At 66.8% G+C, this 42,704-nt stretch carries 26 protein-coding genes and 1 CRISPR repeat array; of the genes, 15 read left to right on the top strand and 11 right to left on the bottom strand.

Features of this window, described 5'->3' with window-relative positions; genetic code table 11:
- The 5 genes from yidC to HMPREF2883_RS02850 all read left to right on the top strand — a co-directional run.
- On the top strand, positions 1-1,128 hold a 1,128-nt coding region (yidC, locus tag HMPREF2883_RS02870; RefSeq protein WP_141759012.1), incomplete at its 5' end, for a membrane protein insertase YidC.
- Positions 1,129-1,178: 50 nt separating this feature from the next.
- Complete coding sequence (locus tag HMPREF2883_RS02865) at positions 1,179-1,790, top strand: Jag family protein (protein ID WP_070658895.1); 612 nt, start codon at positions 1,179-1,181, stop codon at positions 1,788-1,790.
- Positions 1,791-1,792: 2 nt separating this feature from the next.
- The gene (rsmG, locus tag HMPREF2883_RS02860; RefSeq protein WP_070658894.1) at positions 1,793-2,437 is read left to right on the top strand and encodes a 16S rRNA (guanine(527)-N(7))-methyltransferase RsmG; all 645 of its coding nucleotides are present in this window, start codon (positions 1,793-1,795) and stop codon (positions 2,435-2,437) included.
- A 107-nt stretch (positions 2,438-2,544) separates the two neighbouring features.
- A complete protein-coding gene (locus HMPREF2883_RS02855) occupies positions 2,545-3,447 on the top strand; it encodes a ParA family protein (RefSeq protein ID WP_070658893.1) in 903 nt (300 codons plus the stop codon).
- A complete protein-coding gene (locus HMPREF2883_RS02850; protein WP_070658892.1) occupies positions 3,447-5,063 on the top strand; it encodes a ParB/RepB/Spo0J family partition protein in 1,617 nt (538 codons plus the stop codon). Before HMPREF2883_RS02855 ends, HMPREF2883_RS02850 begins: the two co-directional genes overlap by 1 nt.
- A gap of 4,532 nt (positions 5,064-9,595) precedes the next feature.
- Here the strand turns inward: HMPREF2883_RS02850 and HMPREF2883_RS02845 are convergent.
- The 8 genes from HMPREF2883_RS02845 to HMPREF2883_RS02810 all read right to left on the bottom strand — a co-directional run bounded on the left by HMPREF2883_RS02845 (position 9,596) and on the right by HMPREF2883_RS02810 (position 22,520).
- Positions 9,596-10,543: a D-alanine--D-alanine ligase family protein gene (locus HMPREF2883_RS02845; RefSeq protein ID WP_070658891.1), complete on the bottom strand. Its 948-nt coding sequence runs from the start codon at positions 10,541-10,543 to the stop codon at positions 9,596-9,598.
- 8 nt (positions 10,544-10,551) lie between these two features.
- Positions 10,552-11,865, bottom strand: coding sequence for an aminotransferase-like domain-containing protein (locus HMPREF2883_RS02840; protein WP_070658890.1), 1,314 nt, complete (start codon positions 11,863-11,865; stop codon positions 10,552-10,554).
- A gap of 228 nt (positions 11,866-12,093) precedes the next feature.
- Positions 12,094-13,530, bottom strand: coding sequence for a threonine synthase (gene thrC / locus HMPREF2883_RS02835; protein ID WP_070658889.1), 1,437 nt, complete (start codon positions 13,528-13,530; stop codon positions 12,094-12,096).
- A 249-nt stretch (positions 13,531-13,779) separates the two neighbouring features.
- Positions 13,780-14,106, bottom strand: a complete 327-nt coding sequence (gene trxA, locus HMPREF2883_RS02830) for a thioredoxin (protein WP_070658888.1) — start codon at positions 14,104-14,106, stop codon at positions 13,780-13,782.
- A 108-nt stretch (positions 14,107-14,214) separates the two neighbouring features.
- The gene (gene trxB, locus HMPREF2883_RS02825) at positions 14,215-15,141 is read right to left on the bottom strand and encodes a thioredoxin-disulfide reductase (RefSeq protein ID WP_070658887.1); all 927 of its coding nucleotides are present in this window, start codon (positions 15,139-15,141) and stop codon (positions 14,215-14,217) included.
- A gap of 85 nt (positions 15,142-15,226) precedes the next feature.
- Positions 15,227-19,540: a lipid II flippase MurJ gene (locus tag HMPREF2883_RS02820; RefSeq protein WP_070658886.1), complete on the bottom strand. Its 4,314-nt coding sequence runs from the start codon at positions 19,538-19,540 to the stop codon at positions 15,227-15,229.
- Positions 19,537-22,014 (bottom strand): DUF6049 family protein, encoded by a 2,478-nt coding sequence (locus HMPREF2883_RS02815; RefSeq protein ID WP_070658885.1) that lies wholly within the window; start codon positions 22,012-22,014, stop codon positions 19,537-19,539. The genes HMPREF2883_RS02820 and HMPREF2883_RS02815 overlap by 4 nt, the downstream gene beginning before the upstream one ends.
- Positions 22,011-22,520: an NUDIX hydrolase gene (locus HMPREF2883_RS02810; protein ID WP_070658884.1), complete on the bottom strand. Its 510-nt coding sequence runs from the start codon at positions 22,518-22,520 to the stop codon at positions 22,011-22,013. The genes HMPREF2883_RS02815 and HMPREF2883_RS02810 overlap by 4 nt, the downstream gene beginning before the upstream one ends.
- Before the next feature lie 201 nt (positions 22,521-22,721).
- Between HMPREF2883_RS02810 and HMPREF2883_RS02805 the strand changes: the two genes are divergently transcribed.
- The 3 genes from HMPREF2883_RS02805 to HMPREF2883_RS02795 all read left to right on the top strand — a co-directional run bounded on the left by HMPREF2883_RS02805 (position 22,722) and on the right by HMPREF2883_RS02795 (position 27,084).
- On the top strand, positions 22,722-24,209 hold the full coding sequence (locus tag HMPREF2883_RS02805) for a CCA tRNA nucleotidyltransferase (protein ID WP_070658883.1): 1,488 nt from the start codon (positions 22,722-22,724) through the stop codon (positions 24,207-24,209).
- Between the two features lie 10 nt (positions 24,210-24,219).
- Positions 24,220-25,419: a Gfo/Idh/MocA family protein gene (locus tag HMPREF2883_RS02800; protein ID WP_075371196.1), complete on the top strand. Its 1,200-nt coding sequence runs from the start codon at positions 24,220-24,222 to the stop codon at positions 25,417-25,419.
- Between the two features lie 156 nt (positions 25,420-25,575).
- Positions 25,576-27,084: a glycoside hydrolase family 36 protein gene (locus HMPREF2883_RS02795; RefSeq protein WP_070658882.1), complete on the top strand. Its 1,509-nt coding sequence runs from the start codon at positions 25,576-25,578 to the stop codon at positions 27,082-27,084.
- Between the two features lie 38 nt (positions 27,085-27,122).
- On the opposite strand, the gene HMPREF2883_RS02790 is transcribed toward HMPREF2883_RS02795, so the two are convergent.
- Positions 27,123-28,433: an ATP-binding protein gene (locus tag HMPREF2883_RS02790; protein WP_070658881.1), complete on the bottom strand. Its 1,311-nt coding sequence runs from the start codon at positions 28,431-28,433 to the stop codon at positions 27,123-27,125.
- 389 nt (positions 28,434-28,822) lie between these two features.
- Here HMPREF2883_RS02790 and cas3u point away from each other — a divergent pair, with 389 nt between their 5' ends.
- From cas3u to csb2, 5 genes are all read left to right on the top strand, one after another.
- Positions 28,823-31,612 (top strand): type I-G CRISPR-associated helicase/endonuclease Cas3g, encoded by a 2,790-nt coding sequence (cas3u, locus tag HMPREF2883_RS02785; protein WP_070658880.1) that lies wholly within the window; start codon positions 28,823-28,825, stop codon positions 31,610-31,612.
- Positions 31,605-32,516: a hypothetical protein gene (locus HMPREF2883_RS02780; protein ID WP_256277303.1), complete on the top strand. Its 912-nt coding sequence runs from the start codon at positions 31,605-31,607 to the stop codon at positions 32,514-32,516. The genes cas3u and HMPREF2883_RS02780 overlap by 8 nt, the downstream gene beginning before the upstream one ends.
- A 24-nt stretch (positions 32,517-32,540) precedes the next feature.
- A complete protein-coding gene (locus tag HMPREF2883_RS02775) occupies positions 32,541-33,116 on the top strand; it encodes a type I-E CRISPR-associated protein Cas6/Cse3/CasE (RefSeq protein ID WP_070658878.1) in 576 nt (191 codons plus the stop codon).
- 64 nt (positions 33,117-33,180) lie between these two features.
- A complete protein-coding gene (cas7u, locus tag HMPREF2883_RS02770) occupies positions 33,181-34,392 on the top strand; it encodes a type I-G CRISPR-associated RAMP protein Csb1/Cas7g (protein WP_070658877.1) in 1,212 nt (403 codons plus the stop codon).
- Positions 34,385-35,701 (top strand): type I-G CRISPR-associated protein Csb2, encoded by a 1,317-nt coding sequence (gene csb2, locus HMPREF2883_RS02765; protein ID WP_070658876.1) that lies wholly within the window; start codon positions 34,385-34,387, stop codon positions 35,699-35,701. Before cas7u ends, csb2 begins: the two co-directional genes overlap by 8 nt.
- Before the next feature lie 18 nt (positions 35,702-35,719).
- A CRISPR array of direct repeats spans positions 35,720-36,785; the repeat unit is 27 nt; unit sequence GTCAGCCCCGCGCATGCGGGGGTAGAG.
- Between the two features lie 520 nt (positions 36,786-37,305).
- On the opposite strand, the gene HMPREF2883_RS02760 is transcribed toward csb2, so the two are convergent.
- Together HMPREF2883_RS02760 and HMPREF2883_RS02755 are read right to left on the bottom strand one after the other, a co-directional pair.
- Positions 37,306-38,232: an ADP-ribosylglycohydrolase family protein gene (locus tag HMPREF2883_RS02760; protein WP_070658875.1), complete on the bottom strand. Its 927-nt coding sequence runs from the start codon at positions 38,230-38,232 to the stop codon at positions 37,306-37,308.
- A 172-nt stretch (positions 38,233-38,404) separates the two neighbouring features.
- Positions 38,405-39,961 carry a DUF4832 domain-containing protein gene (locus HMPREF2883_RS02755; protein WP_070658874.1) on the bottom strand — a complete coding sequence of 519 codons (1,557 nt, stop codon included), beginning with the start codon at positions 39,959-39,961 and terminating at the stop codon, positions 38,405-38,407.
- Positions 39,962-40,273: 312 nt separating this feature from the next.
- Here HMPREF2883_RS02755 and serC point away from each other — a divergent pair, with 312 nt between their 5' ends.
- A complete protein-coding gene (gene serC, locus HMPREF2883_RS02750) occupies positions 40,274-41,353 on the top strand; it encodes a 3-phosphoserine/phosphohydroxythreonine transaminase (protein WP_070658914.1) in 1,080 nt (359 codons plus the stop codon).
- Positions 41,354-41,466: 113 nt separating this feature from the next.
- Positions 41,467-42,657 carry a phosphoglycerate dehydrogenase gene (locus tag HMPREF2883_RS02745; protein ID WP_070658873.1) on the top strand — a complete coding sequence of 397 codons (1,191 nt, stop codon included), beginning with the start codon at positions 41,467-41,469 and terminating at the stop codon, positions 42,655-42,657.
- Positions 42,658-42,704 lie beyond the last annotated feature (47 nt).

Here is a 42,704-nt window from a genome sequence, read left to right as displayed (position 1 = left end):
CACAAGGCCCTGGTCCTCATCGGGTTCCCCGACGGGCCGGGTATTGCCTGGGTGCTGTCCATCATCGGTCTGACGATCGTGGTGCGGCTGCTCATCATGCCGCTGTTCGTCAAGCAGATCCGCGCCTCGCGCGGGATGCAGCTCCTCCAGCCCGAGCTGCAGGCCCTTCAGGCCAAGTACAAGGGCAAGAAGGACCCCGAGTCGCGCCAGCGCATGAACGAAGAGATGATGGCGCTCTATCGCAAGCACGGGACCAACCCCTTGGCCTCCTGCCTGCCGATCCTGGTGCAGATGCCCGTCTTCTTCGCCCTGTTCCGCGTGCTGGCCTCCCTGGGGGCCGTCGCCGGTGGCACCTATGGGCGTCCCTCGATCGGTCCGCTCACGCAGCAGCTGGCCGAGCAGGTCCAGGCCTCCAGCGTCCTGGGAGCCAGCCTGTCCTCCTCCTTCATGAGCAGCTCCGACACGCAGGTCAAGATCGTCACGGTCGCCATGATCATCATCATGTCGGTGACGCAGTGGTACACCATGGCGCAGCTGTCGATGAAGAACATGTCGACGGAGTCCCTCAACTCCGACAACCCCATGATCCGTTCCCAGCGGATGATGCTGTACGTGATGCCGGTGATCTTCGCCGTCTCCGGCGTCAACTTCCAGATCGGTGTGCTCGTCTACTGGGTCGTCTCCAACCTGTGGACCATGGGCCAGCAGTTCTTCACCATCCGCAACATGCCCGCTCCCGGAAGCGAGGCCGAGAAGAAGTACCGTGCCCGCATCAATGCCAAGCGGGCCCGCAAGGGACTGCCCTCCCTGGAGGAGGAGGAACGAGCTGAGGCGATCGCTAAGGCCGAGGCTGAGGGGCGCACCGGAGGCCAGCGGGTGCAGCCGGTGCGCAAGAACCGACAGAAGAAGTCAGGCGGTCAGAGCGAGTCCCGCAACGAGGCCGTCGCCCAGGACTCCGATGTCGAGCAGCTGAAGGACGCCGATGAGGACAAGGGCTCGACATCGTCCAAGAGTGGTGGCCTCAGCGATGAGGAGATCGCTCGACGTCGTTATGAGCGCCGAGCCCGTCAGCGTCGCGAGGCGGCGGCCCGACGCAAGGCCCAGGCCAAGAAGAAGCACAACCGCTGACACGTGTTCAGCGGCTGGACAACCCGGTTCCCATGACAGATACGGATGACATGATGAGTGAGCAGCACAGTTCCCACCAGACAGCTGAGGACGCCGTGAGTAGCCCCGTGAGCAACACTGTCTCGCGTCTCGAGGAGGAGGGTGAGATCGGCGCCGACTACCTCGAGGAGCTTCTCGACATCGCCGACCTGGGCGGTGACATCGACATCGACATCGACCACGGACGCGCCTCCATCGCCGTGGTCGCCTCCGAGGAGGGTGACGAGCGCGAGCTCGCCGACCTCGTTGGACGCGACGGGGAGGTTCTCGAGGCCGTTCAGGAGCTGACCCGCCTCGCGGTCCAGGCACGCACCGGCAACCGCTCCCGGCTCATGCTCGACATCAACGGCTACCGCGCGGACCGACGTACCGAGCTGACCAAGGTCGCCCAGGAGGCGGTCACCAAGGTCCTCACCTCGGGAGAGGCCGTCAGTCTTGAGCCGATGAACCCCTTTGAGCGCAAGGTGTGCCACGACGTCGTCGCCGCCGCCGGGCTGGTCTCCGAGTCCGAGGGCGCTGAGCCGCACCGGTACGTCGTGGTCCTGCCCGCCGATGAGGAGGGCGTTGACGAGGACGAGGGCGCCGAGGACGCGGCTGACGACTCCGCTTCGGAGCAGGCCTGAGCATGAGCGAGGAGCAGCGGGCCCAGGTGGAGGAGCCGACGGCGGAGATGCGGGAGATCTTCGGGGTCTCCTTCTCCGCAGCGGAGCACTTCGCGCAGATGCTCGCTGAGGAGGGTGAGCTGCGTGGTCTCGTGGGGCCGCGTGAGCTTCCCCGCCTGTGGACCCGGCACATCGTCAACTCGGCTGCCGTGGTCCCCTTCCTGCCGGCCCGGGGAAGCGTGGCCGACGTGGGTTCCGGGGCCGGTTTTCCCGGCATCGTCGTCGCGTTGCTGCGCCCCGACCTCGACGTGACGCTTATTGAGACGATGGAGCGGCGCACCCAGTGGCTCTCCGACGTCGTCGAGGAGCTGGACCTGGACAATGTGACCATCCGGCGGGCCCGGGCCGAGGAGGTCAAGGACCGCTATGACGTGGTGACGGCTCGCGCGGTGGCGAACCTGTCCAAGCTCGTGCGGTTGACGGCGCCGTTGCTCCGACCAGGGGGCGCCCTCCTGGCCCTTAAGGGCATGCGGGCACAAGATGAGGTCGACGACGCCAAGTATGTCATTAAAAAGGCAAAGTTATCAGTCGCTGTTGTTCATGAGGTTGTCACTGCCGGCGAGGAAACGACGGCTGTGGTTGAGATTCGCCGCCCGAAGAACCGTTGAGATACGGCGCGCGTTCGGTGTAACGCGTAAGGATCGACCTGCTCGCGTAGACTCGTAACTGCCCGACTGGCTCGGGCTGTTGGGTCACCGTCCGAGGAGAAGCAGGTTTGTCCGGATCGTCTATCTTCGATCAGCTCCAGGCCGAGCACCTCGCGTTAGACGAGGTAGCGGGTGGAGAGTTCCCACATCCTGAGCGGACTCGTGTCATCGCAGTCGCCAATCAGAAAGGCGGCGTCGGAAAGACGTCGACCGCGGTGAATCTTGCAGCGGCTTTAGCTGAAGGCGGGTTACACGTCCTGCTCATCGATGCCGACTCTCAAGGTAATGCCTCCACTGCACTGGGGGTGGAGCATGATGAGGACAGTGCCTCGATCTACGACGTCCTCGTTGACTCCATGCCGATCAAGGATGTCGTCGCTAAGACGCGATTCTGCGAGTCCCTGTGGTGCGTACCCGCGACTATTGACGTGGCTGCGGTTGAGATTGAGCTCATCTCCACCGCTGAGCGTGAGTCACGTCTGCGGCGTGCGCTGGTGGACTACCTGGTTTCACGTGAAACCGACGGTCTGGAGCCCCTTGACTACGTCATCATCGATTGCCCGCCGAGCCTCGGCATTATGACGATCAACGCCTTCGTCGCTGCTGACGAGGTTCTCATCCCGATGCAGGCCGAGTACTACGCTCTTGAAGGCCTCGCCCTGCTGACGCGCTCCATTGACCGGATCGCGCGCATTCACAATCCGGGGCTGGGAGTCTCCATGATTGTGCTCACCATGTTTGACGGACGCACCACCCTTGCCCGTGAGGTGGAGTCCGAAGTTCGTTCCTATTTCCCTGATGCGACGCTGGACACTAAGGTGCCGCGTTCCATCCGTGTTGCCGAGGCCCCCTCCTTCGGTGCTCCTGTGGTGTTCTGGGATCCCCGGTCCACCGGCGCAATTGCGTACAAGAAAATGGCTCGTGAGGTCGCTCTGCGGGGCGCTCCCCGAATTGAAGGCGAGGAAGCCTGATGGCTCAGAAACGGCGCGGACTCGGACGGGGTCTGCAGGCGCTGATTCCGGAGGCGCAGAAAGAGAAAGTACCTGCTGCGTCTCGTCCTTCCGATGTGTTCTTCCCCGATTCGCGCAAGGACGAGTCACGTGATGATGATGCGGCCTCCCATGCCAAGCATGTCGCGGAGGAGCCTGAGTCGGCTTCCGAGGCGCGCAGTACTCGCGATCTGACCGCCACTCTCCTGGCTCCGTCTCAGCGGAAGCGTGGCTCCAAGAGCCGCTCGATTCGTTCGACGACTGCCTCCAAGACCGCCGCGCAGGGCAAGCGGACGAAGTCGGTTTCACGTGAAACCACGCCTGATTCAACGACTGCAGCTGGGGTGACGGAGAAGAAGTCCACAAAGAAGTCGTCCACTGCTGCTTCCACGAAGCGGACGTCGTCGGCCGCACCGAAGCGAGCGTCGTCGGCCGCACCGAAGCGAGCGACCGCGAAGGCGACGAAGACAGTGTCCGCTGCGGTGGAGAAGTCTTCGCATGAGGCCTCCCCGGTGGAGGATGTCCAGGACGAGACTGCTTCGACGTCGGTTCCTCAGCCGGAAGAATCAACGCCGGTGGTTCCCGATGTTTCACGTGAAACAGAGGAGGAGCAGGCTGTGGCTGCTGATCACGGCGACTCCGGATCTGAGAAAGAGCAGACTGAGGAGAACCTGTCGGCGGCGTCATCTGACGCTCGAACTGAGGCGCCCAACGTGACCGACGCCGAGGAAAAGACAGCGGATACGGACGCTGCTGACCTCGTTCCCGTCCCGGGCGCCCGTTTCGCTGAGATTCCGGTGGAGCTGATCCACCCGAATCCCCGTCAGCCTCGGCAGGTCTTCGACGAGGACGATATCGCCGAACTGGCGGCCTCGATTGCAGAAGTGGGTCTGCTGCAGCCGATCGTGGTGCGCCAGGTGCCGACCGCTCCGGGAGAGGAGCCTCGGTATGAGCTCATTATGGGTGAGCGTCGTCTTCGCGCTTCCAAGGAAGCCGGAATGGAGACCATTCCGGCGGTCGTCCGGGATACCGAAGACGTGGATCTGCTGCGTGACGCTCTGCTGGAGAACCTGCACCGCGTCCAGCTCAACCCCTTGGAAGAGGCCGCGGCCTACCAGCAGCTGTTGGAGGATTTTCAGTGCACCCACGCGGAGCTCTCCGAGCGAATTGCCCGGTCACGTTCCCAGATCTCCAACACGTTGCGCCTCATGAAACTGCCGCCGCTGGTGCAGCGTAGGCTCGCGGCGAATGTCATTTCGGCAGGACATGCCCGCGCGCTTCTGGGTCTCCCCAACGCGGCGGAGATGGAGCGACTCGCTCAGCGCGTGGTGGCTGAGGGCCTCTCGGTGCGTGCCACAGAGGAACTCGTGGCGCTTCATGAGGAACCTGAGCCGGGATCAGATCAGCCGAAGGTCTTGCGCGCTCGCAGTACCCCTCTCCCGGCGCTCTCAACACGCCTTTCCGATGCCTTTGACACTTGCGTGAAGGTGACACGTGGAGCGAAGAAGGGGCGTATCACCATTGAGTTCGCGGGCGATGAGGACCTTGCTCGCCTGGTTGACGCGCTGGCGCCGGGGACGTCTCTTGATGAGGAGTAACCTGCTCTGATCGTGCGATTCACAGTGGGGCCGAGACACTCAGTGTCTCGGCCTCACCGGTGTCTCTACCGAAATGGGGTGGGTACTCGGCCGAGCGCTACGGGTGCCCACACCGTGTTTCACGTGAAACACGGCCGCGCTCTTTGGTTGTCCCATGATGCGTGATGAACTGAAAGGTGTCGCGAGTGGTAGTTGAAATGGGGTAGCTCAGGTTTCACGTGAAACACGTGGATACGGGGCTGCACGTCATTGCTGAGGCACGCGGACGACGGAGAACGGTCTACGGCGCTGAGGAGGGAATGTTGTGCGCGTCATGACTTCTGGGTGCTTCGAGTGCCGTGACATCTGAGACGCTGGTTGGGGCGTTGTCTGGGACTGTCGTGAAGTACGCACGAGCCCTGACCAGTGCGTCCCTCACTTCGCGGAGCGGGTTGGCCCCAGGGAGGCGGTTCGGTGACGGCGTGGACCCTTGACCTCGGGCCGGTGCTCGGGAGCTGGAGAGGCCAAGCAGAGGAAAGCGGCCGGACCCAGGTTGAGAACGCCTGGCCTCGCCTCCGTGACCCCACAGGGTCGATCAGGTACATGGCTCGGTGTCCGCAGCGCTGACCGTCACGGTTCCGCCGTCAAAGTGAGAAGGGAGCATCGTTGGAATGCGACCTTCGGTTTCACGTGAAACCTCCGGCCGCCTTTGGTTCGCGGCGTGGAAGTGGGGGTGATGTTGGCTCCATGAACGCCGATGCTTCGTCAGATGCTTTTGTTGGCTCACCTCGAGATAGTGAACAACCATCCCACGCTCCTACCCGAGCAGAGTCTCAGAAGTGAGGAGATCAGAAACAGACAGGCGCTGGGACTCCCGAGGTTTCACGTGAAACACGGAAAGTGGTTGTTGGGCCGCCGCGGAAACTGTGTCGTGTGACCGTAGTGAGGCGTAGCTGATGTTGGTCGACGTGCTTCCGAGGCGGTAATGGAGGAGCGCATAATGGAAGGAACAGAGCCCCAACGGTCCCGGAAGGCGTTGTACGGTGTCGGTCGGATGAGGCTATACGAATAGGCGCTCTTCAGAGTCGTTGCCAGGACGCTCAGAACCGACGTGGGATGTTGCATCCCTAGCCAGATACGGTCTCCGTACACCTCGGCAGCGCCTGAAGAACGGGGGCGTTGGGTCCTGAAATGCTGAGCACGCTGTCACGAGCGTACGCATCGTTGACAGCTGTGGCCCGTCGAGCCCGGCATCGACGGGAAGGATTGGAGATCCCCATAGTTTCACGTGAAACGGAGGGTGGAGATCCTTCCCCTCCTTCTGGGGTAGGGGTGACGTCGTGTGTGGGTATCGCTGACACTGTCGTGGGTAGACAGGTTGGTAGTCGGAGAACGCCTGCTTCTCGGCATGACCCACGATTGAGGAGGAGAACACAGCGCCGATGATTCCGGCTGCTACGAGCAGCGGATCAAAGAGCGCGAGGCGCCTCATGACAATAACCCGATGACTGCTGGTTTCACGTGAAACCAGAAGAGTGTCGATGGAGAGTGGATTTCGTTGAGGGTCTTCTAGTCGACGTGGCGCTCGTGCGTACGTATCGATGAGTGGCAGGCGGATAGCGCCTCAGCTCCTTCCCCGGGGGAGGCACTGATTCTCACTTCAGCGGTGAGGTGTGTTCGGGTCGCTCATGTTCTCTGTACTGCATCGGTTGGTGCCCGGAGCACGCCGTTGATACCGGCGTTCAGTATGGTGGCGCAGTGCTGCGACATGCGTGAGGTTACTGGGTACTCGCAGGCGTACTGGGCGTGCCAGGCGCCGACAAGGGGTGCACCGTGCCGACCTTTCCTGGCAGCGAAGGGCAGGGTGATGGTGGCGTTGCCGTGATGCCGACATCATGCTCGTAAGCAGGTTTCACGTGAAACCAATGTTGAAGCCTCTGGCGGGTAGGTTCCATAAGACTCTGCAGACGTAACCGAGAACTGATGCCATGGCTCTAAGTTGCTGGATGAGACGCGATGGCCTCTCCATCCCCGGAGGCAGGCACGTCATGTGCTGTAAGCAGGTGAGGGCCAACCGGATGTCGCTGCAGTGTGGCTGCTGGAGACCTCCCGGTGAGTACGTCGTGCCCGATGGGATGGAAGACGTCTTGCCGCAGAAGAGCGTGGTAGACGCATCGGCTTTGGCCAGGACGGACAGAGTGCTGCGCGTTGGATAAGCTCGGTGAATCCGATAGCGACAACATGCACCGCCGGACTGACGTGGGCAACATGGTGAGCACTTCCGGGGCTGAGGGCCAGTTTCACGTGAAACCAGAAGAGAACTGGCTGAGGCCTGCACTCGTTCATCGTCTTTCGATAGATATCATGCCAATGTGTACATGGTTGACTGCGCGCGAGCGATAGCCAGCATATCGGCCTCTTCCCCGGGGGAGAACGCCGGCTCTCTCCCCGGCAACGTGGATGTCGGAATACCTCCTGTTCTCAGCGTGGGTGGTGCGGCGAGCATCGTCCGTCGGTGTGGAGGCCAACAGCGGACCGCTGGGTTCCTCCGGCCAAACTGGGCACGTTTCATGAGCGATGCGCTCGTGCTGGAGAGGTTTCACGTGAAACCAGCAGCGAGTCGCCGAAGGACCGTTCTCGTACTGATTCGGTCGGTGGAAGTCACGTCAATGCGTCTGGGGTTCATAGTGGCTTGCGGGAACGGGATGCTCTGGCCCCTTCCCTGGGGGAGCTACCGGTCCTCTGTCGAGCGATGAATACGATGTGGGATCTCATGCACTCTCTGACGCGAAGGACAGAAGTCCGTAGTGCACCTGATCTCATGCGTTGAGTGTCGTCACTCGGCACGGAGCCGTGCAGTAAGTTGCTGGATTCCCGCATTCGGTTTGGGAATACGGCGCCTCCGCAGCGGCGCTTGAGGTTGACCGCGCGGACGGGGCAGCGCAATCCGATCGGTGCTGTTGCTATACCAACGCGATGGCTCGGAGTGTGTTTCACGTGAAACCGCGAGATGAACAGAGTAGGTGGTAGTCGGAGCGTTCCGCCGTGAGACGCCTGCGGTGAATGGCGCAGAAAGAACGAGGGCACAAGGGGTACCGCGGGCATGCCGATCGACCGGACGCGCGGGAGAGGCGGAGTGGACGCCGCAGATGCTAGTTGCCATCGTTGTTGAGCCATACACCAGGCTTCATGAATAGGTACAGGAAATGGCGGGCCCTTCGAAGCCCTTCCCCAACTGCTCAGGAAGGGAATCATCTTTGGTTCGACTGCCCGCTATCAGGGCAGGAGGGACAGAGGACGGCAATCGTCATCGATCAATAGCAACGCGCCGAGTCGGTACAGAGCATAGCGCTTGTGGGCAGACCGGGGATACGGCGGGCATAATGTGCGTTCCGTTCGAATCCGATTTGTGGTGACGGCGCCCGCAGACTCGGAGTACCCCAGCTCCGGGGAGGAGCGCTCCCATATGAGAACCGATGGGTGTCAGGCTGACCCGGTTCATACACGGATAGGCGCCGCTCTCCCGGTTGGCACCGGGTCCCCTCTCCCGTCATGAGGCCCACGTCCGTACGGTAGGAATCGAGTGAAGCTGTAGTCGACGGCAGGTTTCACGTGAAACAAAGAGATGCACTATCGGTCTTTGGTGAGTGGCAGCGCGTATCCCATTATCCGTGCGTCGACCTCGCCGGTGGCATTACCCAGTGCTGATAGTGAGGTCCGATTCGTGTCCGGCTCTCCTGAGCCCGCCCTCTCCTGTGTCCTCGCAGCAACCGCATGGACCTCGTCATCGGAATGCTGGCCACGTCAGAGGCGTCACCATGCTTCCGGACCTCCCCGGGTCGCTCAACCGCACACGACGAGATGGCGAATGGAAGAAGGGTGCGTGCCCAGTGAACGTGGCTGAGACACGCTGAATCGGCCAGTGGGTGCGGTCGACGCCTGGTTTCACGTGAAACATGAACGTGCTGCATTGAGTGTGTATGCTCCATCTCCCGATTGGCTGGCGCCCGTATATGCCCAATGAGTCCATACCTGTGACGCGGTGGGCATCATTGTTTCCCATGCGTCGAGCTCGAAGCAGATGAACAAGGGTGGCGGCGCCATGCGTTCGAAGCACGCCGCTCACCGAACGAAGGAACCGTAGAGTCCCTTCCATCGGCATGGGGCACGGAAAGCTCAGACGTAGGTTTCACGTGAAACACTGAGAATCCAGTGTGTCTCGATGCTCCGTCTTCCGAGCGCGATGCCAACACAGATCGTTCTGGTGGGGTATCGAGGCAAGTCCGAGTGACCCCAACCCCTGCCCTGTTCCGAAAGCGGCATGCCTCGACGACCCTGCGGCACACGTTCCCCACCAGGGCGATGACGCACCCACACCGCATCTGGTTTCACGTGAAACCGCACGCCCTCCGGTTACTCGTGATGGAGCGTTGTTGAGAAGAAGGTGCTGATGGTGATGTCAGTTCAACGGCCCTGCGGAACGCCGACCGAAAACAACGGTGGCTCCACTCGACATGAGTGGAGCCACCGTTTCACGTGAAACCGAGCCGACGTTACGGATGAACCAGCGGGTTTCGCACCAACGCGTCATACAGCTCTTCCAAGGAGCCCTCCGTATTGGCGGCAATGGGCAGCAGGGACGTCTCCGTCATTCCGGGAATGACGTTGACGTCGATGAACCACGGCGTTCCTTCGTCATCGAGAATGAGGTCGGTGCGCGAAAGATTGCCCAGCCCGAGAGTGGTGTGAACCGTGACAGCCGTGGTCTTCACCTTCTCGATGACCGCCTCATCCAGTCGAGCCGGAACGAAGTACTCTGAGCGGCCCGGGTTGTATCGCGCATCAAAGTCGTACCGCCCATCGGTGACGACCTCAACGGGGGGAAGCGCACGTGGCCCCTCTCCTGTGTCGACGACGGAGACCGCCAGCTCCGTCCCCGGGACGTACCGCTCGATGAGGGCACGCTCGTCGTAGGCGAAGCACGCCACCATCGCGGAACGCAGCTCGTCCGCCGTCGATGCGTAGGAGACACCAAGGCCGGAGCCTCCCTGATGCGGCTTCACCACCACCGGCAGTCCCAAATGACCCGCCACGACGGTGAGAACCTCCTGGGCCCCCAGCTGACTGAAATAGGAGTGTGGAAGCGTTAACGAGTCAGGAGTAATCACTCCTCCGGTGCGAACACTCGCCTTGGCGGTCGGTTTGAATGAGGCCCGCTGGCAGCCGTCAGAGTGCGTGCCGACATACGGCAGTCCCAGGGAGATGAGGACATTCTGAAGCCCCCCGTCCTCCCCGGGGCCGCCGTGAACCAAGGGCCACACGACGTCGGGCCCGAAGGTCTTGAGCGATCCGATGGTGCGTGCGTCGATGTCCAGGACGAGGACGGTGTGCCCGAGGTGCTTGAGCACCTGGGCGACACGATGCCCCGAGCGCAGGGAGATGTCGCGCTCATGGCTCAATCCGCCGGCGAGGACAGCGATACGTAGTGGAGACTGGTTCATCGTCAACCTCAGATCTGGTCGGGTGCGGGCGCGTGAACGCCCTCGGATGGATGGGGGCTGTGGGTGGGCCCGAACAGGTTCAGCAGCTCAAGATCGCGGGTCACGACGCCGGAGAGCCTGCGCACTCCCTCACGGATCTCGGTGGGCTCGGGGTAGCAGAAGGACAGTCGCAGGTGGTCCTGGCCTGCCCTGCCGCCGGCGTAGAAGGCCGTCCCGGAGACGTAGGCGACCAGGCTGGTGACAGCGCGCGGCAGCATGTCCTTGGCGTCGAGGCCCTCGGGAAGCCGTACCCACACGTAGAAGCCGCCGTCGGGCACGTTCCAGTGGCACATGGGCAGGAACTCCTCCAGTGCCGAGACCATGGCGTCCCGCCGTTCCTGGTACATGGCCCGGAAGTCCACGATCTGCCGCTTCCAGTCGAACTGCTCCAGGTACATGGAGATCGAGAACTGACCCACCGACGACGGGCACAGGATCGCCGCCTCGGAGGCCAGCTTCATCTTCTCCCGCACGGCCGGCGGGGCCACCGCCCAGCCCACGCGGTATCCCGGAGCGAAGATCTTGGAGAAGGAGCCCAGGTAGACGACGTCGTCGGGTGCGAGGGTCTTGAGCGCGGTGTAGGTCTGCCCCTCGAAGCCCAGAAGACCGTAGGGATTGTCCTCCACGATGAGGATGTGGTGGCGTCGGCAGATTTCAATGACCTGTCCACGGCGCTCCTCGGCGAGGGTCACTCCGGCCGGGTTGTGGAAGTTGGGGAGGCAGTAGAAGAACTTGATACGGCGCCCCTCTCGCGTGAGACGGACGATCGTCTCCTCCAAAGCCTGTGGGATGACGCCCCCGGCATCAATGGGCACCTGCTGCACGTCGGCCTGGTATGTCGCGAAGATCGACAGCGAGCCGACGTAGGTGGGCGCCTCGGTCAGGACGACGTCACCGGGGTCGACGAAGAGCTCGGTGACGATGTCGACGGCCTGCTGAGAGCCGGTGGTGACGATGACGTCCTCCGGGTCGGCTCTGATGTCCTCCAGGGCCATGACCTCGGTGATCTGCTCGCGCAGCCGCGGCAGTCCCTGACCGTTTCCGTACTGCAGCGCCTGGCCGCCGTCCTTGCGGATCATCCGCGCGGTGGCCTCGGCCAGGCGCTCCAGCGGGAGGTCCTTGAGGTTGGGCATTCCACCGGCCAGGGAGACGACCTCGGGACGGGAGGCGACGGCGAACAGGGACCGCGTCTCCGAGGCACGCAGACCGTGGGCTCGTGCCGCGTAGCTGTCCAGCCACGGGTCAAGTCGGTTGCCCTTCACCTGGTTACTGCTCTCACTCACCTGCGGTCCTTCCTTGGTCGCCACTGATGTGTCCGTGGACCTAAGTCTGCCACGGACACAGCGGTGCTCAGCAGCCGGAGCGAGCAGGAGTAAACCGCGGTGTTTCACGTGAAACACGCTCGTCGGCTCGTCGTCGGGACGGCGTGTGGGCCTGACAAGGACGCGCCGCGCATCGTGGGCACGATGCGCGGCGCGGTAAGGGTCAGAACCCTCGCGGGTCGTTGGTCATCAGCTCAGGGCACGCTCCTCGATCAGGGCGCGCAAGGGGGCCTCCTCATTGTCGATCGTCTCGACCTTCTGGGGCCGGGCGAGCAGATCAGCGACGACGTCGGGAGTCTCCGGCTCGCTCCCGAGTGCCTCGGCCACTGTCTGCGGGAACTTCGCGGCCTTGGCGGTCTCCATGACGAGCGTGGGGAAACCGGGCTCCATGATGCGCAGAGCGACCGTGATGCCGTCGGCCGTGTGCGGGTCGATGAGCCGGCCGGAGCGCTCCTTGACGGTGCGGATGGCCTCCAGCCGGTCGGCGTGCGAGGACGTGCCTGCCACGAAGTCGAACTCCTCGCGCATGCGCGGGAGCTGATCGCGCAGGTCGAGCACGCCGGTGGTCTCCAGCTCCGCCCAGCGCTGCACGAAGACCTCGGGGCCCAGCAGCGCCCAGATGAAGCGCTCCAGGTTGGAGGCCTTCGAGATGTCCATCGACGGGCTGGAGGTGGCCAGGGTGTCCTGTGCCGAACGGGGTCGGTAGATGCCGGTGGTGAAGAACTCCTCGAGCACGTTGTTCTCGTTGGTGGCCAGCATGAGACGACGGATCGGTACCCCCATGGACCGGGCCAGGAAGCCGGCGTAGATGTTGCCGAAGTTGCCCGAGGGCACGCACACATCGACCCGGTAGCCGGCGCGGCGCCCCTCCTCCACCGCGTCGGTGACCCGCAGCCAGGACCACACGTAGTAGACGGCCTGCGCGGCGATCCTGCCGATGTTGATGGAGTTGACGGCGCCCAGGTGATGGGCGGCCTTGAATCCCGCGTCGTTGCTCAGCGCCTTGACCAGCGCCTGGCAGTTGTCGAAGACACCGCGCACCGCGATGTTGTGGATGTTGGCGTCCTGCAGCGTGTACATCTGGGCACGCTGCACCGGGCTCATGCGGCCGGCCGGCGAGAGCATGAAGACGCTGACGCCCTCCTGCCCCCTGAAGGCGTGCTCGGCCGCCGAACCGGTGTCTCCGGAGGTGGCGCCCAGGATGTTGAGAACCTGGCCGTGCCCGGCCAGGACATAGGGAATCGCCTGCCCCAGGAACTGCATGGCCAGGTCCTTGAAGGCCATTGTCGGTCCCTCGGACAGGCCCACGAGGGTCAGGCCGTCGGCGACGTCGTCGAGCCCGGTGACAGGGACGACCGGCTGTGGGAACCGCTGCGGGCCATAGGCGGCCTGGGTCAGCTCGGCGAGGTCCTCCCGGGGAATGTCGGTGGCGAACAGGCCGATGACTTCCGTGGCCAGGTCGGCGTAGCCCAAGGGCCTCCAGGCCTCGATCTGCTCGGGGCTCAGGACGGGCAGACGGCTCGGTACCGCCAGGCCGCCGTCGGGCGCCAGGCCCGCCAGAAGGACGTCCGTGAACCCGGCTGCCGCCATCTGGCCACGGGTGGAGATGTACTGGGTGTGCTGCATGTGCCGCCTTCTTGCCGTGTCGCATGACCTGGTGCCGCGTGCGAATCCGGTGCGATTCTACGGGGCCGTGACCGCGGGTGACAGGTGCGGTGTCAGATACGGCGTCAGCTGAGGTGACAGCCCGCCCGACGGCGGAACCAGACATCAGACAACCGGCGGGATAGCGTATTGGCCTCACCGAGCCGCCCCTCGCAGGCGGCTCGGTGAGGCCAATACGTGAGAATGAGAAGAGTGGGTGAAGCCCCGGGCTCAGGCCAGGACCTTCTCCACCTCGGCCTTGAAGGAGGCCTTCGGGCGCGAGCCGGCGAACTGGTGGAAGACCTCGCCGTCGCGCACCACCGCGAAGGTCGGGATGGAACGCACGCCGTAGGAGCGGGCCGTGGCCGGATTGGCGTCCACATCGACCTTGACGAACTTGACCTTGTCACCGAAGTCAGCGGCGACCTCGTCCACGATCGGCGCCATCTGGCGGCAGGGGCCGCACCACTGGGCCCAGAAGTCGACGACGACGGGCACCTCGGACTTGAGGACCTCCTCCTCGAAGGTGGCGTCGGTGACGGCGAGAGCCTCGGACATGATTGTTCTCCTCGAACGTTGTGGGTGGGTGAGTCAGGATGGACGGGGCCGGCGATGCGACGTCGGCGGAGCCGGCCCCGCCCTGCGCTGAATGCAGAGAGCCGGCCCTCAGGCCTGAAGCGTGGTCAGGTACTGCTCGGCGTCCAGGGCCGCGCGGCAGCCGGAACCGGCCGCCGTAATCGCCTGCTGGTAGGTGGGGTCGGCGACGTCACCACAGGCGAAGACCCCGGGGATGCGGGTGCGCTGAGAAGGCGCTTCGACCTTGATGTAGCCGGCCTCGTCGAGCTCGAGGACGTCGGCGACCAGCTCGCTGCGCGGCACCTGTCCGATGGCGACGAACAGACCCGTGGCCTTAAGCCGGCGGTGCTCCCCGGTGACGGTGTCCTCCAGGGTGACACCGGTCAGCGAGTCCTCGCCGTGAAGCTCGACGACTCGCGAGTTCCAGGCGAAGGAGATCTTCGGGTCCTCATGGGCGCGCTTGGCCATGACAGCCGAGGCGCGCAGTTCGTCGCGGCGGTGGACCACCGTCACGGAACGGGCGAAGCGGGTCAGGAAGGTGGCCTCCTCCATGGCCGAGTCCCCACCACCGACGACGACGATGTCCTGATCCTTGAAGAAGAACCCGTCGCAGGTGGCGCAGTAGGACACACCGTGGCCGGAGAGGCGCTCCTCTCCGTCGATACCCAGGTGCCGGTACTCCGAGCCGGTGGAGATGATGACCGTGCGGGCCTCGTAGACGTCGTCAGAGGTGGTGATGCGCTTGACATCGCCCTCCAGCTCGAGGGCGGTGACGTCCTCGTAGCGGATGTCGGCGCCGAAGCGTTCGGCCTGCTCCTGCATCTGGGTCATGAGCTCAGGACCCATGATGCCCTCGACGAAGCCGGGGTAGTTCTCCACCTCGGTGGTGTTCATCAGGGCACCGCCGGCAGTCACCGAACCGGCCAGGATGACCGGATTGAGCTGGGCGCGGGCCGCGTAGATGGCGGCTGTGTAGCCGGCGGGACCGGAGCCGACGATGACGACGTCGTGAATCATGACTCTCCTGACGAGCGGATGGGGCCGCAGTGCGCGACTGCCTAAGGTAACTGGTGATCAATACGGTCTGTTCCCAGGGAAGGTCTTATTTAATTGTGATCTCAGTCACTGTTGCCTTGTAGGGGTACTCGCCGGGCTCACTGTTCTTGGGCAGCTGGGTCACCCTGATGACGAGGGTGTCGACCTCCTGGGGGTTGTCGACCTTGAGGGTGGTGCTCCCCGAGGTGAAGGGACCCTGGGCGAGGACCGTACCGCCGCCCGCGTTGCTGAGGTCCGTGGCGCGGACCTCAACCTGCCCGCCCTCGTTGGTTCCCTGCAAGTCGATCTCAGAGACCTTGGCGCGGTTCTTGAGCTTGATCTCGATGTCGATTGGCTGGCTCAGGTCCTGGCTGCTGCTGTTGTGAGAGAACCAGGGGCGGCTCGTGTCCCCGTCAGCGAGGTACTGCTGGTTGTTGGCCGCCTGCGAGCTCGGGTTGTTGACCACGTTCACGCCCGCGATCTCCGGCTTGGCCGCGGTCGGCTGGGGCGCGGCGGGCTGCTGGCTGCCCCCACCGCCGTTCTCCTGGGCACTGGCCGACGGGACGGTGTCAGCGGCCGCGCGGTCCTTGTCTGCGAAGGGGATGCCGATCGTCTGGTACACGATGTAGCTGGCCACCACGAGCAAGGCGATGACCATGAGAACGAAGGTGATCAGGACCGACCTGGTCGTGCGCTGCTCACGGCGCGCGGCCTCGGGGTCGATCTCCTCGTCCTCGTCGTCATCGAAGGCCGGGAAGCTGCCGGTGAAGGGCTCGACCGGGACTGGTGCCGGCCCGGGAACGGTCTCGGAGGCAGTCGACAGGACATTGGGGATCGGGTTCGCCGGCCCGGTGACCTGGACGTAGGCGTCGTCGGCGGGCTGCTCCTGCGCAGTCGCCGACTCGGGCTGCTGCGGATCAGGGGCCTGCGTGGCCGGCGTTGCGGTAACGGAGGCCGCCTCAATGACGGAGGTCTGCTCGGCAGGTGCATCGGAGGTGGCGGGCATGGACGGTGCCGGCTCCGGTTGAACCGGTGAGGGTGCCATCTGCCCTGCCGGCGCGCTGACCGTGGTGCTCTTGCCCGCACCGCTGCGCCGCAGCCTGTCCAGGACTCCGCGCGCCGCGTTGGCGACGCCGGCTCCCGCGGCACTGACGGCGGCCGTCGCACCCGCGGCTGCGCTGCCGCTGCCACCGGTGGCGCCGCTGTTCGACGAGGGGTGCTGGGACGAGGGGCGTTGTGTTGGTCCGGACTCGTGGTAGCCGGCCACCTGGCCCCACGTGCCCAGTGAGCGTGCCACCTCAGCTGCGGAGATAGGGGGCTGGCTGCTCCAGGTGCGTTCGCACAGCTCGTCCAGGATCGGATCGATTCCCGGCACGAGCGTGGAGGGCTTGACCGGGACACCGCCCAGTCGAGGTGCGGAGGGAATACCGGGGCGCTTGCCCGGCCACCGGCCGGTCAGACCGTAGTAGAGGATCTCCACCAGGGAGCGGGCATCGGCGCGGTCGGCGGCTGTGGGGTCATGGCCGGCGACTCGGCTCTCCAGGTCGAGGGCGGCGGCCTCAATCCCCAGACCGCTGACCTTCACCCTTCCGTCGGGAAGAACGCGGATGGACTCCGGGGACAGGTTGAGGTGGTGCAGGCCCTTGCGAGCACCGGCGTCGAGCGCCTGCGCGGTCTCACCGATGATGGCGCGCGCCTGCTCCGGGGGCATGCCCCGGGAGACCAGGGAGGAGAAGGTGCGTCCAGTCAGCGGCTCGGTGACGATGACGGAGGGTTCGGCGCGTTCGACGTCGTAGACCTGCTGGAGGCGCTGGTCCTCGACCAGCACCGCCCTGCTGGCCGACTCCAGGACGTTGTCGCGATGAAGCGTCGCGTCGGTGAGAACCAGGATCGTGACGTCTCGATCCAGGATCGTGTCGACGCCACGGTGTCTGACAATGCGCGGCAAAGTGGTGGACAGCGTTCCCAGGAGCCCGTAGCGGCCACTGCCGATCGGCGTCGCCTCCGACATACGTCTCCTTCCTTGAGATGGTTGTCCATCTGAACCAGTTGACCCCATCGTAACTGTCTGCGGGCTCCAGACCGGGGTGATGTGGCCCGTGTGGGCAGAGCTGTGTGACGGGTGGAGGGCGGAGCGCCCTGTGGCCACCCGGGAAGGGGGAATACTGGGCGGCAGTGACGGCGGGATACTCCCGGGAGCGTTGGCCGGGGCGTGCCCCGGGGTGTGCCAGTGGTGGGAGGAGCCGGCTGCGGCACCTGTGCTCGGGGGCGGTGGCGCGGCCGCGGCCTGCGAGGCTGCCGGTGGCGGCGGTGCGAGCCGGTGACCGGGCTGCCTGTTATAGGTGCGGCCCGCCACGGGCTGAGACGGGTGGCCACCCGCGTACTGAGACCCCATTTGACCCGGCTGTCCCCAGGAGTGGGGATGCGCCTGCGCCGGTGGCGGCGGTGCGGGCGCAACCGCCTGGGTGCCGCCGGAGGTGTAGCCAACAGCACCGTGCGCCGTCGCCCCCGTTGAAGCACTGGAGGGGCCTGAAACCGCCTGAGCCGGTGGCGGCGGTGGCGGTGGCGGAGGCGTCTGGACGGCGGCCATCTGAGCAGTCGCCTGGGTCTGCGGCTGCGGCGGTGACAACCAGGCCGCCGCCGCCAGGACCGCTCGCCCGGGGGCGCCGGGCAGACGACGACCGAGCGTGGACAGGATCCGCGAGAAGGGCCGGAAGGCGACCGTGATCTCCTCGATCCTGATGACGCGTCCCATCAGCAGGTAGATGAGCGACATGATGGTGGCGACGACGGCGATGTGTCCGAGGGCCGCGGTCATGTTGGCCAGGGAGGAGTCGGCGTCGATGTCACCGAGCATCGCATTGAGCAGGATCCCGACGACGACCGCGGGCGCCGCCGCCATGATGAGACGCAGGTGGGTGGTGACGATCTTGCGGCCGTCGAGGCTGGGCAGGTGGGAGCGCATCATGGGGATGACCACCACGCAGCCCCCGATCTGGCTGATCGTGTTGGCCGCGCCCGCCCAGGTCATCCAGTGGTTGGCCGGGGCGACGAAGTAGGCCAGGACGCACAGGATCACGGGGATGACGCCGACGACGACGTCGGCCAGCAGCAGCCGCTTGGTATCGGAGTAGGCCAGCATCACCCGCTGAGTCCCGAACCAGATCCCCTGCGGGACGATGCCCAGTGCCAGGGCGATGAGCATGGGGGCGCTGGCCTGGGCCTCGGGCAGGGTGATCGAGGGGGTGAAGAGCTGCAGGGCCGGGACGGCCAGGACGCAGATCCCTGCGGTGGCCAGCACCGTGAAGACACCCGCCGAGCGCAGCCCCAGGGAGAGGTCCTCGCGCACGCCGGCGGCGTCCCCGGCCGCGGCCTTCTCACTCATCCGGGTGAACAGGGCCGTGATGATGGAGGTGACCACGAGGGACTGGGGCAGCATGTACACCAGGTAGGCGTTGAGCCACATGGTCGTGGAGGGCACGATGACATTCGCGTACTCGGGCTGCTCAGAGGCCGTGACCGCGTAGGAGCCCAGGTTGGAGGTGATCCAGTTGCTCAGGCTGGCCACGCCCACCCCGGCCAGCGCCCACAGGGCCACCTTGACGGTCTTGCCCAGCCCCAGGCCCCGCACCCCGAAGATGATGCGCGGCCGGAACCCGGAGCGCACCAGGGGGATATAGAGGATCAGCGCCTGAACCGCGATGCCCAGGGTCGTCGTCGCCCCGATGAGAGTGATCCGCCTCCAGTCCCAGACCTCTGCTCCTTGACCGGTGGTGTAGCGACCGTAGAGATGGAGGTAGAGCAGGATCGAGGCGATCGAGATGATGTTGTTGAGCACCGGCGACCACATGTAGGGCCCGAAGCTCGAGCGGGCGTTGAGCACCTGCCCCCACAGGGCGTACAGGCCGTAGAAGAAGACCTGCGGCATGAACCAGAACGCAAAGGCGAAGGACAGCGTGCGCCACTGCCCCTGGGCCAAGGAGTTGGCGTTGAGGGTGAAGATGAGGGGCGCGGCCGCGGTCGCGATGCAGGTGACCGCCAGCATGAGCGTGGCCGCGGCGGTCAAGAGACGGTTGACGACCTCCTGGCCGTTGCGTCGTCGGAGGGCCTGAACGATCTGCGGCACCAGGATCGCGTTGAGGATCCCGCCGATCATCATGTTGTACAGGTAGGTGGGCAGGTTGTTGGCCGTGTTGAAGGCGTCCGCGGCCCCCGAGCCGGTGGCGCCCAGCGCCATGACGATCAGGGCGTTGCGCACCATGCCCAGGATGCGGGAGACCAGGGTCCCCGAGGCCATGATGGCCGAGGAGCGCGCCAGGGAGGCCTGGCTGCGCCCCTGGGAGAGGAAGCGCCGGGCTCGTGCGTGCTTGATCATGCTCATGCCGTCTCCTGTGCAGCCGGGGCCACTGCGGTGCGGCGGCCTCGTCGTACTGTCCTCACCGTACCGATCACCACGATGGAGACCAGGACCCCGACGATGATGCCGGTGCCGCGTCCCTCCCAGTCGGCGCGCACTCGCATGTTGACGGTGGTGGGGGTGCCCACGGTGGTGCCGTCGGCGGCGAGCACCTGCACCGTCAGGGTGACGTCGCCCGAGCCGACGGCCTGGATCGGCACCGTGACCTTGGCCTGCTGGTGGGCCGGGACCCGCACGGTGGTGGTGCGCGGGACCCGGAGGCGCTTGTTGTTCGAGACCAGGTAGACCTGGACCGTGACGTCCTGGGCCAGGGAGGAGGTGATGCGCACAGGCAGCTGTGCCTCGGAGCTGATGAGATTGATGGTCGACGACGGCACCGCGGCCAGCGAGGAGGTGACGCCGGCGCCGGCCGCATCGGCAGCCGGAACCTGGGCGTTGCGGGTTGTGGGGTCGGCCCGCCAGGATGCTGAGGAGACCACCGCCTCCAGGTCGGTGTAGTCGCCCAGCAGCGCGGCCGGCTCGGAGAGCACTGAGGAGATCGACTGCAGGGTCGTGGCTGTACGGCCGGCGGCGGCGAGGGTGTCGGCGGACAGCTCGTCGTCGTCGATCACCGTGTCCGGTGTCTCGGAACGTTCGATCCGCGAGGTGCCCTCGTTCACGGCCGCGACCTCGTGCTGGGCGCTCTCCTGGAGGGCGCCCAGGGTCTGGGACTGGGTCCAGGGGACGGAGCGCAGGGCGGACACCCGCTCCCGCACGACCGATGACTGCACGGCGGAGGCGGCCTGGCGGGGCATCGCCACGACGATGTCCCGCTCCAGCATCGGGGCCTGGCGGACCAGGATGGCACTGTCCCCGCGCAGCAGCTGGCGGGTGTCGAGTGCGGAGGCCTGGGTGCTCTGGGTGGTCGGGTCGCCCTGATCGGAGGCAGTGGGGTTGGCGTCCTGGCCGGTGAGCGCCCCCGACAGGGACTGCTCCGGGATCAGGACCGCGTGGTTCCCGGAGGCGCCCAGACCGGAGGGGGTGTAGGTGAGCTCGTCGGACGGAGGTAAGGACTCCGGTGAGGCGATGATGGTCGAATCCGGCTGCGCCAGCGCATTGACCGTGGTGGCGTCCGCGACGCTGGAGGCCAACCAGGACACCGACGTCGGGGCCCCCGCCTTGACGATGGCTGACTCCTGGGTGCGCCGTGCGGCGGTCTCGATGAGGCTCATCTGCTGCAGGTGCGCCAGGGCCGCGGTATCGGAGTCGCCCCACGGCAGAGCCACCAGGCTGTCGGAGTGGATGGCCCGCGCGAGAGCCGCGGAGAGCTGAATGACCTCGTTGGAGACCTGCGGGGCCTTGCCCGACGGTGAGGCGGTGGCGTTGCCCCCCGTCTGCGGGGACGGGGTGGCGCCCGCCGAGGGGGCCGTCGTCGACGGAGCAGTCGGGGGCGACGACGCGGAGGAGTCGGTGCTCTGGGGCGCCTGAGGGGAGGCATCCGGCGTGGAGGGCTGGGAGCTGTTGTTGCGGGCGGCCTGCTCGAGACTGGCCGTGGTGACACCGAGGGCCTCGACCAGTGCCGGGTCGACGGCGGCGATGACGCCGTCGCCGGCCATGCTCACCAGGCCGAGGACCCGGTTGTGGATACGACTGAGGGCCTCCGTGCGCTCCCGGGTGCGTGGGCCCGACAGCACCGCCATCTCCTGAGCGGAAGCGGTGACCGGCAGGAAGACGGTCATGCGCATCGGTGCGACGGAGGCACCGCTGTCCCACACGAGGATGCTGCGGTCCTGGGCCAGGGAGACGTCCTGGGTCGCCAGGGCGACGGAGACGCCGCGCGGCCCCCACTGGTCAGTGCTGTTCAGCGGCAGCTCATCGGCGGGGACGGTGATGGAGAACTGGGAGACGCCCCCCGGCTGGAGATCATGACCCAGGGGGACCGTGAACGGGTCTGACAGTCCCGACTCATCGGTCCCGGTCAGCCACTTGCTCAGGCCCCGGCTCGTGGACTCCGTGGATCGCTGCACCCGGGTCACCAGGTCCGCCCCGGTGATGGTCTGAGTGGTTCCGTTGGTGATGGTGCCGGTCAGGTTGAGGTCCTGGTCGCTGCGGAGCACCTCGGGGGCCAGGGCGTCGATGCTCACGGTCACCTGGTTGGTGGTCTTCTCGCTCGCTGCCGCTGGGGCCGTGGAGGGGGCCGACACCGAGGTCGACACCGTGGACGGCTTCGCCGAAGCCGCCGGGGCGGCAGGTGCTACCTCAGCGGAGAGCCCGGCGGACTGCGCGAGCGGGGGCGCGCCGGAGCCCTGGTCCGCCTCGGCCGTGGGCAGAGCGGCCACCGGCCACATCACCAGGCCGACCACACCCAGCAGCGCGGCAATGGTCACCATCGCCCTGCTCCGCAGTCGGGAGCCCAGCGTGGTGACCACCTTCGCGTACAGACAGGTGGTGCCCGTCATCCATCCCCCACCAGCATGTCCCAGGCCGCGGCCACAATACGGCGCTCGTTGGGGTAGGCCAGGCGGTGGGAGACGTCGTCAAGGGCGACCCACTCGACGTCCTCGGCCTCATGGTCCGGGTCGTTCTCCGTGGTCAGCGTGCCGCTGACCGCCTCCAGCAGGAAATGGTGCACCACCTTGTGGACGCGGTGCTCGTGGCCGGCGAACCAGTAGTCGATGGTCGCCAGGTGGCGAAGAACCCGACCGGTGATCCCGGTCTCCTCCATGATCTCGCGGACCGCGGCCTGCTCGGGGGTCTCCGTGCCCTCCAGGTGCCCCTTGGGCAGGCACCATTCCAGCCGTCCGCCCCGGTTGCGCCGGGCGATGACCGCGGTGAAGGCCTGCCCGTTCTGAACGTCGACGACTAGGCCGCCGGCACTGGTCTCGTTGACGATCGGTAGGGCGCGCGCACCCGCCCGGCGGGCCGGGTTTCCGGCGCGGGGCGTGCGAGTGCGTGGAGAGGGCATGGGGACACTCTAGGGCGTTCGAGCCGCCGGGCGCCGCTGGCCGAGTACGTCGTCGCACACAACTGCGCCATCCGCGGACGAACGTGAGGGTGGCGGCGGTCGGTGGCGGCCGTGACCGCTGCGTGGGATGGTCCTCACCACAGGGTGGCTGAGGCCGAGGACGACGGCGCGCCGGTGAGGGTTCATGGCAGGCTTGGGCCGATGACTGCGCACCCCGCTCCTGCTGAACCCGCCGACTCCCCGGATGCCGCCGAGAACCGGGGCCTGACACCCACGGCCCGTCAGGCACTCGAGGGTCTGCCCCCCGCCCTGGCGGCCCTGGGGCACGCCTTCGTGCGCGCCGGGCACGAGATCGCCCTGGTCGGCGGGCCGGTGCGGGACGCCTTCCTCGGCGTCGCCCCCCACGACCTGGACCTGACCACCTCGGCCCGCCCCGAGCAGACCGAGAAGATCCTGGCCGCCTGGGGCGAGACCACCTGGGACGTGGGCCGGGCCTTCGGCACCATCGGCGCGCGCAAGGGTTCCACCATCGTGGAGGTCACCACCTACCGCACCGAGGCCTACGAGGTCGGCTCGCGCAAGCCCCAGGTCACCTACGGTGACACCCTCACCGGGGACCTCACCCGCCGCGACTTCACCGTCAACGCCATGGCGCTGCGCCTGCCCGACCTCGAGCTCGTCGACCCCTGCGGAGGCCTGGCCGACCTGGCCGCCGGCGTCCTGCGCACCCCCGTCAGTGCTGAGCAGTCCTTCGACGACGACCCCCTGCGCATCATGCGGGCCGCCCGCTTCGCCGCCCAGCTCGGCTTCGACGTCGAGATGGACGTCATGACCGCCATGGAGGAGATGGCCCCCCGCCTGGAGATCGTCTCCGCCGAGCGCGTGCGCGCCGAGCTCGAGCGCCTGCTCACCAGTCCCTGGCCCCGGCGCGGACTGGAGCTGATGGTCCACACCGGCGTGGCCGACGTCGTCCTGCCCGAGCTGAGCGCCCTGCGTGAGACCGTCGACGAGCACAAGCGCCACAAGGACGTCTACGAGCACACCCTGACCGTCCTGGACCAGGCCATCGACCTGGAGACCGGCCCCGACGGACCCGTCCCCGGCCCCGACCTGGTGCTGCGCCTGGCCGCGATCTTCCACGACGTCGGCAAGCCCGCCACCCGCCGCTTCCTGCCCGACGGCACCGTCACCTTCCACGGACACGACCACGTCGGCGCCCGGATGACGGCCAAGCGCCTTAGGGCCCTGCGCTTCGACAAGCAGACCATCAAGGACGTCTCCCGGCTGGTCGAGCTCCACCTGCGCTTCCACGGCTACGTCGACGCCGCCTGGTCGGACTCGGCCGTGCGCCGCTACGCCACCGACGCCGGTCCCCTGCTGGAGCGCCTTCACCGGCTCACCCGGGCCGACGTCACCACCCGCAACCGCCGCAAGGCCGCCATGCTGGACCGCGCCTACGACGACCTCGAGGAACGCATCGAGGCCCTGCGTGCCGCCGAGGAGCTGGCCGCCATCCGCCCCGACCTCGACGGCGGCCAGATCATGGCCGAGCTCGGCGTGGCCCCCGGGCCGGTCGTCGGCGAGGCCTACCGTTTCCTCATGGACCTGCGCATGGAGAAGGGGCCCATCGGCGAGGACCTGGCCCGCCAGGCACTGCGCTCCTGGTGGGCGGCCCGCCAGAAGAGCTGAGGGAGACAGAGTGCTTGAAGCATCAAGGCAGCTGCGGGTCGGTGTCGTCGGCATCGGGGCCCGCTGCTACCTGGCCGCGCTCGCGGACTCCTCACCGGTTCCGGCCCGGCTCGTCGCCGCGGCCGACACCGCCCCCGACGCGGCCGCGCGCGCCCAGCGGCTCCTGCCCGAGGGCGTGGCGGTCGCGGCCGACCACCGCGACCTGCTGGGGCACGGGATCGACGCCGTCGTCCTGACCACCCCCGACGACACGCACGAGGAGCTGGCCCGCTTCTTCCTTGAGGCCGGTATCCCGGTCTACCTGGAGAAGCCCCTGGCCATCACCATCGAGGCCGCCGACCGCATCCTGGAGGTGGCCCGACGCACCGGCACCCGCCTCTACGTGGGCCACAACATGCGCCACATGGAGGTGGTGCGGCTGCTGAAGTCGATCATCGACTCCGGGCGGATCGGCGAGGTCAAGGCCATCTGGTGCCGCCACTTCGTGGGCAACGGCGGCGACTACTACTTCCGCGACTGGCACGCCGAGCGCCGCCACGTCACCGGCCTGCTGCTGCAAAAGGCCGCCCACGACATCGACGTCATGAGCTGGCTGGCTCACTCCGCACCGGCCCGCGTCGTCGGCATGGGTGGGCTCATGGTCTACGGGGAGGCCGAGCGGCGCCCGGCCGGGACGAGCGCCGGCACCGTCATGCAGGACTGGTTCAGCCTCGAGCACTGGCCCGCCGACGAGGTGGGCGGGCTCAACCCCGTCATCGACGTCGAGGACCACTCCATGCTCATGATGACCATGCGCAACGGGGTCATGGCCTCCTACCAGCAGTGCCACTTCACCCCCGACTACTGGCGCAGCTACACGGTCATCGGCACCCGCGGCCGGGCCGAGAACCTCGGTGACGGGGCCGGCGACGTCGTCAAGGTGTGGACGAAGCGCACCGAGCACTACGCCGAGCGCGCCACCCAGGAGTACGTCATCGCTGAGGAGGGCACCGGGCACGACAGCGCCGACCAACTCGCCATCGACGAGTTCCTGCGCTTCGTGCGCGACGGCGGGGCCACCGAGGTCTCCCCGGTCAGTGCGCGCGACGCCGTCGCAGCCGGCGTGCTGGCCACCCGGTCCCTGCGTTCGGGCTCCGTGCCCTTCGACGTGCCCGAGCTCGACGCGGAGCTGGCGGACTACTTCCACCGTGGGCAGCACAATCCTCACTGATCGACGGAAATCTCATCAACGACGCGGCTCCGCGTCATCTTTGAAGAAAATGTCGGTCTGTACGGTCGGTAGCACGTACAGTGCGAGCCGGGCGGTGCCGGTGCCTTAAGGGGGACCCGACCCGCGGGCAGGACAGGCCGGAGCCGAGGAGAGCGCATGATTCACCACATCACCCTGACCGGGCGCAGCATCGCCCTGGCCTGCGACGGCACGGTGACCACGCAGCACGGGGCCGGTGGCGCCACCGGCGCGGTCTACGTCGAGGCCTCCCACCTGACCCTCCTGCACGACATGCGCGACGGTGAGTTCTACCGCACCGGCCAGAACTCCTGGTCGCCGTCGGGCTGGCGCCGCCTGAGCGAGGCGCCCATGCGTATCGCTAATGAGCAGCGCCGTCGGACCGCCGACGACGCCCCCTGGGACGATCCGGCCCGCCACCACTCGGCCTGGATGGCGGTTCTGGAGGACTCCGCCGGGGCGCTGCTCGTGGGTTGCCTGGACGGGCGCACGCCGCGGCTGCGCGCCGACACCGCGGTCCTGGAGGCCTTCACCGAGTCCGGCGACCCGGCGCGCTGGGTGATCCTGCCCGGCCCGGCCACCGCCGTCATGGCCCGTTACGCGCGCGAGCTCGGCGAGAGCCTGGGGGGCCGGGCGATCGAGCCGCAGAGCGTGTGGTGCTCCTGGTACTCCTACTACGAGACCATCTCGCAGGAGGCCCTCGAACGGGAGATCCCGCAGGTCGCCGAGCTGGGCTTCAAGACGCTTCAGATCGACGACGGCTGGGAGGCCGCGGTCGGCGACTGGGAGGCCGGCGAGAGCTTCGGCGACGGCATGGAGGCCGCCGCGACCCGCATCCGTGAGGCCGGCATGCAGCCGGGCCTGTGGGTGGCGCCCTTCATCGCCCTGCCCGGCTCGCGGGCCGTGCGCGACTACCCGGAGATGTTCGTCCACAACGCCGACGGCGGACTGGCCGTGGCCGGCTCCAACTGGGGCGGCGACTACTACGCGCTGGACACGACCCACCCCACCGCCCAGACCTACGTGCGCAAGCTCATCGCCAAGATCGTCCACCGGTGGGGCTTCAGCTACCTCAAGCTCGACTTCATCAATGCCGCCGCCATCCCCGGCTACCGGCACCGCCAGATCGACCGGGAGGAGGCCTACCGCACCGGGCTGCGCCTCGTGCGCGACACCGCCGGGGAGGAGACCTTCCTCCTGGGCTCCGGGGCGCTCATCATGCCCTCCATCGGGCTGCTCGACGCGGTGCGGGTGGGCCCGGACGTGGCCCCCATGTGGGAGAACTACGCCTCCGACGACTTATCCGACGCCAAGGCCTACAACGCCCTGCACGCCGGCATCAACCGGCTCTGGCTGGGGCGGGTCATCGGGGTCGACCCCGATGTCGTCTTCTTCCGCCACCGCCGCAACCTCCTGGACGACACCCAGATGCAGTGGCTGCGCGACGTGGCCGAGGCCAGCCGCTACCGGTGCCTGTCGGACCAGATGACCTGGCTCGACGAGGAGGAGAAGGAGGCCGTGCGCGCCTACCTGGCGGCCGCCGACGAGCCCCTGGAGATCCTGGGCCGCTACCGCTTCAGCCTGGGCGAGCGCGAGATCGACCTCACCGAGGCCATCGAAGGCAAGGCGTCGGCCTACCCCCTGTGAGGCGGGGCTGGGGCGGCTCTCTGGAGCCGGCCGAGGTCCTACGGTCCCAGCAGGGCGGCCGGCACGACGGCGATCCCGTCCTCGTCCCGGTAGGCCAGACGACCGGTGGTCACCAGGACTGCGTCCGCGAGCCTCGGCCCGATCTTCTTGCGCAGCCAGCGCAGGTGCTTGGTGTCCTCCGACTTGGGGGTGGCCCTCGCCTTGATCTCGAAGGCGACGACCCGACGGTCGGCTCCTTCGAGGATGACGTCGATCTCCTGGAGCCCGCCTTTGGTGCGCAGGTGGAAGACCCGGGCACTGAGGACCTCGGCGTAGACCTGAAGACTCTGAATCACCAGGGACTCGAATAGTGAGCCGAGCACTCGGGGGCGGCGCGGGGTGCCCCGAGGGCTGGTGAGGATCGGGTGGCCGACCCCGAGCACCTCGGCGGGACCGTATCCGAGAAGACGAGCGGCCAGGGCCGGGTCGCACAGCTGGTGCTTGTCGGTCAGATTGTTGCGGGAGAACTCGTTCTCGCTGGGGCTCCAGCCCGGAACCGGGTCCAGTAGCCACATCCCGCTGAGGTGGTCTCGGTAGGAGCGCGCCGTCGCCAAGCCCATGTCGGTGCTCAGGGGTCTGGTCGCCAGCTCGGCAATGGAGCTGAAGCTCGCCGTTGTGGCCACCGCGCTGGCGTAGGCCGTCAGCCACTCCCTCACGGATCGTGGACGTCGCCTGCCGCCGATCGCTTCCGGTAGATCATGCCGGAGCGTCTGCTCGATGTATCCGTCCAGCTGGGCCTTGCGCCCCAAAGGTGGCTGCTCCCTGATGGCGGGGAAGCCGGAGCGGCAGATCTCATCGACATACTGGTCGATCGTGACCCTCGTGTACCCCTCGATCGGGGTCAGGGCGGAGGGGTCCTGAGTGCCGAGGCCACTGCCTAACAGGCTCCCCACCGAGATCGTTGGGGTCTCGATCGCGCGCTCGGCCAGGCTGAAGGGACGCATCCTCAGGGTGATGATCCGTCCTGCGCCGGTGTGGGTGGGCGCCTGGGACGGTGTGGAGGACCCGGTGAGCAGAAAACGACCGGGAGAGGGATCGTCGTCGACGGCGCGACGTACCCGGTCCCACAGCTCGGGCATGCGTTGCCACTCGTCGATGACGAGAGGGCTGGGAAGTGTGGTGAAGCGCGATCCGATGGCGGCGAGCTGGGCGCGTTCATCGGGATCGTCAACGGCAATGAAGGTAGTGCCGTGGGCTCTGGCGGTGCGGGTCTTCCCGACGGCGCGGGCTCCTTCGACGCTGACCGCCGGGACCGACCGCAGCAGCTCCTCGAGGCGCTGGTCCATGAGACGCGGCTGGTAGGTGGTCATGAACTGATCGTAAGGGCCACTTTGTGCCGCCGTACAGCCAAAAGAGTGGGCCTGTGGATAACTCTGGGGTCTGGGAGCGCTGGGTGACGATCAGATTGGTCGTGCCTTCATCGACTATTTGGTCAAGAGTTAATGATCAGTTTGGTCGCGTTCAGTGTTGTCCGCTGCGCCCCTCTGGAGCCTCAGCACAGCAGCGGGCAGTGACAGGCGGGCTCGCTAACTGTAAGATGAGTCTCATCGCCGCCGTGTCTCTCAGGAGGCACATCGGCTCCACAGCTGGTGGAGGTAGCGGATTATCAATGGTTCGCACGGAAGTGCTGGCGGTGCTGCCCCAGGGGACTGGGGGTTGAACTTATCAATGGTAAGACCAACTTCTCAGGAGTGTTGATGTGAGCCGCCTCGACTTCACAGACCTCTTCCGCGAGATCACTGGGCACGAGCCCAGGGACTACCAAGTGCGCCTGGCCGAGCGCCTCGCCCAGGGAGAGCCGCCGTCCCACCTCAGCGTCCCGACCGGGATGGGCAAGACCCTCGCGGTCCTCATCGGGTGGTTGTACGCGCTGGCACAGGACGCCGAGCAGGTAAGCCGGCGTCGTCGGAAGCGGGTGGTCCCCCTGAGACTGCATCTCGTTGTCGACCGGCGCGCCGTCGTCGATGACTCCTTCGAGGCGGCGCAAAGGATCAGAAAGGCGCTCGGAGAAGGTGCGGGTGATCGGTCGGCGGTGAGACACGTGGCCGAGGTGCTGCGCTCGGCTTTCGCGATCCCTGCCGAGGCGGAGGTGCTCGAGGTGCGTCGCCTGCGCGGCGGGCTCGCTGATGCTGATGGGGACCTCACGGAGCACACGCGCTACCCCTCGCGCCCGGCCATCATCGTGGGAACCCTCGATATGACCGTGTCCCGTCTGCTGTTCCGCGGCTACCAGCTCTCGCCCTACCGCCGCAGCATCGATGCGGCGCTGACGGGGATGGATGCGTTCTGGGTCCTCGACGAGGCGCACCTCTCCGAACAGGCCCTGACCACCTTGTTCGTGCTCCGCAGCGAGGAGAGCAGGCTCGAGGATCGTTGTGGTGGCAGCGTCCCGAGCCTCCAGGTCATGCCGATGACGGCGACACCCATGACGCTTCCCACCCTCCACCGGGGGGCCGACCAGGAACCGGCTCCCGGTCTCAGTCTGGACTGGGAGGAGGAGTGCCGCCTGGATCCGCAGCTAGCTGCGCGGCGGGCGCATCGTGACGGTGTCCCGGTGGACGTTCACTGCGTGGATGGCAAGGCGGCAGCCGCTCTCACGGAGCAGGCATGTAGCCGCGCGAAGGAGCTGAGCCGGGGAGAGTCGCTGGTCGTCTTCTGCAACACCCTGGACACCGTCAAGAAGGTCGTGGCCGGGTTGAAGAAGCAGGCCCGAAAGCTGAAGGAGCAGGCTCCTCACGTGGAAGTCATGGTCGGTGGCATGCCTGCTCGCCGTAGCGAGCACGTCGTGGAGAGACTCTCCCCTTATTGGACGGGGGTCGAGGGCCGTCAGGACGCGCAGGCCACCGTCGTGGTGGCCACATCGACTCTGGAGGTTGGTGCCGACCTCGACTTCACCCACCTCCTGACGGAGAGCTGTCAGGCCGGCTCCCTGGTGCAGCGCCTAGGGCGGGTCAACCGGGTCGGTGCCCGCACCGACGGCAGCGTGACCATCGTTCACTCCACCACGAGTCAGGACCCGATCCACGGCGGAGCCGCCGACGCCGTCGTTGAGCTGATCGACGGAGCCACCACCCTCGGTGAACTGGTGAAGCGGCTCGATGAGGCTGACGGGTGGGAGGAGCTGGTGAACGCGACTCAGGTTCCGGTCGTCATCCCTCCGAATGTCTTCGCCGCCTATCTGCGCACCCTGGGATCCCGTAACGACGCCCCGGTTCACCCGTGGATCCGGCCACTGGCCGATCCACGGCCGGACACGTTCATCATCTTCCGTAAAAGTGTGGGAGACCTCGCCGGTGTCAGCTCCAAGGCCCTCCAGGAGGACCTGACTCGTTGGCGGCCCGATCTTCGAGCCGAGGCCTGGAGCATCCCGCTGAACGATGCTCAGGAGGTAGCGAAACAGGCGGTGAAAACGCAGCCCCTCGTCATCATCGATCCAACGTCGCAGGAGCCGAGCGTCCTTGAGGCCGGGGACTCTCTCCCCGATCTGGTTCCCGGCCAGATCCTCGTCTTGACGCCGAGTGACGACAGCAACCCCTATGGGCTGGAGAACGCCGGCCGTGACTACTCCGGGCAGCACGTCATGCCCGGCGCCACAGCTGAGGAGGTGTCCAAGGAGCTGGTGTCCCTCGCGACGGAGACGGACCGGGGAACGAGCCGGAGGGAGGCGGTCATCCTCACGGACCTGTCCGGGAGTGACCTGCGAACCGACGACCCGTACGCCGACCTCCTGGAAGAGGCGGCCTTGCTCGCAGTGCCACCGGGTTGGCAGATCGTCGACGACGTCCTTGGCGCCGACAGTGATCACCCATGGCTTCGTCTGCGGCTCGTGGAGGCCGCCACCGAGCCTCCCGCGAGCACCGAGGGTGACGCCGATGAGCGCACCCTGTGCGGCCACGGAGACCGGGTGGGTGAGCGTGCAGGGCAGTGGGCCCGAGCCATTGGCCTGCCCGAGAACCTGGTGGAGGACCTCGTCACGGCCGGGCGTCACCATGACGACGGCAAGGATGATCCCAGGATGCAGGCCGCCCTCGGGGCTGTCGTGGATGAGAGAGGTTTCCTCCTTCTGGAGGAGCCGCGGCAGCGGGGTCGCCGAACGCCGCTGAGCAAGTCTCGGCTCCCTCGCAGGTACTGGAACCGCTCCATGCGCATGGCCGGCGTTCCCTCCGGCTGGAGGCACGAAGCGGCCTCAGCGGATCTCCTTAAGGAGCAGCTGGAAAAAGGTGAGCAGACGGCGCACGATCCTGACCTGGTGATGCATCTGGTTCTCAGCCACAACGGCCGCTTCCGAGGTCCAGGACCGGTGTGCCTGCCCGAGCACGGACCAGCTCCACGGCATCAGGACCCGAATGCCCCCTCCTGGGCGGAGGCCATAAGCCGTTTCCACCGTCTCAATGATCGCTACGGCCCCTACACCCTGGCGCTGGTCGAGGCGATCCTTCGCCTGGCTGACTGGGACGTCTCGCAGGAACTGGAGCAGAACCATGAGTAGTGCACGATGCCCTGATGAGCCTGCCGAGTACCGCCTGACTGCGCTACCGGGAAATCGCGCAGCCTATGTCCTGGCGACCTGGGGACTGGTGTCGCTACTGCCGGGGGCGACGCTCCGCTTCGAGGGGGAGGCAGTCCCCGTCGTCGGCTATGGCTGGGACACGGATGAGCTGGTGGATGTGGCCGCTCGTGGCCTGGTGGAGCGAACCTGGGGCCTCGGGGAGGGTGGGTTGCGCGGTATTACCACGACGACGCCCAGGCGATCCGCGGTCAACGTCCTGTCACATGCCGGCTGGCAGGCCGCTGACAAGACGAGCGACCTCAGGGCATGTGGGCCGGTAGCCGTCTTCGATGCGTCAGCGACGTCAGCCGAGCGGTTGAAGAGTACGGGCATGCAGGATCTCCAGGTCCGCTCCTCGGCGTTGACCTTGCTCAGCGGCAAGAGCCATACCGCCAAGTCGGTGCAGGACACCTGGGGGCTCATGGGTGCGTCACTGACCACTGCCGACGATGCTGTCGCTGCGGGGGCGGCGCACCTTGACCGACTTGTGCACGGCGACCTTGCCGTTGCGCGGGCCAAGCCGGGGCTGCGCTTCTCCGCCAGCCAGGCGACCCCGCGTATCACCAGCGGATCGGAGGAGTGCGATGTGTACCCGCTCGTGGACCTCCTGGCCTTCTGCGGGCACCTGCTCCTCCAGCCGCAGCAGCGCGAGATGACGCGAGAGTATCCGGTCAAGGCTCTCACCTGGGTGCTGCATCCGGTTCCCCTCACGATGGAGACGATCATCGATCTGCACGAGTCCCCACCGCCCGACCTGCCGTGGCGCCGGTGGACATCCCTCATTCGCGGCACCGGTTCCACGGCCAAAGTGACATCGTTCGGGCCCGCCCACCCCGGGGCATGAGAGAGAAAGAGGTGACAACAACCCATGCCTGATCAGATCGCAGTCCTCTCGCTGGCGAAGGCGCTATCGGACCTGGAGACACCTGATGCCGTCCATCGCCGCGCCATGTCGTACTTGCCCGATCTCAGAGGCGCTTCGCGGTCGATTCGCGCAGACCTCGGCGTCCTGTACCGCCTGGCTCTACCAACCGAGTACGGCGGGCAGAAGGGTTCCCTGGTCATCAGATTTCGGGCTGATCTCGATCTGCCCGGAACACAGCCTATCGAGGCTCCGTCAGGGTTTGCTGTTGGTCAGCGCTTGACTGTTCGAGTGGTGGCCGAGAAACGTCATGCCGATGAATCGGGAAGGAACCGCGTTCGCGCCGTCCTCGACGAGGAAGCTCACGGCTGGGCCGCCGATTTGCTGGAGCGCCACGGTTTGGGGGTCAGTGAGCTGACGGTCTCGCCGAGGTGGTTCGTGGGCCGGCGAGGCGGACGCTCCTTCACGCTCCGGGACCTCACCGGCACTGTGAGCAGTATCAGTGAGACTGGCGCATCCGCTTACCACCAGGGCATCGGGAGGGGGAAGGCCTACGGCTACGGAATGCCTCTGGTGCTGTGAGGACGTGGATGAAAGTTGCGCTCGGCCAGTATGACCATAGATATGCAGATAAGGAGATTGAACGGTGACGACGGCTCAGGAATTTCGCTCCACCATCGGTGCCCTCATGGAGGAGGGTGCGGTGGCTGGAATCAGCGTGACCAGCAAATACGACTCATTGGCAGGAATGACCGTGACACCGCCGGCGGGCACGATCCGTCAGGACGGCAAGATTGTCGGCTTCTTTGAAACTGTCGACGATGGGAAGGCGGCCACAATTGATACGTGGGGATCCCAGGCCTCGCGGTGCGAGGTGCTTCTCGCTAGTCGCTTTAGAGGGGGAACCAACACCCTCGCTGAGGTGCTGGGGTTTCCCCTGGTGGTCCTCGTCGATGAGGAAGGGGAGGTGCTGACCACCTCCGTGGAGCTCTCGCACCGGCAGGCCGATGCTACGTGGAGGCTCATACGAGACGAGCTCACCGCCAAGGGGGTCGATTTTGAGGGAATTCAGAATGCCACTCGCTCCCAGCCGGATGCTCTGCTCACTGGATTTCCCACAGCGATTCCCTTCGGATGGTGGCACTCGCAGACGAAGCGCTCCCAGAAGGCTGTTGATGAAGCCAATCAGGGAGGGAAGAAAAGTGGGCGCAAGGATGCTCGTGAGCTGAATGCGACGCGAGACAAATATCTTGGTTACTACGTCATGAATCCTGCGGAGTCGCGTTCTGCGAGGTTGTTCACATCGGAGATTATCGCGACCGGTGTGTCTGAGCGTCGTCGTATGGCGGGGAAAACGGATCCGCTCTTTGCGGCAACCAGTAATAAAACGACAATTCGGGGAGTAAAACTTTCCGCTTTAGGAATTGGGTCATTGCCTCCGCTCGATATTTCTGAGGCTCCATCAGATTTAACGTACAACTCTATCGTGGGGAAGGCTTTCTTCTCCCTCGCGGGGTTGAGGACATTCGCCTTCTCTCGCCCGGAGCCTGCGCGAGCGCTGGTGGTCAGCCTGACCCTGCTGCTGTACCGACTGCTGCAGGAACGGCTGGACCTGCGCGCAGGGGCCGAGCTGCGTCTGCGCGAGCCGGGCCTCGAGGTTAAGGTCGAGAGGCACGGAGCACCCTCCGAGCCCCTCGCACTGCCGGAGGTCGACGAGCTGGTGGACCTCGTGCGTGACCTGGGCCAGGAGATCGGTTGGAACGGCGCCACCGTTGTCACGATCACCCACGACTCCCCGCTGGGAAAGATCATCCTGGACGTCGACGGGCGCAAGACCGACGGACGCAGCGATGAGTGATCTGACCATCACGGCCTCGTTCCCCCTCGGAGAGTTCAACGCGCACAATGGAGAGGGGCGCGCCGAATGGCCACCGGCTCCAGCGCGCGTACTGGCCGCGATGCTGTCTGCCGCCCATGGCCTCGGAGAAGGCGTTTTCGAGGTTGAGGCTCTCTTCCGATGCCTTCCTCCACGGATCACCGCCCCTCCGGCCGGTGAGCGTCAGATCGGTTACCGGCGGTGGGTCCCCGTCAACAATGAGCTGAAGACGGACAAGAACGGTTCGCCGACCGGGATTGTCGACCGAAACGACCGCCTCTTGGAGAAGCAGGCGAAGGATCCCGAGTGCGGCATGATGGTCGGTACCGGTCCGAGCGACGTCGTGCGTTGGACCTTCGCTGTTGATGGCCCAGTCGATCTGGGCGTTCTGCAGAAGGTGGCACGGTCCGTGGAGTACCTTGGGCGTCCGACCTCACCCGTGCTGCTCGACGTCGTCGACGGTGCTGTCGAGGCGCCACCTGGCCATTCCTGTTGGGAACCGGACCAGACGGGCTGGATTCAGCTGCGGGTGGGAACGGAAGGACTTCTGGCTGCTTTGGACGCCCGAGAGGAGGAGCGGCGCCGCAGCACCGTGACGGGGACGCATCCGTATATGAGCGTGCGACCCACCGCTCTCTATCGGCTCGTGGGTGTGCAGTCCGGTGATGGGGCTGCGCCTGATACTCGGGAGCTGCTGCGCACGTGCTCGCTCTACCGAATGCCCCACAGTGGGAGACAAGGCGCGATTTTGGTTCATGCTGCCGACGCTGCTCTCGTCATGGAGCAGTTGCGAGACTCCCTTGGAGAGGCGGGCTGGATGCTGCCACTCATCGGTGGGTTGGGCCGCCGTCACCTGCCCGTCCTGCGGGGGGTGCTCGTGGCTGGGGGGCTTCGGCTTCCGTCCGTGGGACTCGCGGTAAGGACGGGGGTGGTTGAGGCCAGACTCGCCGAGACAAGGACATTGGCTTCCCTGCCTCGAGTTCTGCGGGCCGCTACCGTTCCTTCATTGCAATGGACCACTGTTGTGCCGACGGCGGAGGAGCCTGAAGGCATCATGGACATACTCGAGGAATGCGCCTCGGGGCTCGGCTGCAGACTCGTTGCGGCTGAGCGTCACTCCGACTCACGAAGCGACGGAGGTGTCGATGTGCAGCAAGACAACGAGCGCTGGCACGTCTCGGTCGCCTTCGACGCGAAGGTACCCGGGCCGGTGGTCTTCGACGGCACCCTCATGGTTCCCCTGGGGGCCACCACCTTGGCAGTGAACCCACGGCGACCCCGAGCCGACTAGCATCGCAGGTCAGCAAGTGTCAGCCCCGCGCATGCGGGGGTAGAGCGTGTACATCACTGTACCGGCGTATGTACAGTGGCGTCAGCCCCGCGCATGCGGGGGTAGAGCGGACCCGAAGACGACGATCCTCTGCTCGTCCTCGTCAGCCCCGCGCATGCGGGGGTAGAGCACAGTAATGGTCTGACCGTTATTAGCATTGACCGTCAGCCCCGCGCATGCGGGGGTAGAGCTGCTGTTTGATCTTAGTGTTCAACTCCTTACGGGTCAGCCCCGCGCATGCGGGGGTAGAGCCGCGGACTGCTCGTCCCTGGCCTGCGGGTCGATGTCAGCCCCGCGCATGCGGGGGTAGAGCCTTTATCAACGGGGGCGGGGCCCTTCCAGGACGGTCAGCCCCGCGCATGCGGGGGTAGAGCGACGTGCTTGCGGGCCTGCCTCACGCCCGCCTCGTCAGCCCCGCGCATGCGGGGGTAGAGCGCCAAGTACGTTGTCGGCATTCACTGCCATTGGGTCAGCCCCGCGCATGCGGGGGTAGAGGGCGGGTCGGCACTGGTGCGGTGGTTGGTAGTGCGTCAGCCCCGCGCATGCGGGGGTAGAGGCGCATTCAGGGACGTCACCGCCCCCATGATGGCGTCAGCCCCGCGCATGCGGGGGTAGAGGGTACCCGTCACTGTTCGTCACTCGTCAGATGGCGTCAGCCCCGCGCATGCGGGGGTAGAGGGACGATCCGCATACGGGTGCGGGCATCCCCGGTGTCAGCCCAGCGCACGCGGGGGTAGAGGGGTGAAGGTGGAGAAGGCGCTGCGCCTGTACCGGTCAGCCCCGCGCACGCGGGGGTAGAGGGATGGTGGCCGCTCCGAGTGGGATGATCGACCTGTCAGCCCCGCGCATGCGGGGGTGGAGGCGGCACCAACATGCTGGACTGGTGGCCGAGGAGCGTTAGCCCCGCGCTCGCGGGGGTAGAGGGGCGGCCTCATGCAACCGGGCTTCTGACTCAACGTTAGCCCCGCGCATGTGGGGGTAGAGGCATCGTCTCGTCCGCGCCCAGCAGTAGCAGCGCGCCAGCCCCGTGCACGCGGGGGTCTACATCGACATGCGGTTGACGCTGCCTGGGCCCGGTCAGCTGCCCAGGGCGCCTACTGCACGAGGGTCGGGTGCTACTGGAAGAGGGTTGGGGCTACTTCGCGGGGGTCGGGGGTTCGTGCAGTACGCACAACCTTCGGCCAGTAGATCCCCACCCTCGTGGAGTGGGCCGGCTCGAGGACGGCGCCAGGGCTGAGCCGACGTCGAGCCGCCGCCGGGAAGCTGCGCGGGAACCAGGCGGCAACCACAAAGGGCCCGGTCAGAGGTCAGGCCGGCGGAAGGCGGGGCCGGCCCCTGGGGTGAGGGCGCCCGGCGCCACCGCTAAGACCTCGCCAGACCTCGCGGAGTCGAGCACGTCAGCAGCTCAGTGTCCACGGTGCTGACATCAACGGTGCCGCCGTCGGAACGCCCAGCGGAATCGTTGTAATTCCAAGGCTCCGTCTCGGCTCGCGACGCCGGTGCCGGGTTGATGTCAGCGTCATGGACACAGGCGTCCCACCAGGCCACTGTCAGCGACTCGCTCCTCAGAGAGCAGCGACCTTGAAGGTTCCGACCCGCCCCGCGATCCCCGCCGCCAGGTCCTCGATCATCCTGGCGTCGTGGAGGCGGGTCCGCCAGTTCTCCGGGATGCCGCTGCGCCCGTACAGCGCCCCCGCCAGCTGCCCGTAGATGGCCCCGACGGTGTCGGCGTCGTCGCCCAGGTTCACGGCCAGCAGCGCCCCGTCGAGGAAGGTGTCGGTGCGGGCGAGGGCCCACAGTGCCGCCTCCATGCTGTGCAGGACGTAGCCCGACGACGAGATGTCCTCGCGCTCCTTGACCCGGTAGGAGCCGCGCAGGATCGCCGCCAGCACGGGGCTGGTCACCTGCCCGGCCAGGTCGGCGGCCAGCGCATGCAGCTGTGCGTGCGACGTCCCCTGGATGGCGGCCGCGATCAGCCGGCCGTAGGCCCCGCACGCTTCGACGCACTCGACGGCCGGATGGGTGGTGCGCGAGCTGTCGGCGCAGAACCGTCCCGCTGCCTCGAGGTCGTCGCAGAAGGCCATCGCGACCGGTGCCAGGCGCATCAGCGACCCGTTGCCCGCGCTCATCCCACCGGCCGCCGTGCGGTAGGGCTCGCCGGTGGCCTCGAACTCCCTCAGGGCGGTGAGGGTCTGGTTGCCGATGTCGAAGCACCGGCCCGTGCTGCTGAAGTACCCGTCGCGGTACCAGTGGAGGAACCGGGCCAGCTGGTCGCGGGGATCGTAGGCCCCGGTCTCGACCAGGCTCGCGGCGATGCACAGCGCCATGGACGTGTCGTCAGTCCACTGCCCGGGCGCCAGACGGAACACCCCGCCGCCCACCATGTCGGTGACCGGCGAGAAGGAGTCGCGGGCCTGGAACTCGACGGTGGTACCCAGGGCGTCGCCCACTGCCAGCCCCAGGAGACTGCCCACAATCCGATCCTCATGCATGGGACCACGGTACAGAGGATGAGCGGAGGACGACCGAGGAATGACGGCGCCTGAGGCGGCCACCCGGACCCGGCCCGGGGCGGCCTGCTCTCGGCCGGCTCCGAGCCGGTTCCAGGCCGGGCCCCGCCGGGACCCACCGGCATTCCGTCAGGACTCCGCCGTCGGGCCCGGCCTACTTGGTGGGGGTGCGGCCCAGGGTGAGGTAGCCGGGAAGCGTCTGGTCCTGGCCGGCGCTGGAGAAGCGCAGCGGCTGACCTGACTCCAGCGGGTTGACCACGCGCACCAGGATCGTGTTCTCTCCGGCAGGGTCCGCCGGGAGCTGCCCGGAGAAGGTCTGGGTCTTGCCGACCGCGATCTTGCGCAGGTCGCCGCTGAGCGTGGTGCGCCCGACCTCCATGCCGTTGGAGGTGTTGATGGCCACCGCCTCCACGTTCCAGTTGTAGTAGAAGGGCGCCACCCCGTTGTTGGCGATCTGCACCTCGACCTTGCCGTTGCGCATCCGCCAGCGCGCCACCGCCAGGTCGTAGCCGGTCTCGGCGGAGGCCTGCACGGTCCGCTCGCGCTCGGAGCTGTTGAGCGTCGTGGTGAAGGCCCAGTTGTCCACCAGCCAGCTCGCGTGCGTGGCCTTGATGGAGGCGTTGATGTCCACCGTTCCTCCGTTGGAGCCCGAGGCCATGCAGCTGCCCGGGTTGCGCACGGAGCACTCCTGGATGCCCGGGTAGACCTCGCCGCCGATCGGGTGCTGCTGCCAGGCCTGGTCCGCCTTGGCCTGCTTCAGCTGCGGCAGGAAGTGCCAGTCGGCGGTGTCCATCGTCGCGTAGCCGAAGGAGTCGTCGTGGTAGCCGACCCCGCGCTTGACCGTCTCCGCGGACGGGTAGCGCGCCAGCGTCGGCGTCACCTGGAAGGCTCCGTCCCAGGTGTCGATGAGGGTGTTCTGGTTGGCCGCCGACGGCATCCAGTTCTCGCCGGAGGGGTTCTCCCCGGAGACCTTGCCGTTCATCGGATAGGTGTGCCCCTCTCCCCAGAAGCCCACCAGGCCGTGGGTGATGAAGGCCAGGCGCGGGTCGCCGTCGTACTGCTGGCCCAGGGCGGAGATGAAGCCGGTGAGCATCGACATCATCTCGGGGTCGTTGTAGTCCGGCGCCAGCGACTGGCCCGGCGCGTTGCCGTTGAACGTGTACTCGTGGGTCGCCACCGCGTGGGAGCTCAGCAGGTAGGCCGGTATGCCGCTGGGGCGCCCGGGGTAGTCGACGTAGAAGCGCAGCACCGCCTGGTGCCCGCGCGAGGCGATGGCGTTGAGGTGCGCATCGAGCTTGTCCCAGGAGTACGAGCCGGGCCCGGTGACGACGTCGCTGACCGGCAGCGTCAGCCACTCCATCGTGTAGGGCGGGGCGTTGTCCTGAAGCGCCGGCGAGTGGGAGGCGTCCGACGGCGCGAAGGGCATCATGCCCTTGAGTGGGTTGGCCTCCGGCGTGGCCGCCGCGGAGACCTCCGTCCAGGCCCGGTTGCAGTTGCAGGCCCGGAACCCGGTGGCCAGGGACACCACGGCGACGAGTGCCACGAGGACGGCGCCCAAGCGCGGCTTGCGCCCCCTGCGGAGCCGGTCGAGCATCTGGCGCCCCAGGGAGGGTGTGCGATCAGAACCTGGGCCGTGCGATTGCTGCGCGGCCCTCGGCTTGGAGCCGGAAGCTGCTGCAGAAGTGGTCTCGTCGTGCTGTGAATCGATCATGAAAACTTGTCAGGTAGGGATTTGGGTGTGGGTAAACCCTACCGGCCAGTTGAGCGGTCCACCTGTGCTATCGCTGACAACGTGCCCAGTTGACGGGGTGGAGGGTTTGTGTCACTCGTACTTTTGGCGGACATGAGAATTTCGTGCCGCGCTGCGCCTCGTTCCGGCTGCGGTCCGACGTCGGCGGGTGGCGTCGGCCAGGCAGAACGTCGAGGGGATCGACGAGGCCTTCCGGGGCGGGACGCAATGAGAGGCGTCGTCGCCATGCGGGACGAGATTGCCGCCGCGCGCATAAGCGGCCATGATGACTCCGTGCGCGTCTTCAATTTTTCCGCCGGTCCTGCCCAGCTCCCCCTGCCCGTCCTCGAGCAGGCCGCCTCCGAGCTCACCAGCTGGGGCGGATCGGGAATGTCCATCCTGGAGGTCTCCCACCGCGGGGCCGACTTCGTGGCCTGCGCGGCCGACGCCGAAGCCACCCTGCGCCGCCTCCTGTCCGTCCCTGACAACTACCGTGTGCTCTTCCTCCAGGGCGGGGCCAGTGCCCAGTTCGCTGGCATCCCCCTCAACCTGACCGCCCCCGGTGACACGGTCGCCTACCTCAACACCGGCCAGTGGTCCGCCAAGGCCATCAAGCAGGCTGGCGCCTACGAGCTCGACGTCGTCGTGCCCGCCGACGAGGCCGCCTCCTCCTACACCACCACCCCCGAGCCCGGCTCCTTCACGGTGCCCGAGGCGGCCCGCTACCTGCACTACACCCCCAACGAGACCATCGGCGGCGTCGAGTTCGACTACGTTCCCGAGGCCGGAGACGTCCCGCTCGTGGCCGACTTCTCCTCCACGATCCTCTCGCGGCCCATCGACGTCTCCCGCTACGGCCTCATCTACGCCGGCGCCCAGAAGAACATGGGGCCCTCGGGCCTGGCCGTCGTCATCGTGCGCGAGGACCTGCTGGGGCGGGCCCGCCCGGTGACCCCCACCATCCTGGACTACCAGAAGATGGCCGACGCCGACTCCATGCTCAACACGCCCCCCACCTTCGCCATCTACCTGCTGGGGCTCATCGGCCACTGGCTCGAGGACGGCGGCGGCCTGGAGGCGATGGCCGAGCGCAACCGCGCCAAGGCCAAGCTCCTCTACGGCTTCATCGACTCCTCCGACTTCTACACCAACCCGGTTCAGGAGCGCTCGCGGTCCTGGATGAACGTGCCCTTCACCCTGGCCGACCCTGCCCGCGACGCCGACTTCCTGGCCGGCGCCCAGGCCGCCGGGCTCACCAACCTCAAGGGCCACCGCTCCGTGGGCGGCATGCGCGCCTCCATCTACAACGCCATGCCGATCGAGGGCGTGCGCGCCCTCATCGACTACATGACCGACTTCGCCGCCCGGGCCTGAGCGCCCACCGGTCTGCCGTCCCAGCCGCCCTGCGGGCCCGACCACCGGCCCGTGAGCCCGGCCGCCCGTCACAACCTCTTCCCCACCCGGACCGCTCTGCAGAAAGTAGTTCCGTGACCACCAGCAGCGTTGACCACAAGTTCCGCATCCGCACCCTCAACGCCATCTCCGGGGCCGGCCTGTCCCGCCTGCCCGACGAGCTCTACGAGGTCGGCGGCTCCGTGGAGGAGCCCGACGCCCTCCTGGTGCGCTCGGCCAAGCTCCACGACACCCCCATCGAGGACTCGGTCCTGGCCGTGGCCCGCGCCGGCGCCGGCACGAACAACATCCCGGTTGAGGCGCTCACCGAGCGCGGCGTGCCCGTGTTCAACACCCCCGGCGCCAACGCCAACGCCGTCAAGGAGCTGGTCCTGGCGGGCCTGTTCATCGCCTCGCGCAACCTCATCCCGGCGGCCCGCTTCGCCCACACCCTTGAGGGCGACGACGCCGAGATCGCCAAGGCCGTCGAGGCCGGCAAGAAGCAGTTCGTCGGATTCGAGCTGCCCGGCCGCACGCTCGGCATCATCGGGCTGGGAGCCATCGGCGTGCAGGTGGCCAACGCGGCCCTGGGGCTGGGGCTCAACGTCGTCGGCTTCGACCCGGGCATCTCCGTGGAGCACGCCTGGCACCTGAGCGCCGAGGTCGAGCGGGCCGACTCCATGGAGGAGGTCTTCCGCCGCGCCGACATCCTCACCGTCCACGTGCCCCTCATCCCCGCCACCCGCGGGCTGGTGAGCACCCAGCGTCTGGCCCTCATGAAGGAGACCGCGGTGCTGCTCAACTTCGCGCGGGCCGAGATCGTGGACACCGACGCCGTCGTGGCCGCCCTCGACGAGGGCGCGCTGGGCGGCTACGTGTGCGACTTCCCCTCCACGAAGGTCCACAAGCACCCCAAGTGCATCTCCCTGCCGCACCTGGGCGCCTCCACCAAGGAGGCCGAGCGCAACTGCGCCATGATGGCGGTGGACTCCCTGCGCGGCTTCCTCGAGGACGGGCAGGTCCACAACTCGGTGAACTTCCCTGAGGCCGTCATGGCGCGCCAGGAGGGCACGCACCGGCTCGTCATCGTCAACCGCAACGTGCCTAACATGGTCGGCCAGGTCTCCACGATCGTGGCCCAGCAGGGGCAGAACATCGCCAACCTGCTCAACAAGTCGCGTGGTGAGCTGGCGGTGATGCTGGTCGACGTCGAGGGCGAGATCGAGCCCAAGGTCCTTGAGGAGCTGCGCGCGATCGACGGCGTGCTGTCCGCGCGCTGCATCTGAGCCGGGGTCCCCGGGGCTCGCCCTTGGGTGAGCGCCTCGCGTTCGTA

The organism is Actinomyces sp. HMSC075C01 (genome assembly GCF_001812965.1).
Classification (GTDB): Bacteria; Actinomycetota; Actinomycetes; order Actinomycetales; family Actinomycetaceae; genus Actinomyces; species Actinomyces acetigenes.
This window is presented reverse-complemented; position numbering and strand designations above follow the sequence as displayed.

What these genes read in the sequence shown, in the direction of transcription:
- HMPREF2883_RS02775 (WP_070658878.1), top strand. Translation starts at nt 32,541, where the DNA reads ATGCCTGATCAGATCGCAGTCCTCTCGCTGGCGAAGGCGCTATCGGAC.
- HMPREF2883_RS02795 (WP_070658882.1), top strand. Translation starts at nt 25,576, where the DNA reads ATGATTCACCACATCACCCTGACCGGGCGCAGCATCGCCCTGGCCTGC.
- HMPREF2883_RS02805 (WP_070658883.1), top strand. Translation starts at nt 22,722, where the DNA reads ATGACTGCGCACCCCGCTCCTGCTGAACCCGCCGACTCCCCGGATGCC.
- HMPREF2883_RS02780 (WP_256277303.1), top strand. Translation starts at nt 31,605, where the DNA reads ATGAGTAGTGCACGATGCCCTGATGAGCCTGCCGAGTACCGCCTGACT.
- HMPREF2883_RS02865 (WP_070658895.1), top strand. Translation starts at nt 1,179, where the DNA reads ATGATGAGTGAGCAGCACAGTTCCCACCAGACAGCTGAGGACGCCGTG.
- HMPREF2883_RS02755 (WP_070658874.1), bottom strand. Translation starts at nt 39,961, where the DNA reads ATGATCGATTCACAGCACGACGAGACCACTTCTGCAGCAGCTTCCGGC.
- thrC (WP_070658889.1), bottom strand. Translation starts at nt 13,530, where the DNA reads ATGCAGCACACCCAGTACATCTCCACCCGTGGCCAGATGGCGGCAGCC.
- HMPREF2883_RS02820 (WP_070658886.1), bottom strand. Translation starts at nt 19,540, where the DNA reads ATGAGCATGATCAAGCACGCACGAGCCCGGCGCTTCCTCTCCCAGGGG.
- HMPREF2883_RS02850 (WP_070658892.1), top strand. Translation starts at nt 3,447, where the DNA reads ATGGCTCAGAAACGGCGCGGACTCGGACGGGGTCTGCAGGCGCTGATT.
- trxA (WP_070658888.1), bottom strand. Translation starts at nt 14,106, where the DNA reads ATGTCCGAGGCTCTCGCCGTCACCGACGCCACCTTCGAGGAGGAGGTC.
- HMPREF2883_RS02810 (WP_070658884.1), bottom strand. Translation starts at nt 22,520, where the DNA reads ATGCCCTCTCCACGCACTCGCACGCCCCGCGCCGGAAACCCGGCCCGC.
- rsmG (WP_070658894.1), top strand. Translation starts at nt 1,793, where the DNA reads ATGAGCGAGGAGCAGCGGGCCCAGGTGGAGGAGCCGACGGCGGAGATG.
- HMPREF2883_RS02790 (WP_070658881.1), bottom strand. Translation starts at nt 28,433, where the DNA reads ATGACCACCTACCAGCCGCGTCTCATGGACCAGCGCCTCGAGGAGCTG.
- HMPREF2883_RS02845 (WP_070658891.1), bottom strand. Translation starts at nt 10,543, where the DNA reads ATGAACCAGTCTCCACTACGTATCGCTGTCCTCGCCGGCGGATTGAGC.
- trxB (WP_070658887.1), bottom strand. Translation starts at nt 15,141, where the DNA reads ATGATTCACGACGTCGTCATCGTCGGCTCCGGTCCCGCCGGCTACACA.
- HMPREF2883_RS02815 (WP_070658885.1), bottom strand. Translation starts at nt 22,014, where the DNA reads ATGACGGGCACCACCTGTCTGTACGCGAAGGTGGTCACCACGCTGGGC.
- csb2 (WP_070658876.1), top strand. Translation starts at nt 34,385, where the DNA reads ATGAGTGATCTGACCATCACGGCCTCGTTCCCCCTCGGAGAGTTCAAC.
- HMPREF2883_RS02760 (WP_070658875.1), bottom strand. Translation starts at nt 38,232, where the DNA reads ATGCATGAGGATCGGATTGTGGGCAGTCTCCTGGGGCTGGCAGTGGGC.